Source organism: Lysobacter sp. DMC97, assembly GCF_056313745.1.
In genome coordinates, this window is the sequence record NZ_JBQUZR010000009.1 from 113,811 (window position 1) to 169,738 (window position 55,928).

The window sequence follows — 55,928 nt, forward strand, 5'->3', positions numbered from 1 at the left end:
CTACGTGCTGCCCGGCGGCGCGTTCTTCGAGCTGCGCGACGGCAAGATCGCGCGGGTGACGAACTACTACAACCTGCAGGACTGGATCGCGCAGGTCGGCGGCTGATCCACCGACCGCATCGGCTCAAAGGAAGGAAAGCGCCGCGCAGCGCACGCGCGGCGACGCGAACAGGCCGAGCCACAGCGCGAGCAGCGTCAGCGCGCCGACGATCACGCGCACGACGGTCGGCAGATCGTCGAACTGCAGCGCGATCATCACCGCGGCGGCGAGCAGCCACAGCAGCGTCGCAAGGGCCACGACCGCGGGTTTCGGGGTGTATCCGCTCATGCGCGCAGCACCTGCACCCACAGGCCGAGCACGCACACGAAGTTCAGCACGAAGACGAGCCCGCGCAGGCGAACGTTCGTCGTGAGGATCTGCACCGCGCTGTGCAGCAGGCGTCCGGCGATGAAGCCCCACGCCAGCGCGATCGACACGGCGTCGACCGGGCCGCGGAGCAGCAGCAGGCAGGCGACGTGGAAGAACAGCGGCCACTCGAACTGGTTGGAGAGATTCGCGCTGATCCGCGGCTCCCCGCGTGCCCACGGATTCGTGCCGTCGGCGCGTCGGCCGATGCCCCAGATCGCCGGTGCACGGGCGACGGTGAGCAGCGCGTAGAGGAACGCCGCCAACGCGACGTGCGCGGCCATCGGCAGGAGCAGGAGCTGCGGCATCCCGGGTTCCGCGAATCCGGAACGGCGTCAGCCCGGGCCCGGGCCCGGCGGCGCAGCCGGACCGTCTGTCTTGCCCTTGCCGCGACCCAGCAGTTCCAGCACGCCCTTGCCGATCCAGTACAGGCCGAGGCCGTCGAAGATCACGTTGAAGACGCTGAAATCGCCGAAGAAGGTCGACTGGTGGCGGAACAGGCCGATCGCGATGATCAGCGCACCCCAGAACAGATTGCCCATGCGGTTCTCCGAAGTCGGCGCCGGTGTCCGCCGACGGCGACAGCCTAGCGGAATCGGCGATGTCGCGTCGAAACCGCCTCAGCCGCCGCGCCGCCGCACCGGGATCGCGCCGGCCGGAAAGCGGGCGACGTCCTCGCCGCCTTCGCGGATGGGCACGCCGTGCTCGGGCGCCCAGGCCAGCGCGGTGATCACTTCCCACGTCGCGGGCAGGCGATCGTCGGCACGGAACACGTCGTAGGCCGCCGCCGCCGCCGCGAAGCGCGCCTTGCCGGTGAGGGTGTGGCGGCGGGCGTCGAGCGCGTTGGTGGCACCGATCGCGCGCAGTTCGCGCATCAGCGCGGGCAGGTCGTCGTAGGTGGTGACGAGTTCGTCGCGGTCGAGCACCGGATTGCGGAAGCCCGCGCCGATCAGCGCGTCGCCGAACTGCGCGATCGACGCGAACGGGCTGACGTGCGGCGCGGCGTCGGCACCGGCAAATGCGCTGCGCAGCTCGAACAGCGTGTCGGGGCCGAACGTCGACACCACCAGCATCCCGCCGGGCTTCAGCACGCGGCGGAAGCCGGCGAACACGGCGGGCAGATCCTCAACCCACTGCAGGCAGAGGTTCGAGAACAGCAGGTCGACCGAATGATCGGCCAGCGGCAGCGCGCGCGCGTCGGCGCAGAGGCGCGCGGGCACGGCCGCGGCGCCCGGCAGCAGGCGCGCGAGCGTGCGCGCGAGGCCGCCGCCGGTGTCGGCCTGCGATTGCAGCATCGACAGCGACAGGTCTAGCGCGAGTACGCGCGCCTTCGGCCAGCGCTGCTGCATCGCGCGTGCGCCGCTGCCCGGCCCGCAGCCGAGATCGACCACCACCGCCGGCACCTGCGCGTCGGCGGCACGGCCTTCGGTGTAGTAGTCCAGCGCTTCGAGCAGGCGCGCCTCGATCTCGTGCTGCAGCTTCGCGGCGTCGGTGTAACTCGACGAGGCGCGCGAGAACGCGCGACGGACCTGGCGGGTGTCGAACAGCGGGGACATCGTGCTCAGCCTTCCACGAAACGGAGCCGCGGCCTGCGCATGCGGCGCAGCACGGCATGCACCGCGGCACGTGCGGCATGATCCTCGATGCACAGGCGCACCGGCTCGCCGGAGAACGCTGCGCGCAGGCGCGCGAACAGCGAACGGCGGCGGCCGTGCAGTACGTACACCAGGAACGCCGACCAGAATTCGAGCGCCAGCTTCGGCTCGGTGCTCGCGATGCGCACGAGGTCGGTCACGATCGCGTCCGGCGGCAGCGGCGGCGCGCCGGCACGCTGCGTGTCGTCGCCGACGGCGAGCAGCAGGCGCTGCCCGGCGCGCGAACGCCAGGCGACCACGTTGGCGACCGGCGGTGCAGCGTCGCCGTCGCCGGCCTGCCACTGCGTGGTGCGGGCGTCGATGGTCAACATGCCGCCAGGCCCGTCGCGTCTGCATCGAGGAACGCGCGCAGCGCCGCATCGACCTCGTCGACATGGGTGAGGAACGGCGCATGCCCGGCGTGTTCGACCTGCACGAAACGCGCCGGCGCGTGGCCGGCGGCCTCGATCGCCGCGGCCGCGTCGCGCATCGCGCGCGGATCGACGAGGCGGTCGCGGCGGCCGGCGATCCACAGGCTCGGCACGCGCAGCGTGTCCAGCAGCGGGCGCTGGTCGACCGTTTCCAGCAGGTGCAGGCCATCGACCAGCACCCGCGCCGCGGGTTCGCCGCGGGCGAAGAGTTCGCTGCGCAGCGCGCGCAGTTCGTCCTTGGCGTGGTCGGAACCGAAGGCTTCCAGCGCGACGAAGCGATCCAGCGTGGCGCGGTAGTCCTCCGCCAGCCCGCGCGCGAAGTCGCGGAAGATCTCCGCCGACACGCCGAAGCGCCAGCCGTCGCCGCGCACGAAGCGCGGGCTGGCGCAGAGCATGACCAGCGCCGGCACGCGTGCGGGATCGCGCGCCGCGGCGTGCAGCGCGAACATGCCGCCCAGCGACCAGCCCAGCCACGGCGCGATCGGCAGGCGCGCGGACAGCGCGTCGAACACGGCGTCGAAGTCGAGCGGCGTGGCGTCGTCGCGGCTCAGGCCGTGGCCGGGCAGATCGACGAGGTGCAGCGTGTGGCGCGCGCGCAGGCGTTCGACCAGCGGCGCGAACACGCCGCCGTGCATCGCCCAGCCGTGGATCAGCACCAGCGGCGGACCTTCGCCGCTGGTCGCGATGTGCAGCGCGTCGTTCATGCCGGTGCGGCGCCCGAGCGCAAAGCGGCGACCTTCGCCGCGATCGCGGCCCACTGCACGTCGATGTCGCTGCGGAACCACTGCGCGAGGCCGCGGCGACGGCGGCCGCCGCGGGCGCGGATGCGCTCGACCAGCCAGGCTTCGTCGAACGCGTCCCACACGCCGGCCGGCGCCATGAGGTTGGTGAACAGCACCGGATGCACGTCGTGCATCAGCATCGCGTGCAGTTCGTCGAGATCGAACGGCGAGGCGGCGAGCGTGGCCGCGATCGCGTCGTGGAAAGGTTCGACCTCGGTGTCGAGATACAGCCCGGACAGCGCGATCCAGACCGGGATGCGCGCCACGTCGTCATCCGCCTTGTGCGCCACGACCACCGCCCCGCTCACGCCACCGCGGCCCCGGAGTGGCCGAAGCCCATCTCGACCGCGTCGCGCGCCCAGCACAGGGCCTCGATCAGCGCGTCGACCTCGGCCTGCGTGTGAAGCGACGACAGGGTGATGCGCAGCCGCGAGCGGCCGTCGGGCACGGTCGGCGGGCGGATCGACGGCACCCAGTAGCCCTGCGCTTCCAGCGCGGTCGACAGCGCCAGCGCGCGCTTCTCGTCGCCGCACATCACCGGCTGGATCGGAGTGTTCGAGGCCACCAGCGGCAGGTCGCGGAACAGCGCCTGCTGGCGGAAGTGCGCGACCAGGCTCTGCAGCTTCTCGCGGCGCCAGTGGTCGCGGCGGGCGAGCTTCACCGCGGCCAGCGACGAGGCGGCCTGCGCCGGCGGCAGTGCGGTGGTGTAGAGGTAGGGACGTGCGGTCTCGGCGAGGTGGCCGATGATGTCGTCGCTGCCCAGCACGACCGCGCCGTAGCCGCCCAGCGCCTTGCCGAGCGTGGCCAGCTGCAGGGTCGAGGCGATCTCCAGCCCGGCATCGGCGACGCAGCCGCGGCCTTCGGGGCCGACGACGCCCACGCCGTGCGCGTCGTCGACGTACAGCAGCGCGTGCTGCACCTTCGCCACCAGCGACAGCTCGCGCAGCGGCGCGACGTCGCCGTCCATGCTGAACACGCCGTCGGTGACCAGCATCGCCGCGCCCTCGGGCACGGTGCGCAGCTGGCGCAGCGCGCCCTCGGCGTCGGCGTGCGGAAAGCGGCGCAGCTTGCAGCCGGCGAGGCGCGCGCCGTCGATCAGGCTGGCGTGGTTGAGCCGGTCCTGGACGCAGACGTCTTCCTCGGTCAACAGTGCCTGCATCACGCCGAGGTTGGCGAGGTAGCCGCTGCCGAACAGCAGCGCGCGCGGCGCCCCCAGCCAGTCGGCCAGTTCCTTCTCCAGCGCGTCGTGGTGCGCGTGGTGGCCGCAGATCAGGTGCGAGGCGCCGGCGCCGACGCCGTCGCGCGCGGCGCTGGACTGCAGCGCGTCGACCACGCCGAACTGCTGGGCGAGGCCGAGGTAGTCGTTGCCGGCGAAGTTGACCAGCCAGCGGCCCTCGACTTCGCAGCGCACGCCGTCGCGGCGGGTGACCGTGCGCCGCTTGCGTTCGCGTCCCTGCATCGTGCGTTGCACGCGGGCGGCGAGGATGCGTTCGGTGAGGCGCGGGCGGGTCATGGCGGGACGCTCGGTCAGGCGGCGCGGATGCAGGGCGGATCGTCGGGCGGCGAGGCGCCGGCGTCGACGATGTCCGCATGGTACGTGTTCGGGGCTTCGACCAGCGGCATCGGCTTCAGGCCGAGGCGGGCGAACAGCGCGAGGTCACGCTCGGTGTCCGGGTTGCCGGTGGTCAGCAGCTTCTCGCCGTAGAAGATCGAGTTGGCGCCGGCGAGGAAGCACAGCGCCTGCAGCTCGTCGCTCATGGTCTCGCGGCCGGCGGACAGCCGCACCATCGACTTCGGCATCACCAGGCGGGCGACCGCGATCGTGCGGACGAACTCGAAGGCGTCCAGCTCGGCGGTGCCGTGCAGCGGGGTGCCGGCGACCTGCACCAGCCGGTTGATCGGCACCGAGTCCGGGTGCGCCGGCAGGTTGGCCAGCGTCTGCAGCAGGCCCGCCCTTTGGGAACGTGTTTCACCCATGCCGACGATGCCGCCGCAGCAGGTCTTCATGCCGACGTCACGGACGCGGGCCAGGGTGTCGAGGCGGTCCTGGTACTCGCGGGTGCGGATGACCTCGTCGTAGAACTCCGGCGCGGTGTCCAGGTTGTGGTTGTAGTAGTCGAGGCCGGCGTCCTTCAGCGCCGCGGCCTGGGTGTCGCTGAGCATGCCGAGGGTGGCGCAGGTCTCCAGCCCCAGCGCCTTCACCTCGCGGATCATCGCGGCGACCTTCGGGATGTCGCGGTCCTTCGGCGAGCGCCACGCGGCGCCCATGCAGAAGCGCGAGGCGCCGGCGGCACGCGCCTGGCGGGCCTTCTCAACCACCGCGTCGGTGTCCATCAGCTTCGTGGCGTCGACGCCGGTGTGGTAGCGCTGCGCCTGCGGGCAGTAGCCGCAGTCCTCGGGGCAACCGCCGGTCTTGACCGACAGCAGCGTGCTGACCTGCACCTCGCTGGGGTCGAAATGCTGGCGGTGGAGGTCACCGGCCTTCTGCAGCAGCACCGGGAACGGCAGGTCGAACAGCGCTTCCACCTCGACGCGGGTCCAGTCGTGGCGCGGAACGGCGGAAACACTGACAGCGGGCATCGGAAATCCCTGACGGATGCGGCGAAGGGGAACGGGCAGTCTGGAAAGCATGCCCAGCCCTGTCAACCGCCCCGTTTTCCGTCTCGTGCCCGTCGGCGCCCCGCGCCGGCTCGTCGGCGTGGCCGTCGCCCTCGCCCGCCGCGGGTGGCCGGCACACTGTCTGGTCTGCCGGGAGGCGGTCGAAACGGCCGGCATCGACCTCTGCGCCGCCTGCCGCCGGGCCCTGCCCTGGCAACGCCACGCCTGCCCGCGCTGCGCGCTGCCGCTGGGCGCCCCGGCGCCGGCCTGCGGGACCTGCCTGCGCCGGCCGCCACCGGTGACGGAAACCCGGGCCGTCTTCCGCTACGAGCCGCCGCTGGACCGGCTGCTGCCACGGCTGAAGTTCCACGACGATCTCGCCGCCGGCCGGCTCTGCGCCGCGCTGATGGCCGACGTTCTCGCGGCCGCCCCGCGCCCGGAGGCGCTGGTGCCGCTGCCGCTGCACCGGGCGCGACTGCGCAGCCGCGGCTTCGATCAGACCCTGGAACTGGCCCGGCCGCTGGCCCGGACCCTCGCCCTGCCCCTGCGCGACGACCTGCTGGTCCGCGCCCGCGCCACCGCCCCGCAGTCGCGGCTGGACGCCGCCGCCCGCCGCCGCAACCTCCGGGGGGCCTTTTCGGTCCGCACCGGGGACCCCCTGCCGGCGCACGTTGCGCTGGTCGACGACGTGATGACCACCGGCGCCACCCTGCACGCGGCCGCGGACGCGCTGCTGCGGGCCGGCGTCGCCCGAGTGGATGCGTGGGTGTGCGCGCGGGTGGCGTGAGCCGGGGGATCAGTGATCGACGCAGGGAGGCGAAGGGAGCGGGTCGCCGGACGTCCCGGAAGGCAAGTGCCGGCGATCCCCGCCGATCACGTCGGGCACCCGCTGATCGCCCCGGGAGTCGCAAGGCGGGAACCACCGCCCGGCAGGGTCGGTCGTCCGGATGGATCCGGCACGCCATCGCCGGCACCGGAGACGGCAACCGTCATGTCGCCGATGTCCGGCATCGCATGCACTGCCCGGGACAGGTCAGCGGCGGCATCGATTGCCACATCGACGACCGGGTCTCACCACTTGAACAGTTCGAAATACACCGTCGGCGCGTTGCGGTCGTGGTCGATGCGGCCATCGCCGTTGCGGTCGTACAGGAAGTAGGCCGGGCCGTGCTTGGGCTTCACCTGGACCATGCGCAGCTGGCCGGCGACGCGGTATTCGGTGATGGCGTCGCCGTTGTCCATGACGCGCTCGGAGGCGACGGCGTCGGGCGGGATGGCGGCATCGGCCTGCGACGCGGGCGTGGTGGCGCAGCCGCTCAGCGCGAGCAGCAGGACGAGGGGAAGGATGGCGCGCATGGCGGGCTCCGCATCGGGGGAACCTCGATCATACGCCCGCGCGGTGACGCACCGGCGCGACGGCACGCACGGAACCGCGGGGGGTAGAATCGCCCGATGACACGTCTCGTCCTCATCGATGGCTCTTCCTATCTTTTCCGCGCGTTCCACGCGCTGCCGCCGCTGACCAACGCGCAGGGCGAGCCCACCGGCGCACTGTTCGGCGTGGTCAACATGCTGCGCGGCCACCTGAAGGAAAAGCCCGAACACCTCGCCTTCGTCGTCGACGCTTCCGGCCCGACCTTCCGCGACGAGCTCGATCCGCAGTACAAGGCCAATCGCCCGCCGATGCCGGACGAACTGCGCGCGCAGATCGAGCCGATGCTGGAGATCGTGCAGGCGCTGGGCATCCCGATCCTGCGTGTGCCCGGCGTGGAGGCCGACGACGTGATCGGCACGCTGGCCGTGCAGGGCGCGACGCAGGGCCTCGCGGTCACCATCTCCACCGGCGACAAGGATTTCGCGCAGCTCGTGCGACAGCTGGACAACGGCGCGGGCATCGCGCTGGTGAACACGATGACCGGCAGCCGCATGGCCGACGACGCGGCGGTGATCGACAAGTTCGGCGTGCGCGCCGACCAGGTGATCGACCTGCTGTCGCTGATGGGCGACAGCGTCGACAACATCCCGGGCGTCGAGAAGTGCGGGCCGAAGACCGCGGCCAAGTGGCTGGGCGAGTACGGCACGCTGGAGAACGTCATCGCGAACGCCGACGCCATCAAGGGCAAGATCGGCGAGAACCTGCGCGCTGCGCTGCCGCGGCTACCGCTGAACCGGCAGCTGGCGACGATCAAGCTCGACGTCGCGCTCGACCAGGGCCCCGCGGACCTCGGCCTGCGCGAGCGCCATGTCGACGACCTGCGCCGGCTCTACGCGCGCTACGGCTTCAACCAGGCGCTGAAGGAGCTCGAAGGCGGCAACGGCGCACCCGCCGCCGTGGCCGACGATGCGCGCGGCGGCCTGCGCAGCACGCAGGCAGGCTACGCGCGCAGCGCATCGACCGAGGCGGAGGCGCCCGATCCGTCGCTGTCCGCGCCCGGCACGTACGAGACCGTATCCACGCCGGAACAGCTGGCGGCGTGGATCGAGCGCCTGACCAGTGCCTCCGAATTCGCCTTCGACACCGAGACCGACGACCTCGACGCGATGCGCGCGAACCTCGTCGGCCTGAGCTTCTCCACCGAACCCGGCAACGGCTGCTACGTGCCGGTCGGCCACACCTATCCCGGCGCGCCGGCGCAGCTCGACCTGCGCGGGACGCTCGACGCGCTGCGCCCGCTGCTGGAAAGCCCGACGCATCGCAAGCTCGGCCAGCACGGCAAGTACGACCTGCACGTGCTGCGTCGCCACGGCGTGGACGTGACCGGCTACCACGACGACACCATGCTGGAGAGCTTCGTCTGGAACGCCAGCGCCAGCCGCCACGACATGGACACGCTGGCGAAGCGCTACCTCGGCTACGACACCATCAAGTTCGAGGACGTGGCCGGCAAGGGCGCGAAGCAGATCCCGTTCTCCGACGTCGCCATCGACGACGCCACCCGCTACGCCGCCGAGGACGCCGACATCACCCTGCGCCTGCATCGCGTGCTGTCGGCGAAGCTGGCGGGCGAGCCGGCGCTGGAGACGGTTTACCGCGAGATCGAGATGCCGCTGGTGCCGGTGCTCACGCGCATGGAGGCCAACGGCGTGCTGATCGACGCCGACGAACTGCGCCGGCAGAGCGCAGACCTGTCGCGGCGCATGCTCGCCGCGCAGCAGAAGGCGACCGAACTGGCCGGCCGCACCTTCAATCTCGATTCGCCGAAACAATTGCAGGCGCTGCTGTTCGACGAACTGAAGCTGCCGGCGCTGGTGAAGACGCCGACCGGCCAGCCGTCGACGAACGAGGAAGCGCTGGAGGCGATCGCCGACCAGCACGAGCTGCCGCGCATCATCCTCGAATACCGCGGCCTGGCGAAGCTGCGCAGCACCTACACCGACAAGCTGCCGGAGATGATCAATCCCGACACCGGCCGCGTGCACACCAGCTACCACCAGGCCGGCGCCGCGACCGGGCGCCTGTCGTCGAACGATCCGAACCTGCAGAACATCCCGATCCGCACCGACGACGGTCGCCGCATCCGCAAGGCCTTCATCGCGCCCCCGGGCCGCCAGCTGGTGGCCTGCGATTACTCGCAGATCGAGCTGCGGATCATGGCGCACCTGTCCGAGGATGCCGGCCTGCTGCGCGCGTTCGCCGCCGGCGACGACATCCACCGCGCCACCGCGGCGGAAGTGTTCGGCAAGCCGCTGGCCGAAGTCAGCGGCAACGAGCGCCGCGCCGCCAAGGCGATCAACTTCGGCCTGATGTACGGCATGAGTGCGTTCGGCCTGGCGCGCCAGCTCGGCGTGTCGCGCGGCGAGGCGCAGGACTACATCGCGCTGTACTTCAGCCGCTATCCCGGCGTGCGCGACTTCATGGAGCGCACGCGCAAGGGGGCGCACGAGCGCGGCTACGTCGAAACCGTGTTCGGCCGCCGCCTGTACCTCGACAACATCAACGCCCGCAACCAGGGCCTGCGCGCTGGCGCCGAGCGCGCGGCGATCAACGCGCCGATGCAGGGCACCGCCGCCGACATCATCAAGCGCGCGATGATCGCCATCGACGCGTGGATCGTCCCGCACGACACGCAGGCGCGCATGCTGATGCAGGTGCACGACGAACTGGTGTTCGAGTGCGATGCGGATTTCGTCGACACGCTGATCCCGGAAGTCACCGCGCGCATGGCCGCGGCGGCCGAACTGCGGGTGCCGCTGGTGATCGACTCGGGCACCGGCGACAACTGGGACCAGGCGCACTGATGCAGCGACACGCCATGCGGTACCGCATGGCGATGTCCGTCACGGAACGCTGCGATGCACGGATGCGAACGTGCGCGGCATCACGGAGACGACGGGACACGACACCGCATCGACGCGTCGCATGCCATGCGCATCGGCATGCGTTCGCGCCTTGCGACATGCACGACATGCGGGATGCCGCGATGCAGGCGAAACACCATGACTTCCGGCATGTCGTCCTGTCTGTTCTGACAGGTTTTTCCGGGGTTTTCGGCGAAAACTGAACGCGCGATGCACCCGGCATGAATCCGTCCTGAATTCGCCCGGAGGCGTATCGGAAACTTTACGAACTCGGGCGCGCAGTCGTGGTCAACTATCTCGCGACGGATGCAACGTCCGTCGCCGCCACCCTCTCCCCTGGGGTGGCCCCCGGAACGTAAGACTCTCCCCAAGTCCCGTTCCCCAGCCCCGCCGGTTCCCCCGCCTGCGGGGCTTTTTATTTGTGCGGCCCGGCGCCAGACTGCGCGCGTCGTCGCCGGGGATCCACCGATGTCCGAACTGTTCGCGCTGTCCGCACCGTGGTGGGTGTTCGTGTTCCGCGCCGTCGCGATCTACCTGCTGGTGATGGTGCTGGTGCGGGCCTCCGGCAAGCGCGCGGTCGGCCAGTTCACGCCGTTCGACCTGGTGCTGCTCATCCTCATCGGCAACGCGGTGCAGAACGGCATGAACGGCGGCGACAACTCGCTGACCGGCGCGGCGGTGCTGGCGGTCACTCTGATCGCCCTGAACTACGCCACCGCCTTCCTGTCGGCGCGAGTGCCGCTGGCGCGGCGGTTGATCGAAGGCGAACCGGTCGTGCTGGCGCGCGACGGCCACGTCTTCCGCGACGTGCTCCGCCGCGAGCTGGTGAGCAAGGCCGACTTCAACGAAGCCATGCGCGAGGCCGGCTGCAGCGAACCCGAGCACATCCGGCTGGCGATCCTGGAGACCAACGGCCGCATCAGCATCGCGCTCAAGGACGGCGACTGATCCGCTCTACAACGCCGGGTCAGGCGAGCTCGGTCAGCCACTCGCGCGGACGCAGGTAGTCCAGCAGGCGCGCCTCGTCGCTGCCCGCTTCCGGCGTGTAGCCGTATTCCCAGCGCACCAGCGGCGGCAGGCTCATCAGGATCGACTCGGTGCGGCCGCCCGACTGCAGGCCGAACAGCGTACCGCGGTCGAACACGAGGTTGAACTCGACGTAGCGCCCGCGGCGGTAGAGCTGGAACTGGCGCTCGCGCTCGCCGTACGGTGTCTCGCGACGCTGCGCCACGATCGGCAGGTAGGCATCAAGGAATCCGTCGCCGACCGCGCGCTGGTAGGCGAAGTCGCGCTCGAAATCCTCGTGCAGGTCGTCGAAGAACAGCCCGCCGACGCCGCGGGTCTCGCCGCGGTGTTTCAGGAAGAAGTACTCGTCGCACCAGCGCTTGTGCGCGTCGTAGCGCGCCTGCCCACCGAAGGGTTCGCACAGCGCGCGCGCGGTGCGGTGCCAGTGCAGCACGTCCTCGTCGACCGGATAGAACGGCGTGAGGTCGAAGCCGCCGCCGAACCACCAGGCGACGGTCTCGCCGTCCTTGAACGCGCGGAAGTGGCGCACGTTGGCGTGCGTGGTCGGGATGTGCGGGTTGCGCGGATGGAACACCAGCGACACGCCGACCGCGCGCCACGAGGCGCCTGCGAGTTCGGGCCGCGCCGCGGTCGCCGACGGCGGCAGTTTCGTGCCGGAGACGTCGGAAAAGCCGATGCCGGCCTGCTCGAACACCGCGCCGTCGCGCAGCAACCGCGTGCGCCCGCCGCCGCCTTCTGCGCGCTGCCACGTGTCTTCCTTGAACGTCGCCGCACCGTCGGCGCCCTCGATCGCGGCGCAGATCGTGTCCTGCAAGCCGGTCAGGTAGTCGCGCACGCGGAGGAAATCGTCTTGCGGAGCAGCGGGGTCGGGGGTGTCGGTCATCGGTGATCACTCATGGCGAAGCGGTGTCGTAGGGCGGGCCCTGGCCCGCCATTGCGGCGTCACCGTCGCACCGCAATCCGGCGAAACGGTATCGTGCCGATCATTGTGCTGCACGCCGGAAGCGTTGCAATGGCGGGCCGGGGCCCGCCCTACGCCGGCTGCAGGTTCGCGTACGCGAGCACCAGCCACTTGCTGCCGGCATCGTCGAAGTTGACCTGCACGCGGGCGTGGGCGCCGCTGCCTTCGATGTCGGTGACGACGCCGGTGCCGAACTTCGCATGGCTCACGTTCTGGCCGAGGCGCAGGCCGGGCGTCTCCTGCAGTGAGGCGTGGCCCCAGTCACGGCGCGGCTGGGCCTGGTACATCGGCCGCGCGACCTGGATCTTCGGCCGCACTTCGTGGATCAGCGCGGACGGGATCTCGCGCAGGAAGCGCGACGGCAGCCCGTACATGTCCTGGCCGTGCAGGCGGCGCGCCTCGGCGTAGGTCAGCACCAGCTTCTGCCGCGCGCGGGTGATGCCGACGTAGGCGAGGCGGCGTTCTTCCTCCAGTCGGCCCGATTCCTCGATCGACTTGTTGTTGGGGAACAAGCCTTCCTCCACGCCGACGAGGAACACCAGCGGGAATTCCAGGCCCTTGGCGCTGTGCAGGGTCATCAGCTGCACGCCGTCATCGCCGGCCTCGGTCTGGCCCTCGCCGGCTTCCAGCGCGGCATAGGCGAGGAAGGCGACGAGCTCGGTCAGCGCGGCGGATTCCTCGTCGTCGCCGCGCACGAAGCGCGACGCGACCGACACCAGTTCGTCGAGGTTGTCGGTGCGCGAATCGAGCGAGCCCTTCGACTGCTGTTCGTAGTGCTCGCGCAGGCCGGAACGCGCCAGCGCGTGGTCGATCTTGTCCTTGAGCGGCAGGTCGACGGTTTCCTCGCCGATCGCGTGGATCAGCTGCTGGAAGCCCGCGAGCGCGTTGCGGGCGCGCGCGGGCAGGCCGTCGCCGGAGGCGATGCGCGCGGCCGACTGCCACAGCGACACGCGCTCGACGCGCGCGAGCCGGCGCACTTCGTCCAGCGTGCGCTCGCCGATGCCGCGCGTCGGCGTGTTCACGGCACGCTCGAACGCCGCGTCGTCGTCGCGGTTTGCGATCAACCGCAGGTAGGCCAGCGTGTCCTTGATCTCGGCGCGCTCGAAGAAGCGCATGCCGCCGTACACGCGGAACGGGATCTGCTCGCCCAGCAGCGTTTCCTCGAACGCCCGCGACTGCGCATTGCTGCGGTAGAGGATGGCGCATTCGCCGTGGCTGCCGCCGTCGCGCACCCACTGGCGGATGCGCTCGACGACGAAGCGCGCCTCGTCGATCTCGTTGAACGCGGCGTAGAGATCGATCGCCTCGCCTTCGCCGCTGTCGGTCCACAGCTGCTTGCCCAGGCGCGAGGGATTGTGCGCGATGACCGCGTTGGCGGCGCTGAGGATGTTGGCGCTGGACCGGTAGTTCTGTTCGAGGCGGATGGTCACCGCGCCCGGGTAGTCGCGCAGAAACTTCTGCACGTTCTCGACCTTCGCGCCGCGCCAGCCGTAGATGGCCTGGTCGTCGTCGCCGACCACGAACACCTGCCCGCTGTCGCCGGCGAGCAGGCGCACGAAGGCGTACTGCAGCGTGTTGGTGTCCTGGAACTCGTCGACCAGCAGCTGCTGGAAGCGGTGCCGGTAGTGCTGCAGCAGCGCCGGATGGTCGCGCAGCAGTTCGTGCGCGCGCAGCAGGATCTCGGCGAAGTCGACGAGGCCCGCCTGCTCGCAGCGCTCCTGGTACAGCGTGTAGGCGCGCAACATCACGCTCGCCCATTCGTCCCGTTCGGGCTGGATGTGCTGCGGCCGGCGGCCTTCGTCCTTCTGCGCGTTGATCCACCACGCGATCTGCCGCGGCGGGAAGCGCGCCTCGTCCAGCTCCAGCGCCTGCACCACGCGCTTGACCAGCCGCAGCTGGTCGTCGCTGTCGAGGATCTGGAAGCCTTCCGGCAGCTTCGCGTCCTGCCAGTGCAGGCGCAGCAGGCGATGCGCGAGGCCGTGGAAGGTGCCGATCCACATGCCGCGCGTGCCCTGCGGCAGCAGCGCATCGGCGCGATGGCGCATCTCGCCCGCGGCCTTGTTGGTGAAGGTCACCGCGAAGATGCCGTGCATCGGCACGCCGTGCACCTCGTGCAGCCAGGCGATGCGATGGGTGAGCACGCGGGTCTTGCCGGAACCGGCGCCGGCCAGCACGAGCTGGTGGCCGGGACCGGCGCTGACCGCCTCGCGCTGTGCGGCGTTCAGGCCGTCGAGCAGGTGGGAAACATCCATCGCCGCATTTTACGCGATGGCGGCGGCCTCCCGCGGCGGGAGCCGCCGGTAAAGCGCGGATCAGTGCGCGCCGTGCTTCTGCCCGGCGAGGGTCATCAGCCGGTCGGTGTACGCGATGCCGATCGCCGACAGGATGAACAGGCCGTGGATGATCGCCTGCCACATCACGCCAGTGGCGGTGACCTTGGCGCAGAGTGTCGCCGCCTGTTGCAGGGCGGGCGTGCACAGCGGCAGGCCCAGCTGCCCGGCCTCGATGAAGCTCTTGAGCAGGTGGATGGACGAGATGCCGATGATCGCCATCGCCAGCTTCACCTTCAGCACGCTGGCGTTGACGTGGCTCAGCCATTCCGGCTGGTCGGGATGGCCTTCGAGGTTCATGCGCGAGACGAAGGTCTCGTAGCCGCCCACGATCACCATCACCAGCAGGTTGGAGATCATCACCACGTCGATCAGGCCGAGCACGATCAGCATGATCCCCTGCTCGCTGAGCGTATTGGCGTCGTGGATGAGGTGCCACAGCTCCTTGAGGAACAGGAACACGTACACGCCCTGGGCGACGATGAGGCCGAGGTACAGCGGCAGCTGCAGCCAGCGCGAGCTGAAGATGAGCGCGGGCAGCGGGCCGAGGCGGACGTTCTGTGAGTCGGACATGGGAAGGCCGGAAGCGGGTGCGCCGATAGCCTACCGACCGCGACCGGTCGCGCCAACCCGTGCGGAATGCAGTGTCCCGGCATCGCCGCCGCCGGTGTCGCGGCGCGCGCCTAGACTGGCCGCCCGCCCCCGCCACGGACGCCGTCATGATCGATCTGCACTACTGGCCCACGCCCAACGGCCACAAGGTCACGCTGCTGCTGGAGGAACTGGCCGAGGCCGGTGCGCCTCTGGCGTACACGATCAAGCCGGTGAACATCGGCGCCGGCGAACAGTTCAAGCCCGATTTCCTGGCGATCGCGCCGAACAACCGCATGCCCGCCATCGTCGACCACACGCCCGCCGACGGCGGCGCGCCGGTGAGCGTGTTCGAGTCCGGCGCGATCCTGCTGTATCTGGCCGAGAAGACCGGCCGCTTCCTGCCCGCCGACCTGCGCGGCCGCACCGAGACGCTGGAATGGCTGTTCTGGCAGATGGCCGGGCTCGGGCCGATGACCGGCCAGTACGGGCATTTCAACGTCTACGCGCCGGAGAAGATCGCCTACGCGATCGACCGCTACACCCGCGAGGCGCAGCGCCTGCTGGGTGTGCTCGACAAGCGCCTCGCCGGCCGCGCGTTCCTGGTCGGCGACGCCTACACCATCGCCGACATGGCCTGCTATACGTGGATCAGCCCGTATCGCACGGCGCCGATCGACCTGGAACCGTATCCCGAGGTGCGGCGCTGGCAGGCGGCGATCGCCGCGCGCCCGGCGACCGCGCGCGCCTACGCGATCACGCAGCAGGTGAACCCCGACGCCGGCAAGCCGCTGACCGACGAGCAGCGCAAGGCCTTGTTCGGTCGCTGACGTCACGCCCTCGATCGTGCTTCGTGCCTTTGTGCCCTGGGTAGAGCGGCCTTCAGGCCGCTGCTTTGTCTCCGGAAAGCCGATCAACAAGCAAAGAGCAGCGGCCTGAAGGCCGCTCTACCGAGCAAGACTGGATCGACAGGCCACCGGGACAGGCAGCCGGAACGCGTTGCGGCTAAGCTGCGGGCCTGCCGCACTCCGGGTTCCGCCATGCGCCTGTCCGCCTGTCTGCTCGCCTTCATGCTCGCCACTACCCCTGCCCTCGCCGCGCCGTCCACACCCCCGCCGCCGCAGCGGCTCACACTCGAAGCGATCACCGGCGACGCGCCACTGTCCGGGCCGACGCTGCTGAAGCCGCAGATCGCGCCGGACGGCTCGCGCATCACCTTCCTGCGCGGCAAGGAAAGCGACCGCAACAAGCTGGACCTGTGGGCCTTCGACGTCGCCTCCGGCGAGGTCGCGCGGCTGGTGGACAGCAGCGACGTGCTGCCCGGCGAGGAAGTGCTGAGCGACGCCGAGAAGGCGCGCCGCGAGCGCCAGCGCACCTCGGCGCTGTCGGGCATCGTCGATTACCAGTGGTCGCCCGATGGAAAGACCCTGCTGTTCCCGCTCGGCGGCGAGCTGTACCTGTACGACCTGTCGAAGTCGGGCAAGGCCGCGGTGCGCAAGCTGACCACGGGCACCGGCTTCGCCACCGATCCGCGGGTGTCGCCGAAGGGCGGGTTCGTCAGCTTCATCCGCGATCGCGACCTGTGGACGATCGACCTCGCGACCGGCGCCGAGATCCGCCTGACCCGCGACGGCAGCGACACCGTCGGCAATGGCGTGGCCGAATTCGTCGCCGACGAGGAGATGGATCGCCACACCGGCTACTGGTGGGCGCCGGACGATTCGGCGATCGCGTTCACGCGCATCGACGAAACCAAGGTGCCGGTGCAGAAGCGCTACGAGGTCTACCCCGACCGCACCGAAGTGGTCGAGCAGCGCTATCCGGCCGCGGGCGACACCAACGTGGCCATCCGGCTGGCGACGATCGCGCCGAAGGACGGCGCGCAGCCGCAGTGGATCGACCTCGGTGCCGAGCAGGACATCTACCTCGCCCGCGTCGTCTGGCGCGACCCGCAGCACCTCACGTTCCAGCGCCAGTCGCGCGACCAGCGCAGGCTCGAACTGATCGAGGCCGACCTCGCCGGCGGCAGGCAGCGCACGCTGGTCACCGAAACCGCCAAGACCTGGGTGCCGCTGCACGACGGCCTGCGCTTCCTGAAGGACGGCCGCTTCCTGTGGATCAGCGAGCGCAGCGGCTTCGAGCACCTGTACCTCGCCGGCGCGGACGGCAAGTCGATGAAGCCGCTGACCCGCGGCGACTGGCCGGTGGACGCGCTGCTCGCGGTCGACGAGGCGAAGGGGCTGGTCTACTTCAGCGCCGGCCGCACCGCGGACGGCAAGGCCGACGCGCGCCAGTCGCAGCTGCATGTCGTGCCGCTGGCCGGCGGCGCGATCCGCACGCTGTCGACCGAGCCGGGCATGCACAGCGCCAGCTTCGCGAAGAACGCCAGCGTCTACGTCGACAGCTGGTCGAACGCGCACACGCCGCCGCAGATCGCGCTGCACCGCGCCGACGGCAGCTTCGTCGCGAACCTGATCGACAACGATCCGGCGAAGCCCGGGCATCCCTATGCGAAATACCTCGCGGCACAGCGGCCGGTCGAATTCGGCACGCTCGTCGCCGCCGACGGCAAGACGCCGCTGCATTACGGCCTGATCAAGCCGGCGGACTTCGATCCGGCGAAGCGCTATCCGGTCGTCGTCTACGTCTACGGCGGCCCCGCCGCGCAGACCGTCACCGACAGCTGGCCGGGTCGCGGCGACCATTTCTTCAACCAGTACCTCGCGCAACAGGGCTACGTGGTGTTCACCCTCGACAACCGCGGCACGCCGCGGCGCGGTTCGGCGTTCGGCGGCGCGCTGTACGGCAGGCAGGGCACGGTGGAAGTCGACGACCAGCACGCCGGCATCGCATGGCTGCGCGCGCAGCCGTGGGTGGACGCGGCGCGCATCGGCGTCTACGGCTGGTCCAACGGCGGCTACATGACGCTGATGCTGCTGGCGAAGCGGCCCGACGACTACGCCTGCGGCGTTGCCGGCGCGCCGGTCACCGACTGGGCGCTGTACGACACGCACTACACCGAGCGCTACATGGACCTGCCGAAGGACAACGCCGGCGGCTACCACGAGGCCAGCGTGTTCTCGCACGTCGCCGGCATTCGCCCGAACGCGCTGCTGCTGATCCACGGCATGGCCGACGACAACGTGCTGTTCCTCAACTCCACGAAGCTGATCAGCGCCCTGCAGAAGCAGGCCCTGCCGTTCCAGCTGATGACCTACCCCGGCGCCAAGCACGGCCTGCGTGGCAGCGACGCGCTGCATCGCTACCGCACGACGGAGGCGTTCCTGGATCGTTGCCTGAAGCCCTGAGTCGCCCGCCAACGGAAAGGAATCCCGCGATCATGCAACCGCCGCCGCTGCCGCCACCGCAGGTCCCGTCCGGACCACCGGTCTTGCATGCCACGCCGCGACAGCGTCCGATCTGGGTCGTGCCGGTCGCCGTGGTGGCTCTGAGCGCCGCCGCGATCGCCGCGTATCCGCTGCTGCGCGGTTTCGTGGGCCTCAACCGCATGATGAGGCAGGCCTCGTCTGACTCGGACACGGCGTACGCGCAGGCCACGGCCGCGCTCGACGCATCGCCCGTGGCGCGCGCGCAACTGGGAACCCCGGTGCGATTCGAGGAGCATGGCAGCATGTTCGAATCCCCCGGACCGGACGGCCGGTACACGCGCGGCACACTGGACTTCACGGCCGCGGGCCCCAAGGGCAACGGCGACGTGGAAGCCACCGTGGCTCGTCGCGACGGCCGCTGGCAGCTCGTGCATCTGACCCTGACGATGCCGGGCCACGCGCCGGTCGATCTGGTGGCGGGCGGGGAAGCGGTGCGCTGATCCCGAACGGCCGCGCACCGCACGGACCCCATCGCGCGTCCCCACGCGTTGGCGTGTGGCATGCCCCACGGGAGTCCCGCCATGCGCCGCCGCTCGTCGTTGTCCCTGGCGCTGCTCGGCGCCCTGCTGGCGGGCGCGCCCGCGCAGGCCGCCCCACCACCACCACCGCCGAGCGCCGAAGACGCGCGCGCTTTCCTGCAGAGTTTGCTGACCCCCTCGCCCTACCGGCTGCCGCCCGCGGCGCTGGCGGGCGAGATCCGCTACCGGCTGCGATTCGCGACCCGACCCGGCACGCAACTGCCCGTGACCGGCGAACAGCGGGCGCGGGTCGAGGACGACGCCATCGTGGTGTCGGTCTGCACCGACTGCGGCGACGAACCCGCGCCGTCGCCCGAGACGCTGCAGCGCTACCTGCGCCCGAACGCGTGGGTGCGCAGCGACGATCGCACCGTGCGCGCGTTCGCCCGCGCCAATGCGCGCGGGCTGTCGGTGCGCACGCGCATGCAGACGCTCACCGCCGCCGTGCGCGCGCACATGACCGGGCCGATCGATTTCCGCCACTACGACGATGCCGCGACCGCGCTGCGCAACCGTGGCGGCGACTGCACCGAATTCGCGGTGCTGCTGGCCGCCGGCGCCCGCGCGCTGGGCATCCCGACGCGCGTCGTGCACGGGATCAGCTATTCGGGCCGGATGAGCGGCGTGCCGCACGTGTTCGCGCCGCATGCGTGGGTGCAGGCCTGGGACGGCACGCGCTGGACCAGCTACGACGCCGCGCTGGGCCGCTTCGACGCCGGCCACATCGCGCTGATGATCGGCGACGGCGATCCCGGCCTCGCCGCCACGCTCAACGGCACGATCCGCGATCTGCGCGTGGTCGATGCCGTCGGTGTCCGCCACCGCGCTGCCGGCGACGATTGAAGGCCCCGCACGCGACGACGCCGGCCCGATGCGAGGCGGGCCGGCGTCGCGGCGCACACGACGGGATCAGCGATCGCCGCCGTCGGTGATCATCGGCAGTTCCGCGACGGTGTCGTCGGTGTCGATCCACGCCACCGCCGCGGGATCGGTCACGCCGCCGACGATCAGCACCTCGTCGTCGATCGCCGGCAGCTCGGGCACGCTCGTGTCTTCGGGCACGGCGGCATCCTGCGGATCGTTCACCGCACCGATCACCAGCACGCCGTCGAGATCACGCGGCGCTTCGTGACGAATGCGGCTGCCGGTCGACGGCTGCACCGGCAACTGGGGCACGCTCGTGTCCTCCGGTGCCGCGGCATCCTGCGGATCGTTCACCGCACCGATCACCAGCACGCCGTCGAGGTCGCGCGGCGCTTCGTGACGAATGCGGCTGCCGGTCGACGGCTGCACCGGCAACACGGGCACGGTGGTGTCCTCGGGCGCCGCGGCATCCTGCGGATCGTTCACCGCACCGATCACCAGCACGCCGTCGAGGTCGCGCGGCGCTTCGTGGCGGATGCGGCTGCCGGTGGACGGCGTCGCGGGCGTGGCCTCGGTGGTGGCGGCCGGCGCGGCGGCGGGCGATTCCGCGGCGAACACGCCGGCGCTCGCCGTCGCGACGACCAGGCTGACCGCGATCGTCGCGCCGAGGCCGGCGCGCCGCGGCGCGCGGTAGGACACGCACAGCGGGCCGTCGGCAGCCGCGAACAGCGCGCGCCGGGCGTCGGCGTCGAGCGCGTCGAGGCGGTGGACGTCGCGATCGCAGCGGCTGCAATGGCCGTCGATGGCGCGCTGCTCGGCAGCGCCGAGGGGACAGGGGGTGTCGATGCGGGGCACGATGGCCATGGGCGGCTCCTCTTTGCGTGGTCGGGAAGGACGGGCGATCGCGGCAAGGCGACCACCCGTCTACCGCCAACGCGCGGTTGCGCCGCACGGGGTTGCGCGGGTCTCAGGCCCTGCGCCGCCCTGCGGGCAGACTGGCGAGCCCTGATCCCGAATGCATGACCGCCGACGCACGCCCCTCGACGCATGACCTTCGACGGTGGGCGTACCCGCCGTCGGGGCGTAGCGTTCCCGCACCTCCGTGGAGATTCGCCCGATGAGACCGACCCTGCTCGCCGCCGCGCTCGCCGGCGCCCTCGCCGTCGCGCTGTCCGCCCAGGCGGCCACGCCCACCCCCGCCGCCGCGCGCCCCGTGCCGGCATGGGTGGACACCAGCAACGCCGACGCCCGCATCCTGCTGGATGCCCAGCTGCGCTTCCAGCCCGAATCCGCCACGTTCTTCGGCGTGCCCGGCTACGACGACAAGGTCGCCGACCTCGGCCCCGACGTCGGCGCGCGCTCACGCAAGGCGGTGGACGAGGCGCGTGCCGCGCTGCGCAAGAAACTGGAGACCGAGCGCGACCCGAACGTGCGCCAGGACCTGGAGATCATGATCGGCGCCGCGACCGACACGATCGAGGCCAGCGAAGTCAACGAACGCATGGTGCTGCCGTTCATCGACGCGCCGCAGCTGGTGTTCGGCGGCATGAGCGGCCTGCTCTCCGACCAGGTGCCGGCCGATCGCCGCGCGAGGGCGCTCGCCCGCCTCAAGGCCTACGTCGGCCAGGCGCCCGGCACCACGCCGATCATGGTCCTCGCGCGCCAGCGCTACGAGGAACGCGCCGGCAACAGCGCGCTGCTGCGGCCGTCGAAGCTGGAGGTCGAGCAGGCGCTGAACAACGCCCAGACCTACGCCGCCGGCATCCGCAAGCTGTTCGACAAGTACAGGATCAAGGGTGGCGACGCCGCGCTGAAGGCCCTCGACACGCAGACCGCCGAGTTCCTGGCGTGGGCGCGCGGCACCGTGCTGCCGCAGGCACGCAACGAGACCCAGTTGCCGCGCGAGCTCTACGCGCTGCAGCTCAAGCAGGTCGGCATCGACATCCCGCCGGAAACGCTGATCGCCCGCGCCCGCCTGGAGTTCATGGAAACCCGCGCGGCGATGCAGCAGATCGCGCCGATCGTGGCCAAGGCCAAGGGCATCGACGCCACCGACTACCGCGCCGTGATCCGCGCGCTGAAGAAGGACACGATCCCGAACGACAAGCTCGAGGCGCGCTACCGCGAGGTGATCGACGCGATCGACCCGATCATCCGCCGCGAGCGCATCGTCGACGTGCCGCAGCGGCCGATGATCATGCGCCTGGGCACCGAAGCCGAGAACGCGCAGCAGCCCGCGCCGCACTTCCTGCCGGCGCCGCTGATCGGCAACACCGGCCAGCAGGGCCAGTTCGTGCTGCCGCTGGCCAACCCGGCCGCCGGCGCCGCCGACCAGTACGACGACTTCAACTTCCCGTCGGTGGCGTGGACCCTGTCCGCGCACGAAGGCCGCCCGGGCCACGAGCTGCAGTTCACCGCGATGGTCGAGCGCGGCGTGTCGCTGGCGCGCACGCTGTTCGCGTTCAACTCGGTGAACGTCGAGGGCTGGGCGCTGTACGCCGAGGCCGAGATGGTGCCGTACGAACCGGTGGACGGACAGCTGATCGCGCTGCAGTTCCGGCTGATGCGCGCCGCCCGCGCGATGCTCGACCCGATGCTCAATCTCGGCATGATCGACCGCGCCCGCGCCGAGAAGGTGCTGATGGAAGACGTGGGCCTGTCGAAGGCGATGGCGCGGCAGGAACTCGACCGCTACACCTTCAACGCCCCGGGCCAGGCCGGCGCCTATTTCTACGGCTATTCGCGCCTGCTCGAACTGCGCGCCGAAGCCGAGATGGCGCTGGGCGACCAGTTCGACCGCCTCGCCTTCAACAACTTCGTCATCGACCAGGGCATGCTGCCGCCCGACCTGCTGGCGAAGGCCGTGCGCGAGCAGTTCATCCCGGCGCAGAAGGCCAAGCGCTGAGCGATACGCGCCTCATCCGCCGCCGGACGCAGGCAGCGCCGGCGGCGGATGTTTCGGTTGCGAACCGCGCAGCGGGATCGGCGCGAAGATCGACGGATCGAGCAGCCGCAGCGCATCGCGGCAATCGAGGAACGGGTACTGGCGATTGACCGCCGGATCGGCGATGCGCTGCGTCGACAGCGTCATCGCGTCCATGCGCTGGGCGACCGTGGACGCCGGCACCGCCTGCTTCAGCGCCACCGCGCACGCCGCGACCATCGGCGCCGCCTGCGAGGTGCCACCGAAACTCGATGTGCCGCCATTGAAGCCCGGCGCCCGCACGAACGCACCGGCCGCGAACAGATCGGTCATCGCGCTGCGGTTCGAGAAGCAGGCGAGCTGTTTCGGCGCGGTCGAGGTCTCGGTGCAACCGAGGAAGGTGATCGCGCCGCCGCTGAAATCCCAGGTCGCGCCGGTCGACAGCACCGCGTGCAGGCAGGCGGGCGCACTCATCGCGTTCGCGTTGCCCTGGTTGCCGGCGGACGACGTCACCACCGCACCCAGCGCGTTGAGGTTGGCGACCGCGACCGCCAGCGCCTGCGTCCACGCTGCACTGCTGTCGCAGTCGCCCGCGAACAGCGCATCGGTGCCGATGCTGAGGTTCACCGCATCGACGTCCGGATGCTGCGCCGCGATCCAGTCCAGCGCCGACAGCGCGTCGGCGGTCGTGGAGAACCGGCCGTTGCGATCAAGCATCTTCACCGCCACCAGCGACACCGCCGGCAACGCGCCGCGCGGGGCGACCGTGCCGTCGCCACCGATGATGCCGGCGACGTTGGTGCCGTGGCCCTGGTCGTCCTCGGCCGCGCCCGCGCCGGACTGCGTCGCGGTGCCGTTCGGGCAGCAGTTGGCCGCGCAGTAGCACTGCTGGCCGACGATGCGGTTGCGGAAATCGGTGTGGTCGGTGTCGATGCCCGAGTCGATGACCGCGACCTTCATGCCGCTGCCCGCGAAACCGAGTTCCGGCAGCTGGTGCATCTGGTTGAGCACGGTGGACTCGTCGGGCGCCGACGCCATGCCGCCGGCCGCATCGACATCCACCCGTAGCACGCGCGGATCGCGCGCCAGCGCCGACAGCGTGCCCGCGTCGACCTCCATCACGATCGCCGGGATGCGCTCGAACCGGCGCAGCACGCGCGCCTGCGACCGCCGCGGCAACGCCGACAGCACGCGATCGACCTGCGCCCGCACCTTCGGATGCAGCATCGGCCGCGGTTCGGCTTCGGCAGTGCGCTTCAGCGCCGCATCGGGCGACAGCGCCGGCACCGCCACCTGCGGGCGCAGCATGACCAGCACGCGCACGCGACCTTCGGCGGCGGCCCGGCGCACGGCGGCGTCGGCGACTTTCGTGCCCGCGGCGCATGCGGGCGACGCCGCGAACAGGCACAGCATCGCGGAGAAGAAGACGATCGGAAGGCATCGGCGCATGGGCGTTCTCCGTTCGAGGCGCGACCAGGGACGCAGCATGCCATGCACGGTGCCGCCCTGCCCGTGCCATCGGCATATTGACCCGTCGCGGCACCGACGCCAGAGTGCCCGCTCCACTCACAAGGAGGTGTGTCATGGGCGTCCTCGTCCCGCTGCAGGTCGATCCGAACAACGCGGATCGTTTCCTCAATATCCAGGCCTTCGTCGACAGTCTCTTCGACGCCGACGTGCGCACGCTCGCACCGGCGCAGGCCGCGGTCGACGCCGGCGACGCCAACTTCCTGTACTGCGACGACAACAGCGCGTCGCTGATCCTGCAGAGCTGGCTGGCCGCGTGGCAGCAGTCGGTGAACGATCCCTACGATGCGCATGCATACAACCGGTGCCCGTCGAGCGACCGCACGGCCATCGCGTTCCTGGCCAGCTACATCCAGTCGCACAGCCTGAGCATGGCGGTACCGGACCTCGACGCCACCAGCAATTACTACACCATCGACGGCCACTCGCTGCGCCAGTTCAGGAACAACGGCTACAGTTGGCGGCCATTCCTCAACAGCAACGGCCACTGGAACTACGGCGAGATCTACAGCAGTGATCCGCTGCGGCTGAGCAACGGCAGCTATTCGGACGACACGGTCCTGTCGTTCCTCTACCACTTCCTGCGCGGCGCGCATTTCGTGGTGCCCTCCACCGACGGCGACCAGTCCAACGGCGACGGCTTCGGCACCTTCCTCGATGCGTTCGTGGACGCCTGCGCCTGCCAATCCACGGTCTCCAGCCACTACGCCGACCACTTCAACCTGACCTGCCAGACCTACCCGGCGATCAGCGGCGAGAGCGAACCCAGCACCAAGCCGCTGGTGATCGCCTGCATGTCCGGCGACACCACCATCAACTACACCGACAACCACCAGAACAGCTTCTTCCAGCACGAAGGCTGGCCCGCGCAGGGCCTCACCGGCGGCGATCGCCACATGGACGACTACGACAACCACAAGGCGACGCTGTGGAACTTCTCGACCTACGGCGGCTGCGCCTACAGCGAGAAACGCTGCGCCCCGCTGTTCCTCGGCCGCAGCACCTTCAGCCTGACCCTGCACAGCGACACGAAGATGCCGCACTACGACGGTGCCCGCACCAAGCAGGGCTGGATGCAGACGGACCTGATGACCTACTGATGTGGTGCGAAGGCACGACGGACACCGGCACGTTCATGGCCCGGTGTCCGCCCGCGCGGGCGCGATGGCGATGCGTTCGGACGCGGTGCGCGCACGCGTGGCCTCGCCGTACATCAGCTCGGCGGTGGCCGGCGGCGCGAGGTAGTCGCCGGCGTTGCCGACGCGGGCGAAGTAGTGCACCTCGTGTCGGCCCGGCGGCAGGAATTCCGCGTAGAACTTCGGTGCGCGCGGATCCAGCCGGCGTGTGGCGAACCAGCGGTCGCCGGGATCGGAGACCTGCTCGACGTCGACACCGGCCACGCCGGACAGCGACAGGTCCGTCGGACGCAAGCCACCCGGCACGGCATCGGTGATCGCGACGAAATACCGCGTCGCGGCGTTGTCCAGCACCAGCGTCACCCGCACCCAGTCGCCATCGCGCAGGCCGGCACCCGGCAGCGGCACCCAGCGGCCGTCGCGCAGCGTTTCATAGCGCCGCTGCAGTGCGAAGCCAATCGCGCTGGATGCGGCACGGCGCGCATCCTCGCGCCAGGCGTAGTCGACCATGAAGCTCGCCGGCGCGTCGCCTTCGATCGAGGGCGTCATCACCAGCGGCTTGCGGAAATCGCGCGCATCGATCGGCAGGTCGCTCGACGGCGCACGGGCCTCCAGCGACAGCTGCAGCCGGGCCCGATGCTCGCCCTGCGCGATGTCCAGCGTCGCGCTCGATGCACGGGCATCGAGGCCGCGCAGGGCGATCAGGCACGTGGCCGCCGCCTGCGTGTCGACGTCGGGCGCCCCGCCGGCCTGCAGATCGTTCAGGCCGGCCATCAGCCTTCGACGGGTGTTGCCATCGGCGAACGCCGGATATTCGCGCAGCAGGGCAAGCAGTTCGCATTGCTCGCGCAGGTCGGAACTCATCCAGCGATCGGCCCGGTCGGCGGCATGCAGCGACAGCGCGTCGTCGCGCCGCCGCGCCCGCGCCAGCAACACATCCACCGCCGCCTGCGCGGCCGGATGCCCGCTGGCCGCCATCGCGCGCGCGGTGGCGACCTGCGCCGTCAACGGCAAGCTCGGGAAGTGCGGCCAGAGGCGATCGACAACGTCGCGTGCCGGGGTTGACCGACTCACCGTCGCGAGGGCGAGGCGGACGCGGTCATCGGCCAAGGCATCGCCTGCCTTATCCGCGTCCCCCGTGTACCGCGCGAGGAAAGCGTCGGCGGCCGTCAGCGGCGCGTCGGGCACCGCATGGCCGAGCGTTTGCAGCAAGCGCAGCGCGCGCACGCTCCAGGCGGTCAGTGCGACGTGGGCGCCGCGCCCCTCGTCATCGAAGGCATCGGCGAAGTAGCGGAAGCTGCCATCGGGGTTCTGGAACACCGGCGCATTGCGCAAGGCGTCGTCGATGGTTGCCTGTGCGTCGGGGAAGCGGTCGCCTTCGCCGCGCTCCAGCGCGATCGCGGCCCCGACCGCCCGGCTCAGCATCTGCTCCCAGCAACGATGCGAATAGCGGTGCAATGCCCCGATCCAGCCCTGCGCCAGCGCGTCGCCGCCGGGCAGCAGGGTGATGCGTAATGTCGGGGCGGAAGCGCCACCAGGCCATGCCGGCGGGGCTAGGCGCAGCGGCGTCGCGCCCAGCCAACCGGTCTGCACGCGATGCGTCTCGATCGTCGGCGACGCCAGTTCGATCGCCTGCGCGGTGGCGTCGGCATGGTCGCCCATGCGGGCCGCCGCCACCGCCTGCAGCGTGCGCGGTGCACCGTCGGCATCGGCAGGCGCGATGGCCAGCGCGATCGCGTCCTGCCCCGCTTTCGCGAGCGACAGCGGCGCGTCGTGCGCCGCACCCAGCGCTTCCACCTGCAGCGAGGCCTCGACCGTGGCCGCGTCGCCTTCCTGGCGCACGTTGGCGACCAGCACGGCGCGATCGTCGGGGTACACGCGCGCCGGCGCCTGCAGGCGCACTTCCAGCGGCTGGCCCACCTCGAACGTCGCCTCGACCCGCTCGAAGCCCTCGCCAGCGTCGGCGGTCCACGCCACCGTGCGCCAGCGCGTGAGGTTGTCCGGCGCGACGAGCGTGATCTCGCGGCTTTCGCCCGGGGCGAGCACCAGCGTCGGCTGCCACAGCGCGGTCTCGGCGAAGGCGTCGCGCAGGCGCGCGCCGTACAGCGCACGCGCATCGGCCGAGGGCGCGAACGCGGCGACGGGCGCACGTGACAGCGACAGCACCGGATCAGGGCGTGCCCCGGCCGTCGCGAGCGCGGCCTCTCGTATACGCCCACCACCGGTGACCACGATGCTGTCCAGCTCCTGGCCGCCGGAATAGCCGAACGTGTCCGGTGGCGCCGCTGCGGTGCGCAGCGCACCGCCATCCGCTGCCGTCATGTCGAACAGCACGTCGCCGACCGACGTGAGGCCCATGGCCTCGATCCCCGCACGATCGATCGACAGCAACGGCGATGCATCCTCCGTCCGGGTGTCCTGCATGAGCACACCGTCCTCCCACGGCAGGACGATCCGGAAGCCGCAGCGGCACCAGTCGTCGAAGCCCAGCGTCGTGACGCGCCGGCGCCAGTCGATGCCGCGCGCGCCCAGCCACGCATCGCCCTGCGGATCGAAGGCGTTCCAGCGATCGCCGGCGAGCGCACGCAGGGCATCGTCGAACACGGCCAGCGCCACCGTGCGCGGCGCGGTGCCCGCATTGCGCAACCGCAGGCGGACCTGCGCTCCCGGCGCCGTGCGCGTCGTCGGCGCCTCCAGCACCAGCGTCGGGGCCGCGTCGGCACGCGGCACGTCGATCACGGCGGTCCGTGTCAGCGTGCGGGGCGCTTCGCGCAGGCCGCGCCGGTCGATGCCCGCGGGACGGCGTTCGCGGATGCGCACCGTCGCTTCGACGACACGGCGGCCGTCGGCATGCGTCGACAGCGTGAACGTGATGTCGGGGCCGTCGAGCGGGAGGATGCGACTGTCGAGCACCTCGCCGCCCGACGCCAGCACCACCCACGCGTCGGCCTGCGCGTATGGCTGCTGCAGGCGCAGGCGCACCGGCGCATCGGCGCGCGCCGGTGCCTCGACGACCGTCAGTGCCGTGGGCAGGGACGCCGGCATGCGCGCATCGTCGGCGTTCCAGACGTAGCGTTCGATCGTCGCCGGCACGGCATCGCCGCTGCGCGCGGTGAAGCGGTACACGCCGCTGCGCTTTCGCGGCACCTCGCAGGCAGCCGGCTCGCCGGCGACCAGCGTGCAGCGCGCAACCAGCTGCGGAGGCGTGGCATCGTCCTGCCCGAGCCGCTCGACGACCACCTCGACCGGCGCATCGGGCTGCGCGTGGCCCGCGGCGTCGATCACCACGGCATCGAGACGCAAGGGCGTGGTCGCGTCGAACCAAGCGGGTTCGATCTTCAGGCCGACGTAGCGATCGAACGCCGCATACCAGGCGGACGCCGGCTTGCCCGGCACCGGCTCGCGGCCGGCCAGCGTCACCTGCACGCTGGCCTCGATCCGCGCGAACGACGGCGGCGGGCGCTTGGCGTCGAACACGAACGCCACCGGCGCATCCACCTGCGCCTTGCCTTCGACATCCAGTGCCTTCCGCGCCCGCGCCGCATCGTCCGCCGCGCGCACCTCGGGCCAGGCCTCGTCACGGACGAACGTGTAGGCGGCGAAGGCCGGGTAGGCCTCCGCCGGCGAAGCCGGCATCGCGCGCAGCCGTACGTCGGACACCGGCACGCCCGCGGCCGGCCCACCCGACCAGTAGCCGGCGGCGACCCGCAGTCGCAGCGGGTCGCCGGCGCGCAGCAGCGGCGTTTCGCTGGCGGTGTCGATCCACAGGTCCTGCGAGCGGAAGGTGCCGACGAAGACGCAGGCCTGCCGGTCAGCCAGCCGCGCGTCCGCCTGCAGCAGGCAATACTCGCCGTCGATGGTCTGCGACGGCAGCACGAATTCCCCGGTGAACGCGGCTTCGGCGTCCGGCGTCACGGTCACGCGTGCGATCGGTCGAACGTCACCGGACGGCACCAATCCCAGTTCGAACGCCTTCGGCACGGCCGGCGCGAGCAGGCGTCCGCCACGCGGTTCCCGCAGCCAACCGCGGAAGCGCACGCGGTCGCCGGCCCGGTACAGCGGACGATCGGTGACCGCGAACACGCGGTCTTCCAGGGTCCGCTGCCCGAGCCCGATCACCGAAACGCCGACATCGCCCAGCGGCAGCACCGCTCGACGCGCACCGGCGGTGGCGCGCAGCACCCACGTGGGCGGGGTGGCACCGGGCTTGCGTTCGGGCAGCACGAACGTCGCCGGCAACCGCAGCGCCGCGAGGCCGTCCGCACCGATGCGGCCGCGGGCGACGACCTGCGTCGCGCCGTCCTCCGACATCTGCAGCAATTCCACCTGCGCACCGGCCATCGGACGGCTCGTGCGCCAATCCACCGCCCACGCCAGCACGACGTCGGGCGACACCTGCGCGTTCAGGTCGAACGCTGGCGCGGCGAAGTCCACCGTCGTGTCCCGACCCGTCTGCGGCCGCCAGCGCACCCAGCCGTCCTTCGCCAACGAGGCGCGGGCGGTGGTGCTGCTGTAGACGGCTTTCCGATCGCGGGTGGCGGGAAGGCCGAAACGGTTGTGCGCGGCGCGGTCGTCCAGCCGGGTTTCGACGATGTCGAGCGCCGGTGCGTTCACGAGTGCGACGATCGCGTTCCCGGGCCGGGCCAGCAGCATGCGCGAGCCGTCGGCCACGAGCGCCGGCAGCGGATCGCCGTTGCGGATCGACACCGTCACCGGTCGCGCGAACGCGGCGCCGTCGCGCGCAAGCAGCGCTTCGCCGATGACGAAAGCGATGTCCGTGTCCGGCGCATCGGCCCGAAGGATCACGGCGCTGCCCGGCTTCGCCTGCGGCTCCTTCGGTCCGACGCTGTCGTATTCCAGATCCTGCCAGCCGACCACGCGCACCGCCTTCGGCAGCATCGCGGCAAAGGCGCGTTTGCCGGCGTCGTCAAGTTGCGCGGAGAACGACAGCCGCACGTCCTCGCCCGCCAAGCACGCGAGGGCGATGCCGTCGCGGGGGTCGCGATCCTCGCCAGCATCGCGTACCCGCGAGGGGCAGGTCGCACGGCGCATCGCGAAGGCTTCGGCATGACGGAACGCCAGCAGGGCGCGTTCCTCCGTCGACGGCAACGGTCCCGCCGTCGAGACCAGCCCGGCGCGGGCATGCAGCGTGACCACGGCATCGGCCGGGAGGTCGGTCGGCAGCGAGAGGACGAACGCGGCAGGCGTGCCGTCGTCCTCGATCGACGCGGCGGTGACGGCGAGATCACGCCAGACGCGGCCGTCGGCGCGCAATTCGAGCACGCGACGCACGGCGTCGATGGTCGTCGGCGCGTTCGATCGGATCCGGATCGCGGGCACGCCGTTGGTCCACCCCGTGATCCACGCCGACAGCGCCGGCCGCGGCGTCTCCACCGTCCAGCGCAGGGCGCCGAGCGGCGTACCGTCGGCATGCCGCAGGCCACGCGCGATGCGGATCTCGATCCGCGAGGCGGGCGGCAGTGTGCGGTCGCCGTCGAGCATGCACCCGAGCGCGTGGTCGTCGGTCCAGGTGCAGGTCATCGGCAGCGCGGGCGACAGCGTGACCTCGCGCACCGGCGCGTTGTCGAGCACCGCCATGGCCCGCTCGAACTGCAGTTCGAAGCCGTCGTCCTCCAGTTCGACCTCGATGCCCGGCGGTGCCGCCATGGCCGCGCCCGCCCACGCCAGCGCCACGCAGGCGACCCATCGCATCCACATCGTCATCGTCGTTCCCCTGCGCATCGCGCCATGCTGCCCCGGCCCGGACTCCGGGACAACGCACGAGACGTCGGCGCGGGGTTGCCTCACCGCATCCGCTCGACCATCCGCCGGTGGCGGATCAGGCGGGCGTAGCGGCTGCCGAGGTCGATCCAGCAGACGTAGGCGGCTTCGCCGGCGAGGCGCCAGAGCATGGTCGGGGTGAGGCGCAGGACGGGTTCGGCGGCGCACAGTTCCCAGTCGAAGCCGAGCTGGCGGGCGAACAGGGCGCAGCGGGCGAGGTGGTAGCGGCTGCTGAGCAGGGTGACGCGGCCGCGGTGCGCGTCGGCGGCGAGCAGGCTGCGGGCGTTGCGCAGGTTCTGCAGGGTGTCGCGCGAGGTCTTCTCCAGCCGCAGCGGCGCGTCGGCGGCCACGCCTTCGGCCAGCAGTGCCTCGCGGGCGACGTCGGCCTCGGCCGGATGCCCGGGCGCGCTGCCGCCGAGCAGCACGATCGTGCGCGGCGGCTGCGTGCGCCACACGTCCGCCGCGCGGGCCACGCGCGCGGCGAAATCGGCGTCGAGGCGGCCGCCGGGCGCGTGCTTGCCGAACAGCAGCAGGGTGTCGCCATGCTCGGGCCGGATCGGCGCACGCCGTGCGATCCGCACGACATGGGCGAAATACCCGACGTACACCAGTCCCGCGCTGAGCACGCACAGCGCACCGGCGACGACGCCGGCATGCAGCACGTCGCGATCGAGCAGCAGGCGGCGGCGGTGATCCAGACGGGTCATGGACGTCGCGGCATCGGCATGGGTTTGGCAGGGAATCGGCGTGGCAGGGCCCCGGGCCACGGCGGTCAGGCGGCCAGAATAGCGCGATGCCGCGGCCGCCATGACCCGGCCACCATGACCCGACCGCTATAATCCGGGTCTTCTCCGAACACGGGCGACGCGGTGTCCCTTTCCGCAGCCACGGCTCCTGCCGCGATCCTCCCCTCCCCGATGACGCCCCTCGCGATCCGCGCCTACACCGCCACCACCGCGCTCGGCCACGGCCGCGACGCGCAGGCGGGCGCGCTGCGCCACCGCCGCAGCGGCCTGCGCCGCAACGACTTCGGCAGCGGCGCCACTGCCGAGGCGCGGCTCGACACGTGGATCGGTCGCGTCGACGGCATCGAGGACGTGCGCCTGCCGGCGGACCTCTCCGCGCTCGACTGCCGCAACAACCGGCTCGCCTGGCTCGCGTTCCACCAGGACGGGCTGCCCGAGGCCGTCGCCGCGTTGCGTGCGCGCCACGGCGCCGAACGCGTCGCGGTGGTGATCGGCACCTCGACCGCCAGCATCGGCGCCAGCGAAGAGGCCTACACGCGCCTCGACGGCGACGCCTTCCCGGCCGACCTGCGCGCGCCGTTGCTGCACACGCCGCATTCGCTGGGCCACTTCGTGCAGCGCGTCACCGGCCTGCGCGGGCCGTGCGTGACCGTCGCGACCGCGTGCTCGTCCAGCGCGAAGGTGTTCGCGCAGGCGGCGCGATTGATCCACGCCGGGCTCGTCGACGCCGCGCTGGTCGGCGGCATCGACACGCTGTGCGGCAGCGTGCTGTTCGGCTTCAATGCGCTGGGCCTCGTGTCGACGCGGCGCTGCCTGCCGTTCGACGCGCGCCGCGACGGCCTCAACCTCGGCGAAGCCGGCGGCTACGCGATCCTCGAACGCATTGCCGACGGCGAGAGCGCATCGCTGCGGCTCTGCGGCTACGGCGAGAGCAGCGACGCGCACCACATGTCGACGCCGCATCCCGAAGGCCTCGGCGCACGGCTGGCGATGGCGGATGCGCTCGCGCGCGCCGGCATCGCGGGCGACGCGGTCGGCTACCTCAACCTGCACGGCACCGCGACGCCCGCGAACGACAGCGTCGAAGCGGCCGCGGTCGCGGCGCTGTTCCCGGCGACGCTGCACGCGAGTTCGACCAAGGGCTGGACCGGCCACACGCTGGGCGCGGCGGGCATCGTCGAATCGGTGTTCGCGCTGCTGACGCTCGAACGCGGCCTGCTGCCCGGCATGCTCGGCGACGATGCCGGCGGCGACGCGCAGCCCGATCCCGCCTGCGGCCCGCAGATCCGCTTCGACAACGCCGAGCGCCGCATCGATTACGCGATGAACAACTCCTTCGGCTTCGGCGGCAACAATTGCTCGCTGGTGTTCGGGGGTGCGGCATGAGCACGCTCGCCGCCCGTATCGAGGCCGTGGCGTTCTGGGCGAACGGCCTGCCGTCGTGGGACGCCGCGCGTGCGTTCGTCGCCGACGGCACGCTACCCGACACCGCACCGGCGAAGCCGTCGCCGCAGTTGCTGCCGCCGAACGAGCGCCGCCGCGCGCCGGAGTCGGTGGCGGTAGCGCTGGAGGTCGCGCTCGCCGCGTGCCACGCCGCCGGCCGCGATCCGGCGTCGCTGCCGTCGGTATTCGCCTCGACCCACGGCGATCTGCCGATCACCGATTACATGTGCGCCACGCTGGCGACCGACCCGCGCGCGATCTCGCCGACGAAATTCCACAACTCGGTGCACAACGCCGCGGCCGGCTACTGGACCATCGGCGCCGGCTGCACCCGCGCCGCGACCGCGATCAGCGCTTACGACGCCAGCTTCGCCGAAGGCCTCATCGAAGCGCTGGCGCAGCTGGCCGAAGGCGCCGACGCCGTGCTGCTGGTCGGCTACGACACCGGCGCGGTCGGGCCGCTGCGGTCGATCCATCCGGTCGACGGGCTGCTCGGCGGCGCACTGGTGCTCGCGCGCGACGACGGCGCAGCGGGTCCGCGCCTGCGCGCGACGCTGATCGACGCGGAGGCCGATGTGCCGGGCGCGCTCGGTGCACGCTGCGCAACGAATCCGATGGCGCCGATGCTGCCGCTGTTCGATGCGCTCGCCGCCGGTGCCGCAAGCACGACACTGCATGCTGGCCCGGGCCGCGCGCTGCGACTGGAGCTCACGCATGGCTGAGCCCCTCGCCTTCGACCGCGGCAACGTCGTCGTCGTGATCCCGGCGCTGAACGAGGCGCTGCGCATCCGCGACGTGGTCGAGGGCGCGCTCGCCGAATGCGATCGCGTGATCGTGATCGACGACGGTTCCGACGACGGCACCGCGGAGAAGATCGCCGATCTGCCGGTGACGTTGCTGCGCCACGACAAGCGCATGGGCAAGGGCGCGAGCCTGCGCGACGGTTTCAGAGAAGCGCTGCGCCTGGGCGCGGCCGCGGCGCTGACGATGGACGGCGACGGCCAGCACCTGGCCGCCGACATCCCGCGCCTGATCGCCGCCGCCAACCGGCATCCGAATTGCATCGTCGTCGGCGCGCGCCTGCGCAAGCGCGCGCAGCAGCCGACCTACCGCCGCCTCGCCAACGAATTCGGCGACTGGGGCATCGCCTGGGGCTGCGGCTACCGCATCGCCGACACGCAGAGCGGCCAGCGCCTGTACCCCGCCGCGGTCGCCGCGCTCGACGACGTGCCCGGCGAGGACTTCGTGTTCGAGGCGCAGATCCTGATCAGCGCCGCGCGCCGCCTCGGCATGGGCGTGGTGTCGGTGCCGATCGAATCGCGCTACGCCGGCGCCGGCGCGGTCGAGAAATTCCGCAAGAGCCACTTCCGCCCGCTGCACGACCTGTGGCGCATCACCTCGCACGTGGTCGTGCAGGTGTGGCGCTACGGCCACGTGATCCGTGAATACCGCTGCACCCGCGCCACGCGGCCGGTGATCGAGGATCCCAGCGGCGAGTTTCGCTGAGATGAGTCAGATGGATATATCGCTGATACACGTAGTCGAATGGATCGAATTGCATCCAAAAACGGTCGACATATTTCAGTGGGTTGTACTAGCTTTCGTCGCGTGGGTCATTGGCGCGTGGCGATATCTAAGAACAAAATTTCGAAGCCCATCCATCGAGATTGAGAGCTTTACAAGTCGATGCGGACTGCAAGAGCTAGGCGAAATCGATGGCATCAACGGACACACGAAGGCACTATTCTTGCTCGAGGTTGGAATAAACAATCCAACACCAGAATCAATACATGTAAGAGAATTCAATTTATCAATAAAAACAAGAAAGAAATGGCAAGGATGGATCAAAGAACTTAATCCAGCAACGTTGCCGCGCAGGGTACGTAAGAGCATTGGCGAAACATCAAAGCTGTTAAGAAACTGGTTCTCTCATTTTGAGGAAGGAAACGAAAGCCTAACGATTAGAGGAGAAGTTGGCAGTAGAGAATACTGCTCTGGCTTCTTGCTCTTTGTCTCAGTCACATGGGGCACCATGAGACCTCTTGTTGTAGATGGCGCAATACCAGTGAAAATCAAAGCAAAGCTCACGACAGGTGAAGTGCTATCTGTCAAGTCGAGAATAACAGTTGTTGAAGATCTTGAAATTATTGAAGAAATGGTTCCCGGCGTTTTTGAATACAGTCAACATAGGTCCACTTGGAACATTGTGCGAAGAAAATAGTATTAAAAATTTCTCGCGAGATCGCCCGCTCATGAAACAACATTTTGACGTCATCGTCCTCGGCGGCGGCCTCGCGGGGCTCACGCTCGCGTTGCAGCTGAAGCAGCAGGATCCGGCGATCGATGTCCTCGTGCTCGAACGCCGCGCGCATCCGGTGCCGGAAGCCGCGCACAAGGTCGGCGAGTCGACCGTGGAGATCGGCGCGCACTACTTCGCGAACATGCTCGGCCTGCGCGAGCACCTGGAACGCGAGCACATCCGCAAGTTCGGCTTCCGCTTCTTCTTCAGCGAAGGCCGCCGCGACGTCGACCGCTGCACCGAACTGGGCGTGAGCCGGATCCTGCCGACGCCGTCGTGGCAGATCGATCGCGGCCGCTTCGAGAACTTCCTCGGCGAGGAAGCGCGCCGCCGCGGCGTTCGCTTCGTCGATGGCGCCGTGGTGCGCGGCATTGACCTGCGCGATGGCGACGCCGCGCACACGATCACCTGGGAACACGATGGCGCGACGCACGTCGCCGACGCGCGCTGGGTGATCGATGCCAGCGGCCGCGCGGGACTGGTCAAGCGCAAGCTCGATCTCGCCGTGCACGAAGTCCACGACGTCAACGCGGTGTGGTGGCGCGTCGACGGCGTCGTCGATCCGATGGACTGGTCGGACGATGCCGCATGGCGCGCGCGCTGCACGCCGCCGGACCGCTGGCGCTCGACCAACCACCTGTGCGGTCCTGGCTACTGGTTCTGGATGATCCCGCTGTCCTCCGGCGCGCATTCGCTGGGCATCGTCTGCGACGCGGACACGCATCCGCTGGAGACGATGAACACCCACGAGAAGGCGATGGCCTGGCTGCGCACGCACCAGCCGCGCGTCGCCGACGCGCTCGATCGCCCGGAACACACGCTGCAGGACTTCCTGTTCCTGCGCCACTTCTCCTACGGCTGCAAGCGCGTGTTCAGCGGCGATCGCTGGGCGCTGACCGGCGAGGCCGGCGTGTTCCTCGATCCGTTCTACTCGCCGGGCAGCGACTACATCGGCATTTCCAACACGCTGGTCTGCGACCTGATCCGCCGCGAACGCGCGGGCGAACCGTTCGCGCCGTACGCGGAGATCTACCAGCAGCTCTACTTCGGGTTCTTCGAGAACACGATGACGCTGTACCGCGGCCAGTACGCGCTGTTCGGCGACGCGCAGGTGATGCCGGTCAAGGTGATCTGGGACTACACCTACTACTGGGCGCTGCTGGCGCCCCTGGTGTGCGGCGACAAGCTCACCGAGGTCTCGCTGCTGGGTCGCCTGCGCCCGCAGTTCGAGCGCGGCCGCGCGCTCAACCTCGCGGTGCAGGCGCTGCTGCGCGCCTGGGGCGAAGCGAACACCGCCGCCGGCACGCCGGATGCGGCGACGCTCGACGGCCGCCTGCTCGACCAGTACGACATCGACTGGTTCCACGAAATGAACCGCGCGCTGCACGACACGCTCGACAACGCCGCCTTCCAGCAGCGCATCCGCGACAACGTCGCGCGCATGGACGCGCTGGCCGCGGAACTCCTGCAGCGGGCACGCGCGGCGCATCCGCAGCTCGACGACGGCGGGCTGGCGGCGCTGCTCGAAGCCGCACCCGATGCGCCGTCGCTGGCGCCGGCGTGGTACGCAGCGGCGTGATCCACATCGCTTCACCGGAGCCTTCGCCATGACCGACGCCATCGATCCGCGCGCCATCGCCGCCGGCCTCGCCGAACTGTGGTCGCCGCGCGTGGTCGCCGAAGTCGACGACCACTACGTCAAGGTCGCGAAGGTGCACGGCGTGCTCGACTGGCACCGCCACGCCGACGAGGACGAGCTCTTCCTCGTGCTGCAGGGCCGCCTGCGACTCGATTTCGAGGACGGCGACGCGGTCGTGCTGGAACCGGGCACCTTCCACGTCGTGCCGAAGGGCGTGCTGCACCAGCCGGTGGCCGAGGACGAATGCCTGCTCATGCTGTTCGAGCGCAAGGCCACGCGCCACACCGGCGACACCGTGAGCGCCTACACGCGCTCGATCGAGGACCAGCTGCGTCCGATCGATTGATCGGGACCGGACCGCGGGCCGGTCAGGTCATCCCGCCGTCGACACCGATCACCTGGCCGTTGACGTAACTCGCGCCGTCGCTGCACAGGAACGCGATCACCGCGGCGACTTCCTCCGGCTTGCCGGGACGCCCGGCGGGCACCATCTGCTTGATGTGCTCGGGCGAGAACGCTTCGTCGGTCATGCGGCCGGCGATCGCGCCGGGCGCGACCACATTCGCGGTGATGCCGCGGCTGCCCATCTCGCGCGCCAGAGATTTCGTCGCGCCGTGCAGCGCGGCCTTGGCCGCGGCGTAGTTGGCCTGCCCGCGGTTGCCGAGCACCGCCGCCACCGACGACACGCTGACGATGCGGCCCCAGCGCGTGCGCGCCATCGGCAGCAGCAGCGGCTGGGTGACGTGGAAGAAGCCATGCAGCGAGACGTCGACCACCCGCTTCCACTGTTCCTCGCGCAGGCCGGCCATCGGGCCGTCGTCGTGGATGCCGGCGTTGTTGACGACGATCTGGATCGTGCCCGCTTCGAGGAGCGTCGTGATCGCCGCGCGTGTCGCGTCGGCGTCGGCGACGTCGAAGGCAACGGCCTCGGCGCTGCCGCCGTCGGCGACGATCGCGTCGCGCACCGCTTCGGCACGCGCGAGGTTGGCGTTGGCGTGGACGATGACGTGCGCGCCCTGCGCCGCGAGCGCACGGCAGATCGCACCGCCGAGATCGCCGCTGCCGCCGGTGACGAGGGCGCGACGCTGGACCGGGTTGGACATCGGATCATTCTCCATCAACGTCAGGGGTTGTCATCCCGAATCCCCGGCTTGATCGGGGTGAGGGATCTGCTTGTGTGGCGTCGCCTCGAACAGCAGATCCCTCCTCGCGCTGCGCGCTCGTTCGGGATGACATCGGATTGTGCGCCATGCTCACCCCTGCAGCATCACCGCCGCGCGTCCTTCGGCGAGCAGCGTGCCGGCGTGGAACAGACGGAAGGCGTACTGCTGGCTCGTCGCGCTGTCGGCGAGCAGTTCGGCTTCGCCTTCGAGGTCGCCCGGCAGGTCGTCGATGCGGGCCACGTGCAGGCGCACGTCGCGCAGCGCGACGAGGAAGCCGACTTTCGGCGCACCGCCGGCCGCGGCGCCGCGCAGGCCGCCGTGCACGGCCATCGCCTGCGCACCGTACTCGCACAGGTGCACCGCGCGCAGCCGGCCATCGCTGCGGAGCGGATGCGCGGGATCGCGGTGGCCGGCGCTGCGCAGGCGAATGCGCATATCGTCCCAGTCGGTCACCGCGTCCCACAGGCACATCGCGCCCTGGTGCGGGATCATCGCGAGGATCGCGTCGCGGTCGATCACGACGTCACCCCTGTAGGAGCGCCGGAAGGCGCGACCGATCGTTGCCGGACATGGATCATGCCGATGCGCCCGCGGATTCTGCCGTCGGATGCCGTGCGATCAACAGCGCCAGCAGGAAGTTGAAGCCGACGCCCAGCGTGACGGTCACACCGATCGCGCGCAGCACCGGGATGGTCGACAGCGCGAGCAGGAAGAACACGAGGAACGTCATCAGACTGCACACGATCAGCGCGTGGAAGGTGCGCAGCTGGTCTTCGAGGCCGTCGCCGGCGTGCTCGAAGAACAAGGCGTAGTCGAGGCCGAGGCCGGCGGCGAGGATCAGCGCGACCAGGTGGAACAGCGTCAGCTCGACGCCGCAGGCGCGCAGCGCGGCGAGGATGATCAGCGTGGTGAGCGCCATCGGCAGCAGCACGCGGGCGACGCGGCGCGGCGTGCGCAGCGCGGCCCACACGGTCGCCGCCAGCAGCAGCGCGGCGAGGCCGAGCGCGAACAGCACGCGCTCGCGGTAGGCGACGACCAGCGATTCCGATGCGGTCTTCAGGTCGAGCAGTTCGACGCCGTCGCGCCCGGCGACCGCGGCGGCAACGCGCGCGGGGTCGTCGAGGCCGGTCATCGACACCAGCGCCACCGCGCCGTGGCTCTTGTCGATCAGCAGTCCGTCGACGCGCGTGGCGAGCGGCGTGCCGGCGAGGTCGCGCGCGGTGAGCGGCGCCGCGGTGCGCGCGGTCTCGGCATCGCGGAGGAAGTCCTCGAACGCGTCGCTGCGGAACGGCGTCGCCGCGACCGCTTCATCGAGTGTGGCGCGCAGCACATCGGGCGCGGGCAGTTTCGCCTGGCGCGCGCGCTGCGTGGCGGCGCTGGGCAGCACCTTCGCGGCGCTGTCGTAGCCGGCGATCGTGTGCTGCGCGACCAGCGTATCGAGCGTGGCGTGCAGCGCTTCGGTGCGGCGCAGCGCGGTCTCGGCGTCGGGCGCGCGCACGGCGAGCAGCCAGCGCACGTCGGGCGCGCCGAGCGCACTGCGCAGGTGCGCGTCCTGCGCCAGCGCTTCGGGGCGCACGGGCGTGAGCTTCGACAGGTCGTTCTGCCAGAACGGTCCCGGCGCGAACGCGAGCGTGGCGAACCCGATGACCGCGAGCATCGCCAGCGCCCAGCGCGGCGGCCGCGGCAGGCGTTCGACCGCGGACCACAGCCGGCGCAGGCGCGCGGAATCGGCGGGATCGCGCGGCGCGGGATCGATCAGCGCCGGCAGCAGCAGGCGCGTGGTCGCGGCGGCGACGAGCAGCCCGGCGATGGTGAACACCGCGAGCTGGCGCAGGCCTTCGACGCCGGAGAACAGGAAGGTGACGTAGGCGATGCAGGTGGACGCGACGCCGGTGGCGAGCGTCGGCCAGATCGCGCGCGCGTTGGTCCACGGCGACACGCCGGCACGCTGGTGGCTGAAGAGATGGATCGGATAGTCCTGCACCACGCCGATCAGCGTGAAGCCGAACGCGACGGTGATGCCATGCACGCCGGGGAACAGCAGCGCGACCGCGCCGAGGCCGGCGAGGCCGGCGCTGGCCAGCGGCAGCACGCCGAACAGCGGCGTGCGCCAGCTGCGGTAGGCGAACAGCAGCAGGAGGATCAGCCCGAGCGTGTCGACGCTGCCGATCCAGTTCGCCTCGCGCTGCGTGCGTCCGCCGATCTCCACCGAGAACGCGCCGGGGCCGGTGAGCACGAGTCGCGACGCGCTGCCGCCGCGCGCCTTGGCGAACGCGGCCTGCACCGCGTCGACCGCGGCCTGCTGGCCGCTGGGATCGAAGCCCGCGGCGCGGGTTTCCACCGCCAGCAGCGCTTCGCGGCCGCCGGCATCGAACCACACGCCGTGCAGCCGCTGCGGCGACGCCGCGCCCTGCAATGCCTCGGCGACGCGCAGCGTCTCCAGCGTCGGATCGGACGGCAGCAGCGGTTCGATCAGCCCCGCTGCGGGCGAGCCGAGGTCCTGCACGCGCGCGTCGAGTTCGTCGCGCAGGAACGCGGCGTCGAAACGCTGCGCGTCCAGCGTCGGCGACAGCAGGTAGCGGTACGGCTTCAGGCGCTCGGGGATCGCCGCCAGCGGATCGCCGCCGCCGTTGGCGACGAAGGTGAAGCGGTCGTCGGCGGAGAGCGTCGCGGCGACGGCCTGCGACTGCGCGGCCAGCGTCTCGGCATCGGCGCCGGACAGCGACAGCAGCAGCAGGCGCGAACCCGGGCCTTCGCCGAGTTCGTCGAGCAGCAGCGCCTGCGCGGGGGTTTCGGCCGACGGCATGAACTTGCGCAGGTCGCCGCTGACGTGCAGGCGCTGCGAGATCGCGTAGCCGACGACGGCGAGCACCGCCAGCCAGACCAGCGCGAGGACGGTGCGGCGGGTGGCGGTCATGCCGCGTGCCCCGCGTCCGCTTCAATTGTCATCCCGAGCCGAAGGCGAGGGACCTGCTCTTCCATGGCCGCGTCGTGAACGCAACAGCAGGTCCCTCGCTGCGCTCGGGATGACAGCGGAAAGTGCGGCATGGCGGCACCGCGATCCCGCCTCATCGCGCCCCCGTCCGACACAGCGTCTCCAGCGCCTTCGCGTCGCTGTCGGGCTTCGCGGCCTGCGCGGCGCTGGCGAGCAGCGTGCGCTGGAGGTCGCCCTTCGCGGGGCGGGTCTCGATGCAGCGCAGTTCGGCGCCCTGCCCGTACAGCACGATGTCGCGGACGCGGGCGGCCAGCGCCTTGTCCTTCGGCGCGAGCGTCAGCGTCCAGCGTTCGCGGGTGCCGTCGGCGCGCAGGGTGTAGGTGCGCTCGATGCCCGCGCGGTCGCCGGCGAGCAGCGCGCCGAAGCTCGATTGCAGGCCGGCCAGCTCCGGCACGCGCGCCAGCGAGAACGTGCGCGGCGGCTTGCCGTCGCGAGCGATGGTGGCCTCGCCGGCACGCAGGGTGGTGGTTTCGCGGTACGGGCTGCGCACCTCGCGCACCAGCGTGTCGGCGTCGGGACGGCGGTATTCGCCGCTCAGCCGCAGCGGCGCCTTCAGCAGCGGCGAGCCGCGCAGTTCGACGAACGCGGTGCGCACCGGTGCCGGGCGCGCCAGCGCGGCGAGGATCCAGCCGCTGTCGACGCCCTGCGCGGCGACGACGGGACCGGCAATGCCGGCGACGCAAACCAGCAGGGCGCCGGCGAGGCGCGATCGGGCGGCAGGCATCAGTCGCGGCTCCAGAAGTCGTAGAAATTGAACCAGTTGTACGGGGCGCTGCGGGCGACGGCTTCCAGCCGCGCGGCGTAGCGCCGGATCAGCTGCGCCAGCGCCTCGGCGCGTTGCGGCCGCGGGATGACGACCGCGTCGCTGAAGTTCTCGAACAGCAGCTCGTAGCGGTTGCCGCCGCGGTACAGGCCGAAGGCCAGCGTCACCGGCGCCTTCAGCGCGGCGGCGATCAGCCATGGCGCCACCGGGAAGCGTGCGTCCTCGCCGAAGAACGGCGCCGCAACGGTCTGTCCACCGGGATGCGCGCGGTCGATCAGCAGCGCCACCAGCGCACCTTCCTGCACCGCCTGCTGGATCGCCAGCATCAGCGCGGGCCCGTCCTGCGCGGCGTCGATGATCGTCGCCGCCATGCCCGGGTTGAGGTTGTCGAGCAGCTGCGTCAAGGCGGGGTTGTGGCCTTTGTCGAGCACCACGCGGATGGTGTATTCGGGACGCCGCTGCGACAGCACGCGCAGCACCTCGAAGCTGCCCAGGTGCGAGCCGAACAGCAGCATGCCGCGGCCGAGGTCGAGGTGCGCGTGCAGCTCGTCGAGGCCGCGCACGGTCACGTCGAAGCGGCGCTCCAGGCTGGCGGCGCCGTCGCCGAGCAGGAACACGCGGTCGAGGATGGTCGCGGCGAAGGTGTGGATGTGGCGGCCCACCTGCCACAGCGACGCCGGCCGGCCCTGCACGCGGCTCAGCCAGGCGCGCGAGGCGATGCGTTCGGGCGCGCGCCGCAGCACGAAGTAGAGGGTGATCGGATACAGCAGCAGGCGGGCGACGGCGCGGCCGCCGTAGCGGCCGATGCTGCGGATCAGCCACAGCGCGAAGCGGCCGCCGCCTTCGGGGCGGGCCTTCCAGTCGGTGCTCACGCCTGCACCTCGCCGGTCGCGACCGGCGCATCGCCGCACAGCACCCGGAAGCGCCAGCGCGGCGCGCCGTCGGCGGCCGGCGCCAGCGCGTCCAGTTCGATCCGCGCGGTCTCGCCGGGCAGCAGCGGGCGCACGAACTTCACCTGCGGCAGCCGCAGCGGGCCGAGTGGCGCGTGGTCGGGGCCGTGCACGCGTTCGATCGCCGCCAGCACATGGTCGAGCACGACCACGCCGGGCACGACCGGACGCCCGGGGAAATGCCCGGGCAGCGCGGGATGATCGGCCGGCACCGTGAAGGTCACGGTGCGCGTCCGTGCAGGGCGATGACGGCGTCGCGCGCGTCGCGCGCCAGCGACGCGCGATCGCGGCCGGCGGCAGGCAGCGGCATGCCGAAACGCACCACGATCCGGCCCGGACGCACCCGGAAGAATCCCTGCGCCGGCAGCACGTCGCCGGCACCGACGATCGCCACCGGCAGCACCTCCACGCCGGCCTCGATCGCGGTCTGGAACGCGCCGCCCTTGAACGCCGCGATGCGGCCGTCGCGGCTGCGGGTGCCTTCGGGGAAGACGCACAGCGTGGCGCCCCGGCGCAGCAGCGCCGCCCCGCCGTCGACCAGGTGCGCGCCGGCGCCGCGACCGCGGCGCTCGACGAACAGCATGCCCATCGCGCGGGCGTAGCGGCCGAGGAACGGCACCCGCGCCATCTCCGCCTTCAGCACGAAGCGCAGCGGCACCGGCACCGCGCGGAACAGCGCGCAGACGTCGATCACCGACGCGTGGTTGGCGACGAGGACGTAGGGCTTCGACCAGTCGATCGCATCCGCACCGTCCACCGAAAGCCGCGCGCCGGCGCCGCCGAGCAGGCCCGGCGCCCAGATCCGCGCCGCCATCCGCAGCGGCAGCCGCGGGCCGCCGGACACCACGCGCACGACCAGCGCGATCGCGATCCAGAACGCGGTGTGGCCGAGGGTGAAGGCGAACTGCAGCGCATTGCAGATCGCCCACGGCACCGCCGTCAGCGGCGAGGCGCTGCGGCGTTCGCGAAAATCGTGGCGGGCGTCGACCGTGGACATGCGGGGCGGATTCTCCGGGGAATGCGTGGACGATGGCGGGGACGCCGGGGCGTCAATGCACCGCCCCGACGTCGTCGGAACGGAAGAAGTCGCGCCAGAAGGCCGGCCCCAGCGCCGCCAGCCGGCGCACGAACTCGGCGAACGTCTTGTACGGCCGCACCGGGAACCGGCGCCGGCGGATCTGGTATTCGACCAGCGCGAACCCGCCGAGCAGGCCGTAGTTGGCGACGTTGGCGATGAACGACCACTGGCCCTCGGTCACCGTGAACGGCGCGGCGATCCCGGCGTGGGCGAGCAGGCCGTTGGGCACCGCCACCAGCGCCAGCACCAGGTTGATCGCGGTCAGCAGCCACAGCATCAGCCCCCAGCCGAGGGTGACACGGCGGGTGTAGCGCAGGTAGTCCGGCGCCAGCGCGTCCGGCGTGGTGGCGTAGATCGCGGCCACCACCTTGCGGATCAGCGGCACGCGCCCGGGCCGCAGGCTGCGCAGGAACCACGTGCCGATCAGCGCCGTGAACGCCGGCGGCACCAGCAGCAGCGCGGTCAGCGCGAACCCGCCACGGGCCAGCCCGGCCAGCGCCAGCGCCGCGCCTGCCGCGCCCAGCCAGGCGGCCGCGCGCCGCGCGACCAGGCCTTCGATGAGCACCAGCAGCGCCAGGTCGACCAGCGCGATCAGGGCGAGCGTCGGCGACTCCCGCGCTTCGGCCAGGTGCGCCAGCACGACGTAGGCCGGCAGCAACAGCAGCCTGAAGGCGGCGGTCACACGGTCCGATGTTCTTGGATGTGGGCCGACAGGGCGCGCAGCGACCCGAAGATCCGGCGGTTGTCGTCGTTGTCCGAGCGCAGCTGGAAGCCGTACTTCTTGCTGATCGCCAGCGACAGTTCGAGCGCGTCGATCGAATCCAGGCCGAGCCCGGCGCCGAACAGCGGCGCCTCGGGATCGATGCCCGCGGCCTCGACGCCGTCGAGGTTCAGGCTCTCGACCAGCAGATCCGCCAGTTCGCGTTCGGCGGCAGTCAGTTCAGACATGGGCAACACATCCACAATTCACGGCCAGAGACAGCCTCGCGCGGGTCTGCGCGAAACGATTCGGTGCACTCGCTCCGGAGCGCGCGGGGCATCCGTGGGGGGCGGCGCGCCGGAGCCTGTGCGCCGTCCGGGTCCGGACGGCAGCGGCGTGCCAAGCGTTATCATGCCAGCCTTGGACCCCGACCAGAAGAACATGACCGTCCCATCCGGAAAGGTCGCCGACAGTATGGCGGCCTCCCCTGCGCCCGCGGCGTCCCCGGATTCGACCGCCCCGGTTTCGACCGTCCTGGAGTGCGACGTCCTGATCATCGGCGGCGGCCCCGCCGGCAGCACCGCCGCGATCGCCCTGGCCCGGGCCGGGCGCCGGGTGCTGCTGCTGGAGAAGGACCGCCACCCGCGCTTCCACATCGGCGAATCGCTGCTGCCGATGAACCTGCCGATCCTCGACCGCCTGGGCGTGCTCGACCGGGTGGCCGCCATCGGCGTGCGCAAGGTCGGCGCGGACTTCCCGCTGCCGTCGGATGGCGACGCCGGCACCCACGTGTTCCGCTTCGACCATTCGCTGACCCCCGGCTGCACCCACGCTTTCCAGGTGCGCCGCGACCGGTTCGACACCGTGCTGTTCGAGGCCGCCCGCGAGGCCGGCGCCGACGCCCGCGACGGCGTGGCGGTGACCGCGGTCGACTTCGATCCCGACGGCCGCCCGCGCCGGGCCCGCGCCCGCGCCGCCGACGGCAGCGAACTCGCGATCTCGATGGCGTACCTGATCGACGCCAGCGGCCGCGACACGTTCCTGGGCAATCGGCTGAAGACCAAGCGACGCAATCCGAAGCACCAGTCGGCGGCACTGTTCAGCCATTTCCGCGGCGTCGCGCGGCGCGACGGCGAGCATGCCGGCAACATCACCATCGAACGCTTCGCGCACGGCTGGGTGTGGCTGATCCCGCTGCCCGACGACGTGATGAGCATCGGCGCGGTGTGTTCGCCCGACTACCTGAAGCAGCGTCGCGGCGACGGCGAGGCGTTCCTGCTCGACACCCTGCGCGGCATGCCGACGGTGTGGGCGCGCATGGCCGGCGCCGAGCGCGTCGCACCGGTCCACGCCACCGGCAACTATTCGTACGTCTCCACCCGGATGTGCGGCCCCGGCTGGACCACGGTGGGCGACGCCTACGCCTTCATCGACCCGATCTTCTCCTCCGGCGTGTACCTGGCGATGCACAGCGCCGAGCGCGCCGCCGCGATGGTCGACGCCGCGCTGCGCACGCCCGCGCGCGAGGCCGCGCTGCAGCAGGCGATGGCGCGCGGCTTCGACCGCGGCCTGAAGGAATTCTCCTGGTTCATCTACCGCTTCACCACGCCGGTGATGCGCCACCTGTTCGCCAACCCGCGCAACACGTGGCAGATCGAGCAGGCGGTGATCTCGATGCTGGCCGGCGACGTGTTCGACAACCCCGCCGTCGTGCGCAGGCTGCGCGCGTTCCGGCTGATCTACCTGATCACCGCCGCCGGCATGGCGCCGACGACCCTGCGCGCCTGGTGGCAGCGCCGGCGCCGGCGTCGCGCGGGCTTCAGCGGCGAAACGCTGCAGCCGGACCCCGGCCTCGCCATGACGGCGGCCGATGCTTCTTCCCCGACGACGGCCGCCGGGACGGCGCCGCTGGCGGACCCTGCCCGGAATCCTGCATGAGCCGCCCCTTGCAACACCCGCCCGTCGCGCTGTCGGTGGACTACCTCCAGGCGGCCTCGCCGGAGGCGCTGCTGGGCGCGGACACGCTGGCCGTGTTCGGGTTCGGCGACCATGCGCCCGACTGCGACGACCCGCGCTACCTGCGGGTGCCGCTGCAACCGTGGGGCGTGGCGCCGTTCGAGCACTGGCGCAGCGCCGGCCCGGTCGACTGCGGCCGCGATGGCGACGCCGAACGCGGCATCGTGCGCTGGGCCAGCGACGGCCACCTGACCTTCGGCGCGATCGAGATCGACGAAGCCCCGGGCGACCACCCCGACCACAGCGACATCAGCGACGCCGCCGAGCGCGCCTACCGCCGCATGGTCGAGTTCGTCTCCGGCAGCCGCACCCCGTACCTGCTGCGGATGTGGAACTACCTCGACGCCATCACCCTCGGCGACGGCGACGCCGAACGCTACCGCCGCTTCTGCGTCGGCCGCGCCCGCGGCCTGGGCACGTTCGACACCACCGCGCTGCCCGCCGCCACCGCGATCGGCCGCTGCGACGGCCGGCGCACGCTGCAGGTCTACTGGCTGTCGGCCGACCACCGCGGCACGCCGGTGGAAAACCCGCGCCAGGTCAGCGCCTACAAGTACCCGCGCCAGTACGGCCCGCAGTCGCCCAGCTTCGCCCGCGCCATGCTGCCGCCGCCGGGCAGCAGCATGCCGCTACTGCTGTCGGGCACCGCCAGCGTGGTCGGTCACGCCTCGCAGCACACCGGCGAACTGCTGAAGCAGATCACCGAGACCTTCGCCAACTTCGACGCCCTGCTCGGCGAGGCCCGCCGGCATGCCCCGGGGCTGCCGGCCGGCTTCGGCAGCGGCACGCGGCTGAAGGTCTACGTCCGCGACGCCGCCGACCTGCCGACCGTCGCGCAGGCGCTGGACGACCGCTTCGGCACCAGCGTCCCGCGCGTGGTGCTGCACGCCGCGATCTGCCGCCGCGAGCTGGCGGTGGAGATCGACGGCGTGCATGTCTGAACCGGACACCTGCGTTCCGTAGGGCGGGCCCTGGCCCGCCGTCATGGCGACCGACTGACGGCCGTGGCGATGGGAAAGCTTCGATCATTCGGCGGTGCAAACCGAAACGTCGCAATGGCGGGCCAGGGGCCCGCCCTACGACACTTGAATCCGGGGGGCGGCGCAGTCATGTTGCGGTCGCCGGCCGCGCTTCCGCGGCCCTTCCCGAGGGGAACCGCGCCATGGGTCTGATCAGCCTGCTCTGGGGCATCGTCGCGATGCTGCTGATGTTCATCGGCCTGATTCCGCTGCTGGGCTGGCTCAACTGGCTGTGGATCCCCTTCGCCGGCGTCGGCGCGATCATCGCCGCGCTCGGCGTGCTGTTCGGCAAGAGCGGCAAGAACGGCCGCGCCAAGGCCGGCCTCGTGCTCAACGGCATCGTCATCGCCGTCGCACTGGTGCGCCTGAGTTTGGGTGGCGGGATCGTCTGACCTGCGGCACGGGGTTTCGCTTTTCGCAGGAGCGACGTGAGTCGCGACCCGATCACGTTTCCGACTTCGACGGGTCGCGCCTTCCGGCGCTCCTACAAAGCGCCTTCGCGCGGCATCTGCCGCGCCGCCACCAGCGCCTGCGTGTGCGCATGCTTCGGATGCGCCAGCACCTCCGCCGCGTCACCGAGTTCGACGATGCGGCCCGCTTCCAGCACCGCGATGCGTTCGGCGACTGCCGCCGCCGCGGCGAGGTCGTGGGTGACGAACAGCAGCGCGAGGCCGCGTTCGCGCTTCAGTCGCGCCAGCAGGTCGAGCACGCCGCGGCGGTGGTGCGCGTCGAGCGCCGACACCGCTTCGTCGCAGACCAGCAGGCCGGGATCGCAGGCCAGTGCGCGCGCGATCGCGACGCGCTGGCGCTGGCCGCCGGAGAGCTGGTGCGGCCAGCGCGTCGCCAGTGCCGGATCGAGCCCGACGGCGGCGAGCAATTCACGCGCCTTCGCCGCACGCGACGCGGCATCGCCGATCGCGTGGATGCGCAGCGGCTCGGCGGCGAGGTCGGCGACGCGCATGCGCGGATCGAGCGAGGCGTAGGGATCCTGGAACACCACACCGATGCGCCGGCGGCGGTCGCGCAGCGCGCGGCCGGACAGCGCGGTGAAGTCCTCGCCATCCAGCCACACGCGGCCCTGCGCGCCGCGCAGCAGGCGCAGCAGCGCGCGGCCGAGCGTGCTCTTGCCGCTGCCGCTTTCGCCCAGCAGCGCCAGGCCTTCGCCACGATGCAGCGTGAGCGCGACGTCATCGAGCGCCGGCCGCGGCGCGCGCGGGTACTGCATGGTCATGCCTTCGGCGCGGAGCAGCGGGGCGGTGTCGTCTTCGATGCGCGGCAGGTCGGACGCGTCGATGCTCGTGGGCACCCGATCCGCTTCCAGCAGCTCCCGCGTGTACGCCTGCGCCGGCGCATCGAACACGCTGCGCGTCGGCCCGCGTTCGACCACCGCGCCGCGGCGCAGCACCAGCACGTCGTCGGCGTAGGCGCCGACCAGCGGCAGGTCGTGGCTGATCAGCATCAGGCCGAGGCCGTCCTCGCGGCGCAGCGCGTCGAGCAGGTCGAGCACGTCGCGGGCGATGCGCGCGTCGAGCGCGGACGTCGGTTCGTCGGCGATCAGCAGCTTCGGCGCGCTGCACAGCGCCAGCGCGATCGCGATGCGCTGGCGCTGGCCGCCGGAGAACTGGTGCGGGAAACGCGTCAGCGCGGCGTCGGGATCGGGCAGCTGCACGCGGGCGAGCAGCGCGCGCGCCTCCGCGTCCGGGCGACCGTGCGCGCACAGGGTCTCGCGCAGCTGCGCGCCGACGCTGCGCAGCGGGTGCAGCGACGCCAGCGGGTCCTGCGGCACCCAGCCCAGCACGCGGCCGCGCAACGCGGCGTGTGCACGGCTGCCGAGCGCGCAATCGACGCCGTCATGCGCCAGCGTGCCGGTCGCGCGCAGGCCCGCGGGCAGCAGGCCGAGCAGCGACAGCGCGGTGAGGCTCTTGCCGCTGCCGCTCTCGCCGACCACGCCGAGGCAGCGGCCCGGCGCCAGATCGAGGTCGAGCGGACCGAGCAGGCGGCGTTCGCCGGCGAAGACTTCGAGCGCGCGCAGCGACAGCGTCATGCGGCCGCCGACTCCGGTTCGGCGTCGGTGCGCGCATCGCCGCGCACGTCGAGCCAGTCGCGCAGCGCATCGCCGAGGAACTGGAACGCGGCCAGCGTCGCGACCAGGAAGCCGGCCGGGAACAGCAGCGTCCACGGCGCGCTGTCGAGTTCCTGCACGCCCTCGGACAGCAGCGTGCCCCAGCTGGCGGACGGCTCGTCCACGCTCAGGCCGAGGAAGCCGAGGAAGCTCTCGACGAGGATCGCCTGCGGCAGGATCAGGCCCAGCGACACGAACGCCAGCGGCAGCAGATTGGGCAGCGCGTGCCAGCGCAAGCGCTGGCCGAAGCTCGCGCCCATCGCGGTCGCGGCCAGCAGGAACGGCTGCTCGCGCAGGCGCGCGGCCTCGGCGCGCATGATCCGCGCGAGGTCGATCCACACGTAGCCGCCGATCGCCGCCAGCAGCAGCGGCAGCGAGCGGTCGAACAGCGTGAGCAGCAGGATCACGATCAGCAGGAACGGCAAGGCGCTGAACACGTCGAGCACGCGCAGCATCGCGCGCTCCACCGCGCCACCGGCGAGGCCCGCGCTGGCGCCGAAGCCCAACCCGAGCGCAAGCGCGACCAGGCTGGCGAGCAACCCGACCGTCAGCGACAGCCGCCCGCCGGCCAGCGTGCGCGCCAGCACGTCGCGGCCGATGGCGTCGGTGCCGAACCAGTGCCCGGCCACGCCCGGCGCCACCGACAGCGCGTCCCAGTCCGGGCGGTGCGGATCGAAGGCGAGGAACAGCGGCCCCAGCCAGCACAGCAGCGCCAGCACGGCGAGGAAGCCCAGACAGGCACGGGCGAGCGGCGGCAGCGGGCGCGAAGGTCGCATCGGGGCATTGTAGGGATTCGCTCCCGGGCAGGTTCAGGCAGGCCGCCGTGCCCCCTCCCTTTCGAGAACCCGGGATGGGGATGGGGCGAACGCCATCCGTGAATCGTGGCCGCATGCTTCCCCCGGAACCCATCCCCACCCAGACCCGCCCCTTGAAGGGGAGGGCTTTCATCGCTGCATCACGCGCGAAACGTCCATCGAGGCTGCGCAGGCATTCGATCGCGAACAAGTACGGACAGGCCGCTCTGCTCCCTCCCCTTCAAGGGGAGGGCCGGGGTGGGGATGGGGTGAACGCCATGCGCGCATCGTGGCCGCTCTGCTCCCTCCCCTTGAAGGGGAGGGCTTTTCCTGCAGCGCGACGCAGCGTCACGCCGGCGCATTGCGCGCGGTCAAACCGGCCCTGTACACCGGGCGTATCATGCGCGGCATGACCTATCCCATCACCCGCCTCCGCCGCATGCGCCGCAGCGAGTTCTCGCGCCGGCTCATGCGCGAACACGTGCTGACCGCGAACGATCTCATCTACCCGGTCTTCGTCCATGAACTGCCCGGCCGCGCGCCGGTGGGCTCGATGCCCGGCATCGAGCGCCTGTCGATCGACGAGCTGCTGAAGGTCGGCGAACAGGCCGCCGAGCTGCAGGTACCGGCGCTCGCGCTGTTCGCGGTGACCGCGCCGGAGGCCAAGTCGCTCGACGGCGTCGCCGCGTGGGACGACGAGGGCCTGATGCAGCGCGCGGTGCGCGCGCTGAAGGCGCGGTTCCCGGAGCTGGGCGTGATCACCGACGTCGCGCTGGACCCGTACACCAGCCACGGCCAGGACGGGCTGCTCGACGACACCGGCTACGTGGTCAACGACGAGACCGTCGAAGCGCTGGTGCAGCAGGCGCTGTCGCACGCCCGCGCCGGCGCCGACGTCGTCGCCCCCAGCGACATGATGGACGGCCGCATCGGTGCGATCCGCGAGGCGCTGGAAGCCGCAGGCCACATCCACACCCGCATCCTCAGCTACGCCGCGAAGTACGCGAGCAGCTACTACGGCCCGTTCCGCGACGCGGTGGGTTCGGCCGGCGCGTTGGGCAAGGGCAACAAGTATTCGTACCAGATGGACCCGGCCAATTCCGACGAGGCCCTGCGCGAAGTCGCGCTGGACCTCGACGAAGGCGCGGACATGATCATGGTGAAGCCGGGCCTGCCGTACCTGGACATCGTGCGCCGGGTGAAGGACCGCTTCGGCGTGCCGACCTTCGCCTACCAGGTCAGCGGCGAGTACGCGATGCTGAAGGCCGCCGCGCAGAACGGCTGGCTCGACGAGCGGGCCTGTGCGCTGGAAGCGCTGGTCGCGTTCAAGCGCGCCGGCTGCGACGGCATCCTCACCTACTTCGCGCTGGACGCCGCGCGCTGGCTGCGCGAGGCGCATTGAGCGCAGCCGCGCCCGGCCTCGATCCGCGGCCCGGCGACGCCGGGCGTGGATCGCGCACGGCGCCCGTGCATTCCGACACGGCGCCCGCCGTGTTCCGACGCGCTTCCCGCATGCTCGGCTACAGTCGGGCCTTCTCCCCGCTCGCTTCCACACGGACGCTGCCGCCATGAAACGCTACGCCGTCTTCGGACAACCCGTCCTCCATTCGCTGTCACCGCGCATCCACCAGGCGTTCGCGAAACAGGCCGGCATCGAACTGGAATACACCGCGATCGAGATCGCGCCCGGCGATTTCGCGGCGGCGCTGTCGTCGTTCGCGAAGAGCGGCGGCCAGGGCGCCAACGTCACCCTGCCGCACAAGCAGCGCGCGGCCGAACTGTGCAACCTGCTGAGCAAGCGCGCGCAGCGCGCCGGCGCGGTGAACACGCTGATCCGCCATGACACCGGCTGGCTCGGCGACAACACCGACGGCGCCGGCCTGGTCCGCGACCTCACCGAACGCCATGGCCTGGACCTGCGCGGCCGGCGCACGCTGCTGCTGGGCGCCGGCGGCGCCGCGCGCGGCGTCGCGCCGTCGCTGATGGACGCCGGCATCGGCGAGCTGTACGTCGTCAACCGCGACAGCGCCAAGGCCGACGCGCTGGTCGACCAGATCGGCGAGCCCGCGCGCGTGCATTCGCGCTATCTCGACGACCTCGGCACGCTGGGCGAGTTCGACCTGATCCTCAACGCCACCTCCGCCGCGCGCCACGGCGCGCTGCCATCGCTGCCGATGTCGCTGGCAGCCTCGCGCACCGCCGCGGTCGACCTCAGCTACGGCGAGGCGGCGATCCCGTTCCTCGCCTGGGCCCGCGCCGCCGGTGCACGCGACGCCGTGGACGGCCTCGGCATGCTGGTCGAGCAGGCCGCGGAAAGCTTTTTCCTGTGGCACGGCGTGCGCCCGGACACCGCGCCGGTGTACGCCGAGCTGGCGGCGCACCACGCCGCGCTGATCACCGCGGACTGACACCATGGGCAACGCCGGCGTCTGGCTCAACCTCCTCGGCTACGCTCTGCCCGGCCTGATCGGGCTGGGCATCGCGCTCGCGCTGCTGCTGACCAGCGCCCGCCCCGGTCCCGGCCGGCGCCTCGGCCTGATCGGCGTCGGCCTGATGCTGACCGCCGCCGTCTTGTCGATGGGCCTCGCGATCGCGCAGAACCTCATCGTGCTGGGCAACACCGACGGCGCGATGGCCATGTCGCGCAGCTTCGCCCTGATCGGCATCGCCCACGTGCTGCTCAACGTGCTGTCGATGGCCGGCGTGGTCACGCTGGTATGGGGACTGTGCCGGCAGAGCCACGCCACGCCGCAGGCGCGCTGAGGCGACGATGGCGCGGGACCTCCACGCCATCGCGGATCGCCACGTCCGCCGTCGGCTGGAAGCCGCGCTGGTCCTGCTGGATCTTCCGCAGGGCGAGCGCTGACTGCTTTTCTTCATTGCCAGGAACCGACGATGCGTCTTGCTGCTGCCTGCCTGCTTTTCCTGCTGCCCGCGTTCGCGCAGGCCGCCGCACCCGTGTCGTTGAAGAACGGTATGAACCGTGTCGACTTCACCGGCGACGGGCGTGCCGACCTCGTCGTGGTCGCGCATCGCGAGAACTTCAACGCCCACGGCTTCGAGGTCGTGACCTTCCACGTCGAGGACGGCGACACGCTGCTGCAGGTGCCGCTGTTCGACGGCGACGACGAACGCCAGTTCGCGACGATCAGCGGCGGCGCGGACTGCACGCTGCACGACCTGCGCCTGCTGCCCGGCAAAGCGGGCGAGCCGATGACGCTGATCGTCGCCGACCGCGCGCTCGGCGACAGCTACGCCGACCCGAACACCGTGACCTTCACCTGGTACGCGCTGCGCACGAATGCCGAGGGCGACGTCGGCCATCCGCAATTCCGTTTCGAACGGACGCGCAGCACGCAGGCAAAGCAGCCGTTCTGCGATGTCGGCGACGCCTTCGACGCGACGTTCGGGAAGCGCTGACGTTCACGGCCGGCGCCGCCCGCGCTCAACCGTCCTCGAGGATCACCTCGCCCTTCACCAGCCACGACGCGCCGAACGCGAGGACGGCGATCGACTCCAGCCAGAACACGGGGTCGAAGCGCGCCAGCGCGGCCATCGGGCCGACGACCTTCACCGCGGCGATCCCGGCGATGCACGCCAGGATCAGCACGCCGCAGACGGCATAGATGCGGTTGCGGGCACGCTTCTCCGGCGTCATCGGCCTGGTCGGGTCGGTGCTGCGGAACAGCACCAGGCAGAAGTAGGCCAGGATCAGGAACATCAGCGCGGCGCTGACGTAGTGCGCGGTGCCGATCAGGCGCGCCGTGCCGACCGCGCCGTCACGGGCGGTGGGAAACAGCGCCACGCCGAGCGCGAACACGCAGGCGAAGGTGCCGGCGAGATCGTCGCGGCGGTCGTAGCCGCGATAGGTCAGCAGGAACACGCCGATGGCGCAGAGGCAGCCGACGAACACGTCGCCCATCTTCGTGTAGTAGTAGTCGCTGATCGACGGCTCGATGCCGGCGCCCTGCAACAGCCATTTCCCGGCGAGCAACGCGAAGGGCATGGCGAAGCCGATGGTGCCGATGGCCCTGCGCAGGCCGAGGTACGACCAGACCAACGCATCGTTGGAACGGGGCGGTGTGGATGTCATGGACGCTCTCCCTGTCGCGCCCGATGACGCGTCTGTCCATGGAACGCCAACCACGCCTGCGGGCGGGCACGCCGAACCGGATCGATCCCGATGCGATCCCCGTCGTGGATCAGCGCCGCAGCAGCGCCGCCACCGTCGGATCGAGCCGCGCCAGGAACGCCTCGACGTCGTCGGTGTAGTCGCCCGGTTCGCCCAGTTCCTTGTTGATCGCGCCGTGGTTCTTCGGCTGCGGCAGCATGTCCGCCATCACGCCGAGGCCGCGGCTCTTCTCGACATAGGCGCGGGCCTGGCCGCAGGGATCGTCCTTGCGGGTGGTCGAGCACACGCCCAGCCATGGTCCCGCGCTGCGGTCGAGGCGGTGGTACGGCGAGGCGACCACCCACTGCGCCTCGGTCTCGCCGAACGCTTCGCGGTAGCGCGTCTTGAGGAACGGATACACGTTCGGCATCTGCTTCACCACGTCGATCGCGCCGGCATCCAGCGACACCGTGCCCAGCAGCGGCGTCACGCCGTAGGTGCGACGCAGCGACGCGTCGGCGTTCACCAGCGACACCAGGTGCGCGCCGGCGGAATGGCCCATCAGGATGACCTTGGCCGGGTCCGCGCCCCACTCGGCCGCATGCGCCTGCACGAACGCGGTGGCGCGCGCGATCTCGCCGCCCTGCGCGTACGCGTCGGCGCCGTCGTCGACCATCGGGTAGTTCACCGACACGAACACGAACCCCTTCGGCACCCAGCGCGCGATCTTGTTCGCGGTGACGCCGGACATCGCCTTGTCGCCGACGCACCAGCCGCCGCCATGCACCATCACGATCACCGGCGCGCCGCCGCGCACGGCGGTCTTCGGCAGGAACACGTCCAGCTTCTCGCGCGCGGCCGGACCGTAGGCGATGTCGGCGCGATCGGGCGCCG

The 55,928-nt window shown here is 71.2% G+C and carries 52 protein-coding genes and 1 pseudogene (2 of these 53 cut by a window edge); 23 read left to right on the forward strand and 30 right to left on the reverse strand.

Annotated elements, in window-relative coordinates:
• Positions 1–106, forward strand: the 3' portion of a protein-coding gene (locus ACT53Q_RS18555; protein WP_476188147.1) for a nuclear transport factor 2 family protein. It extends 323 nt beyond the left edge of the window; 106 of the gene's 429 nt are visible here — the last part of the coding sequence; the start codon falls outside the window, past its left edge; it ends in the stop codon at positions 104–106.
• Positions 107–124: 18 nt separating this feature from the next.
• Here ACT53Q_RS18555 and ACT53Q_RS18560 read toward each other — a convergent pair whose 3' ends face one another.
• The 9 genes from ACT53Q_RS18560 to bioB form a co-directional block, all read right to left on the reverse strand.
• On the reverse strand, positions 125–328 hold the full coding sequence (locus tag ACT53Q_RS18560; RefSeq protein ID WP_476188148.1) for a hypothetical protein: 204 nt from the start codon (positions 326–328) through the stop codon (positions 125–127).
• A complete protein-coding gene (locus ACT53Q_RS18565; RefSeq protein ID WP_476188149.1) occupies positions 325–714 on the reverse strand; it encodes an MAPEG family protein in 390 nt (129 codons plus the stop codon). The genes ACT53Q_RS18560 and ACT53Q_RS18565 overlap by 4 nt, the downstream gene beginning before the upstream one ends.
• A gap of 27 nt (positions 715–741) precedes the next feature.
• A complete protein-coding gene (locus tag ACT53Q_RS18570; protein ID WP_476188150.1) occupies positions 742–948 on the reverse strand; it encodes a hypothetical protein in 207 nt (68 codons plus the stop codon).
• Positions 949–1,026: 78 nt separating this feature from the next.
• Positions 1,027–1,962 carry a malonyl-ACP O-methyltransferase BioC gene (gene bioC, locus ACT53Q_RS18575; protein WP_476188151.1) on the reverse strand — a complete coding sequence of 312 codons (936 nt, stop codon included), beginning with the start codon at positions 1,960–1,962 and terminating at the stop codon, positions 1,027–1,029.
• A 5-nt stretch (positions 1,963–1,967) separates the two neighbouring features.
• The gene (locus tag ACT53Q_RS18580; protein WP_476188152.1) at positions 1,968–2,372 is read right to left on the reverse strand and encodes a hypothetical protein; all 405 of its coding nucleotides are present in this window, start codon (positions 2,370–2,372) and stop codon (positions 1,968–1,970) included.
• Positions 2,366–3,163, reverse strand: a complete 798-nt coding sequence (bioH, locus tag ACT53Q_RS18585) for a pimeloyl-ACP methyl ester esterase BioH (RefSeq protein ID WP_476188231.1) — start codon at positions 3,161–3,163, stop codon at positions 2,366–2,368. Before bioH ends, ACT53Q_RS18580 begins: the two co-directional genes overlap by 7 nt.
• Positions 3,164–3,171: 8 nt before the next feature.
• Positions 3,172–3,519 carry a DUF7079 family protein gene (locus ACT53Q_RS18590; RefSeq protein ID WP_476188153.1) on the reverse strand — a complete coding sequence of 116 codons (348 nt, stop codon included), beginning with the start codon at positions 3,517–3,519 and terminating at the stop codon, positions 3,172–3,174.
• A 38-nt stretch (positions 3,520–3,557) separates the two neighbouring features.
• Positions 3,558–4,766: an 8-amino-7-oxononanoate synthase gene (bioF, locus tag ACT53Q_RS18595; RefSeq protein WP_476188154.1), complete on the reverse strand. Its 1,209-nt coding sequence runs from the start codon at positions 4,764–4,766 to the stop codon at positions 3,558–3,560.
• A gap of 14 nt (positions 4,767–4,780) precedes the next feature.
• Positions 4,781–5,833 (reverse strand): biotin synthase BioB, encoded by a 1,053-nt coding sequence (bioB, locus tag ACT53Q_RS18600; RefSeq protein WP_476188155.1) that lies wholly within the window; start codon positions 5,831–5,833, stop codon positions 4,781–4,783.
• 118 nt (positions 5,834–5,951) lie between these two features.
• On the opposite strand from bioB, the gene ACT53Q_RS18605 reads away from it, so the two are divergent.
• Positions 5,952–6,638, forward strand: coding sequence for a double zinc ribbon domain-containing protein (locus ACT53Q_RS18605; protein WP_476188156.1), 687 nt, complete (start codon positions 5,952–5,954; stop codon positions 6,636–6,638).
• Positions 6,639–6,922: 284 nt separating this feature from the next.
• On the opposite strand, the gene ACT53Q_RS18610 is transcribed toward ACT53Q_RS18605, so the two are convergent.
• Complete coding sequence (locus ACT53Q_RS18610; RefSeq protein WP_476188157.1) at positions 6,923–7,207, reverse strand: DUF2782 domain-containing protein; 285 nt, start codon at positions 7,205–7,207, stop codon at positions 6,923–6,925.
• A 96-nt stretch (positions 7,208–7,303) separates the two neighbouring features.
• Here ACT53Q_RS18610 and polA point away from each other — a divergent pair, with 96 nt between their 5' ends.
• Together polA and ACT53Q_RS18620 are read left to right on the forward strand one after the other, a co-directional pair.
• Positions 7,304–10,090 carry a DNA polymerase I gene (polA, locus tag ACT53Q_RS18615; protein ID WP_476188158.1) on the forward strand — a complete coding sequence of 929 codons (2,787 nt, stop codon included), beginning with the start codon at positions 7,304–7,306 and terminating at the stop codon, positions 10,088–10,090.
• 528 nt (positions 10,091–10,618) lie between these two features.
• Positions 10,619–11,098, forward strand: coding sequence for a DUF421 domain-containing protein (locus ACT53Q_RS18620; RefSeq protein WP_476188159.1), 480 nt, complete (start codon positions 10,619–10,621; stop codon positions 11,096–11,098).
• A 19-nt stretch (positions 11,099–11,117) separates the two neighbouring features.
• Here ACT53Q_RS18620 and hemF read toward each other — a convergent pair whose 3' ends face one another.
• The 3 genes from hemF to ACT53Q_RS18635 form a co-directional block, all read right to left on the reverse strand.
• On the reverse strand, positions 11,118–12,059 hold the full coding sequence (gene hemF / locus ACT53Q_RS18625; protein WP_476188160.1) for an oxygen-dependent coproporphyrinogen oxidase: 942 nt from the start codon (positions 12,057–12,059) through the stop codon (positions 11,118–11,120).
• A gap of 149 nt (positions 12,060–12,208) precedes the next feature.
• Entirely contained in the window at positions 12,209–14,389 is a 2,181-nt protein-coding gene (gene uvrD, locus ACT53Q_RS18630; RefSeq protein ID WP_476188161.1) for a DNA helicase II, read from the reverse strand.
• Positions 14,390–14,449: 60 nt separating this feature from the next.
• Positions 14,450–15,040 carry a TIGR00645 family protein gene (locus ACT53Q_RS18635; RefSeq protein ID WP_476188162.1) on the reverse strand — a complete coding sequence of 197 codons (591 nt, stop codon included), beginning with the start codon at positions 15,038–15,040 and terminating at the stop codon, positions 14,450–14,452.
• 146 nt (positions 15,041–15,186) lie between these two features.
• Here ACT53Q_RS18635 and ACT53Q_RS18640 point away from each other — a divergent pair, with 146 nt between their 5' ends.
• The 4 genes from ACT53Q_RS18640 (at position 15,187) to ACT53Q_RS18655 (ending at position 19,808) form a co-directional block, all read left to right on the forward strand.
• A complete protein-coding gene (locus tag ACT53Q_RS18640) occupies positions 15,187–15,888 on the forward strand; it encodes a glutathione binding-like protein (RefSeq protein ID WP_476188163.1) in 702 nt (233 codons plus the stop codon).
• 210 nt (positions 15,889–16,098) lie between these two features.
• Positions 16,099–18,366, forward strand: coding sequence for a S9 family peptidase (locus ACT53Q_RS18645; RefSeq protein ID WP_476188164.1), 2,268 nt, complete (start codon positions 16,099–16,101; stop codon positions 18,364–18,366).
• 32 nt (positions 18,367–18,398) lie between these two features.
• Positions 18,399–18,887, forward strand: coding sequence for a cytochrome c oxidase assembly factor Coa1 family protein (locus ACT53Q_RS18650; protein ID WP_476188165.1), 489 nt, complete (start codon positions 18,399–18,401; stop codon positions 18,885–18,887).
• Positions 18,888–18,968: 81 nt separating this feature from the next.
• Positions 18,969–19,808 (forward strand): transglutaminase-like domain-containing protein, encoded by an 840-nt coding sequence (locus ACT53Q_RS18655; RefSeq protein WP_476188166.1) that lies wholly within the window; start codon positions 18,969–18,971, stop codon positions 19,806–19,808.
• A 66-nt stretch (positions 19,809–19,874) separates the two neighbouring features.
• Here the strand turns inward: ACT53Q_RS18655 and ACT53Q_RS18660 are convergent, their stop codons facing one another.
• Positions 19,875–20,693, reverse strand: a complete 819-nt coding sequence (locus ACT53Q_RS18660) for a hypothetical protein (protein ID WP_476188167.1) — start codon at positions 20,691–20,693, stop codon at positions 19,875–19,877.
• A gap of 253 nt (positions 20,694–20,946) precedes the next feature.
• On the opposite strand from ACT53Q_RS18660, the gene ACT53Q_RS18665 reads away from it, so the two are divergent.
• Positions 20,947–22,734 (forward strand): DUF885 domain-containing protein, encoded by a 1,788-nt coding sequence (locus ACT53Q_RS18665; RefSeq protein ID WP_476188168.1) that lies wholly within the window; start codon positions 20,947–20,949, stop codon positions 22,732–22,734.
• A 12-nt stretch (positions 22,735–22,746) separates the two neighbouring features.
• Here ACT53Q_RS18665 and ACT53Q_RS18670 read toward each other — a convergent pair whose 3' ends face one another.
• Entirely contained in the window at positions 22,747–24,201 is a 1,455-nt protein-coding gene (locus ACT53Q_RS18670; RefSeq protein ID WP_476188169.1) for a S8 family peptidase, read from the reverse strand.
• Positions 24,202–24,335: 134 nt separating this feature from the next.
• Between ACT53Q_RS18670 and ACT53Q_RS18675 the strand changes: the two genes are divergently transcribed.
• Positions 24,336–25,379 (forward strand): hypothetical protein, encoded by a 1,044-nt coding sequence (locus tag ACT53Q_RS18675; protein ID WP_476188170.1) that lies wholly within the window; start codon positions 24,336–24,338, stop codon positions 25,377–25,379.
• 33 nt (positions 25,380–25,412) lie between these two features.
• Here ACT53Q_RS18675 and ACT53Q_RS18680 read toward each other — a convergent pair whose 3' ends face one another.
• Both ACT53Q_RS18680 and ACT53Q_RS18685 read right to left on the reverse strand, forming a co-directional pair.
• The gene (locus ACT53Q_RS18680) at positions 25,413–31,139 is read right to left on the reverse strand and encodes an alpha-2-macroglobulin family protein (protein ID WP_476188171.1); all 5,727 of its coding nucleotides are present in this window, start codon (positions 31,137–31,139) and stop codon (positions 25,413–25,415) included.
• Between the two features lie 80 nt (positions 31,140–31,219).
• Entirely contained in the window at positions 31,220–31,903 is a 684-nt protein-coding gene (locus tag ACT53Q_RS18685; protein ID WP_476188172.1) for a YdcF family protein, read from the reverse strand.
• Between the two features lie 210 nt (positions 31,904–32,113).
• Between ACT53Q_RS18685 and ACT53Q_RS18690 the strand changes: the two genes are divergently transcribed.
• From ACT53Q_RS18690 to ACT53Q_RS18715, 6 genes are read left to right on the forward strand one after another with little or no spacing between them, the layout of a single operon-like run.
• On the forward strand, positions 32,114–33,328 hold the full coding sequence (locus tag ACT53Q_RS18690) for a beta-ketoacyl-[acyl-carrier-protein] synthase family protein (RefSeq protein WP_476188173.1): 1,215 nt from the start codon (positions 32,114–32,116) through the stop codon (positions 33,326–33,328).
• Positions 33,325–34,107, forward strand: a complete 783-nt coding sequence (locus ACT53Q_RS18695; RefSeq protein WP_476188174.1) for a beta-ketoacyl synthase chain length factor — start codon at positions 33,325–33,327, stop codon at positions 34,105–34,107. Before ACT53Q_RS18690 ends, ACT53Q_RS18695 begins: the two co-directional genes overlap by 4 nt.
• Positions 34,100–34,891: a glycosyltransferase family 2 protein gene (locus tag ACT53Q_RS18700; protein ID WP_476188175.1), complete on the forward strand. Its 792-nt coding sequence runs from the start codon at positions 34,100–34,102 to the stop codon at positions 34,889–34,891. The genes ACT53Q_RS18695 and ACT53Q_RS18700 overlap by 8 nt, the downstream gene beginning before the upstream one ends.
• A 1-nt stretch (position 34,892) precedes the next feature.
• On the forward strand, positions 34,893–35,606 hold the full coding sequence (locus tag ACT53Q_RS18705) for a hypothetical protein (protein ID WP_476188176.1): 714 nt from the start codon (positions 34,893–34,895) through the stop codon (positions 35,604–35,606).
• A 31-nt stretch (positions 35,607–35,637) separates the two neighbouring features.
• Complete coding sequence (locus ACT53Q_RS18710; protein WP_476188177.1) at positions 35,638–37,263, forward strand: NAD(P)/FAD-dependent oxidoreductase; 1,626 nt, start codon at positions 35,638–35,640, stop codon at positions 37,261–37,263.
• Positions 37,264–37,291: 28 nt separating this feature from the next.
• Positions 37,292–37,669: a cupin domain-containing protein gene (locus tag ACT53Q_RS18715; protein WP_476188178.1), complete on the forward strand. Its 378-nt coding sequence runs from the start codon at positions 37,292–37,294 to the stop codon at positions 37,667–37,669.
• A gap of 22 nt (positions 37,670–37,691) precedes the next feature.
• Here ACT53Q_RS18715 and fabG read toward each other — a convergent pair whose 3' ends face one another.
• The 9 genes from fabG to ACT53Q_RS18760 all read right to left on the reverse strand — a co-directional run bounded on the left by fabG (position 37,692) and on the right by ACT53Q_RS18760 (position 45,220).
• Positions 37,692–38,426 carry a 3-oxoacyl-ACP reductase FabG gene (fabG, locus tag ACT53Q_RS18720; RefSeq protein WP_476188179.1) on the reverse strand — a complete coding sequence of 245 codons (735 nt, stop codon included), beginning with the start codon at positions 38,424–38,426 and terminating at the stop codon, positions 37,692–37,694.
• A 150-nt stretch (positions 38,427–38,576) separates the two neighbouring features.
• Entirely contained in the window at positions 38,577–39,005 is a 429-nt protein-coding gene (locus ACT53Q_RS18725; RefSeq protein WP_476188180.1) for a hotdog family protein, read from the reverse strand.
• A 55-nt stretch (positions 39,006–39,060) separates the two neighbouring features.
• Positions 39,061–41,403 carry an MMPL family transporter gene (locus tag ACT53Q_RS18730; protein ID WP_476188181.1) on the reverse strand — a complete coding sequence of 781 codons (2,343 nt, stop codon included), beginning with the start codon at positions 41,401–41,403 and terminating at the stop codon, positions 39,061–39,063.
• A 151-nt stretch (positions 41,404–41,554) separates the two neighbouring features.
• Complete coding sequence (locus ACT53Q_RS18735; RefSeq protein WP_476188182.1) at positions 41,555–42,205, reverse strand: LolA-related protein; 651 nt, start codon at positions 42,203–42,205, stop codon at positions 41,555–41,557.
• Positions 42,205–43,116 (reverse strand): LpxL/LpxP family acyltransferase, encoded by a 912-nt coding sequence (locus ACT53Q_RS18740; RefSeq protein WP_476188183.1) that lies wholly within the window; start codon positions 43,114–43,116, stop codon positions 42,205–42,207. Before ACT53Q_RS18740 ends, ACT53Q_RS18735 begins: the two co-directional genes overlap by 1 nt.
• Positions 43,113–43,418, reverse strand: a complete 306-nt coding sequence (locus ACT53Q_RS18745; RefSeq protein ID WP_476188184.1) for an ApeI family dehydratase — start codon at positions 43,416–43,418, stop codon at positions 43,113–43,115. Before ACT53Q_RS18745 ends, ACT53Q_RS18740 begins: the two co-directional genes overlap by 4 nt.
• Positions 43,415–44,191: a lysophospholipid acyltransferase family protein gene (locus ACT53Q_RS18750; protein ID WP_476188185.1), complete on the reverse strand. Its 777-nt coding sequence runs from the start codon at positions 44,189–44,191 to the stop codon at positions 43,415–43,417. The genes ACT53Q_RS18745 and ACT53Q_RS18750 overlap by 4 nt, the downstream gene beginning before the upstream one ends.
• A 52-nt stretch (positions 44,192–44,243) precedes the next feature.
• The gene (locus ACT53Q_RS18755; protein WP_476188186.1) at positions 44,244–44,954 is read right to left on the reverse strand and encodes a COG4648 family protein; all 711 of its coding nucleotides are present in this window, start codon (positions 44,952–44,954) and stop codon (positions 44,244–44,246) included.
• On the reverse strand, positions 44,951–45,220 hold the full coding sequence (locus ACT53Q_RS18760) for a phosphopantetheine-binding protein (protein ID WP_476188187.1): 270 nt from the start codon (positions 45,218–45,220) through the stop codon (positions 44,951–44,953). The genes ACT53Q_RS18755 and ACT53Q_RS18760 overlap by 4 nt, the downstream gene beginning before the upstream one ends.
• 193 nt (positions 45,221–45,413) lie before the next feature.
• On the opposite strand from ACT53Q_RS18760, the pseudogene ACT53Q_RS18765 reads away from it, so the two are divergent.
• From ACT53Q_RS18765 to ACT53Q_RS18775, 3 genes and pseudogenes are all read left to right on the forward strand, one after another.
• Positions 45,414–46,817, forward strand: a pseudogene (locus ACT53Q_RS18765) (NAD(P)/FAD-dependent oxidoreductase); the annotation flags it as partial.
• Positions 46,818–46,906: 89 nt separating this feature from the next.
• Positions 46,907–47,929, forward strand: a complete 1,023-nt coding sequence (locus ACT53Q_RS18770; protein ID WP_476188188.1) for a chorismate transformation FkbO/Hyg5 family protein — start codon at positions 46,907–46,909, stop codon at positions 47,927–47,929.
• A gap of 221 nt (positions 47,930–48,150) precedes the next feature.
• A complete protein-coding gene (locus ACT53Q_RS18775) occupies positions 48,151–48,399 on the forward strand; it encodes a hypothetical protein (RefSeq protein WP_476188189.1) in 249 nt (82 codons plus the stop codon).
• Positions 48,400–48,491: 92 nt separating this feature from the next.
• Here ACT53Q_RS18775 and ACT53Q_RS18780 read toward each other — a convergent pair whose 3' ends face one another.
• Both ACT53Q_RS18780 and ACT53Q_RS18785 read right to left on the reverse strand, forming a co-directional pair.
• Complete coding sequence (locus ACT53Q_RS18780) at positions 48,492–50,051, reverse strand: ATP-binding cassette domain-containing protein (RefSeq protein WP_476188190.1); 1,560 nt, start codon at positions 50,049–50,051, stop codon at positions 48,492–48,494.
• Positions 50,048–50,905, reverse strand: a complete 858-nt coding sequence (locus ACT53Q_RS18785) for an ABC transporter permease (protein ID WP_476188191.1) — start codon at positions 50,903–50,905, stop codon at positions 50,048–50,050. The genes ACT53Q_RS18780 and ACT53Q_RS18785 overlap by 4 nt, the downstream gene beginning before the upstream one ends.
• Positions 50,906–51,332: 427 nt before the next feature.
• Between ACT53Q_RS18785 and hemB the strand changes: the two genes are divergently transcribed.
• The 4 genes from hemB to ACT53Q_RS18805 all read left to right on the forward strand — a co-directional run bounded on the left by hemB (position 51,333) and on the right by ACT53Q_RS18805 (position 54,343).
• Positions 51,333–52,325, forward strand: coding sequence for a porphobilinogen synthase (gene hemB / locus ACT53Q_RS18790; protein ID WP_476188192.1), 993 nt, complete (start codon positions 51,333–51,335; stop codon positions 52,323–52,325).
• 166 nt (positions 52,326–52,491) lie between these two features.
• The gene (gene aroE, locus ACT53Q_RS18795; RefSeq protein WP_476188193.1) at positions 52,492–53,331 is read left to right on the forward strand and encodes a shikimate dehydrogenase; all 840 of its coding nucleotides are present in this window, start codon (positions 52,492–52,494) and stop codon (positions 53,329–53,331) included.
• Positions 53,332–53,335: 4 nt separating this feature from the next.
• Positions 53,336–53,686 carry a hypothetical protein gene (locus ACT53Q_RS18800; RefSeq protein ID WP_476188194.1) on the forward strand — a complete coding sequence of 117 codons (351 nt, stop codon included), beginning with the start codon at positions 53,336–53,338 and terminating at the stop codon, positions 53,684–53,686.
• 132 nt (positions 53,687–53,818) lie between these two features.
• Positions 53,819–54,343: a carbapenem self-resistance protein CarG family protein gene (locus ACT53Q_RS18805; RefSeq protein WP_476188195.1), complete on the forward strand. Its 525-nt coding sequence runs from the start codon at positions 53,819–53,821 to the stop codon at positions 54,341–54,343.
• A 25-nt stretch (positions 54,344–54,368) separates the two neighbouring features.
• Here the strand turns inward: ACT53Q_RS18805 and ACT53Q_RS18810 are convergent, their stop codons facing one another.
• Together ACT53Q_RS18810 and ACT53Q_RS18815 are read right to left on the reverse strand one after the other, a co-directional pair.
• A complete protein-coding gene (locus ACT53Q_RS18810; protein ID WP_476188196.1) occupies positions 54,369–55,016 on the reverse strand; it encodes a hypothetical protein in 648 nt (215 codons plus the stop codon).
• Between the two features lie 109 nt (positions 55,017–55,125).
• On the reverse strand, positions 55,126–55,928 hold the 3' portion of the coding sequence (locus ACT53Q_RS18815; RefSeq protein ID WP_476188197.1) for an alpha/beta hydrolase. It continues 229 nt past the right edge of the window; 803 of the gene's 1,032 nt are visible here — the last part of the coding sequence; the start codon falls outside the window, past its right edge; the stop codon is at positions 55,126–55,128.

Excerpts from the sequence above, each read along its gene's own strand:
- ACT53Q_RS18560 (WP_476188148.1), bottom strand. The coding sequence starts at position 328 with ATGAGCGGATACACCCCGAAACCCGCGGTCGTGGCCCTTGCGACGCTG.
- ACT53Q_RS18565 (WP_476188149.1), bottom strand. The coding sequence starts at position 714 with ATGCCGCAGCTCCTGCTCCTGCCGATGGCCGCGCACGTCGCGTTGGCG.
- ACT53Q_RS18570 (WP_476188150.1), bottom strand. The coding sequence starts at position 948 with ATGGGCAATCTGTTCTGGGGTGCGCTGATCATCGCGATCGGCCTGTTC.
- bioC (WP_476188151.1), bottom strand. The coding sequence starts at position 1,962 with ATGTCCCCGCTGTTCGACACCCGCCAGGTCCGTCGCGCGTTCTCGCGC.
- ACT53Q_RS18580 (WP_476188152.1), bottom strand. The coding sequence starts at position 2,372 with ATGTTGACCATCGACGCCCGCACCACGCAGTGGCAGGCCGGCGACGGC.
- bioF (WP_476188154.1), bottom strand. The coding sequence starts at position 4,766 with ATGACCCGCCCGCGCCTCACCGAACGCATCCTCGCCGCCCGCGTGCAA.
- bioB (WP_476188155.1), bottom strand. The coding sequence starts at position 5,833 with ATGCCCGCTGTCAGTGTTTCCGCCGTTCCGCGCCACGACTGGACCCGC.
- ACT53Q_RS18610 (WP_476188157.1), bottom strand. The coding sequence starts at position 7,207 with ATGCGCGCCATCCTTCCCCTCGTCCTGCTGCTCGCGCTGAGCGGCTGC.
- polA (WP_476188158.1), top strand. The coding sequence starts at position 7,304 with ATGACACGTCTCGTCCTCATCGATGGCTCTTCCTATCTTTTCCGCGCG.
- ACT53Q_RS18620 (WP_476188159.1), top strand. The coding sequence starts at position 10,619 with ATGTCCGAACTGTTCGCGCTGTCCGCACCGTGGTGGGTGTTCGTGTTC.
- hemF (WP_476188160.1), bottom strand. The coding sequence starts at position 12,059 with ATGACCGACACCCCCGACCCCGCTGCTCCGCAAGACGATTTCCTCCGC.
- uvrD (WP_476188161.1), bottom strand. The coding sequence starts at position 14,389 with ATGGATGTTTCCCACCTGCTCGACGGCCTGAACGCCGCACAGCGCGAG.
- ACT53Q_RS18635 (WP_476188162.1), bottom strand. The coding sequence starts at position 15,040 with ATGTCCGACTCACAGAACGTCCGCCTCGGCCCGCTGCCCGCGCTCATC.
- ACT53Q_RS18640 (WP_476188163.1), top strand. The coding sequence starts at position 15,187 with ATGATCGATCTGCACTACTGGCCCACGCCCAACGGCCACAAGGTCACG.
- ACT53Q_RS18645 (WP_476188164.1), top strand. The coding sequence starts at position 16,099 with ATGCGCCTGTCCGCCTGTCTGCTCGCCTTCATGCTCGCCACTACCCCT.
- ACT53Q_RS18650 (WP_476188165.1), top strand. The coding sequence starts at position 18,399 with ATGCAACCGCCGCCGCTGCCGCCACCGCAGGTCCCGTCCGGACCACCG.
- ACT53Q_RS18655 (WP_476188166.1), top strand. The coding sequence starts at position 18,969 with ATGCGCCGCCGCTCGTCGTTGTCCCTGGCGCTGCTCGGCGCCCTGCTG.
- ACT53Q_RS18660 (WP_476188167.1), bottom strand. The coding sequence starts at position 20,693 with ATGGCCATCGTGCCCCGCATCGACACCCCCTGTCCCCTCGGCGCTGCC.
- ACT53Q_RS18665 (WP_476188168.1), top strand. The coding sequence starts at position 20,947 with ATGAGACCGACCCTGCTCGCCGCCGCGCTCGCCGGCGCCCTCGCCGTC.
- ACT53Q_RS18670 (WP_476188169.1), bottom strand. The coding sequence starts at position 24,201 with ATGCGCCGATGCCTTCCGATCGTCTTCTTCTCCGCGATGCTGTGCCTG.
- ACT53Q_RS18675 (WP_476188170.1), top strand. The coding sequence starts at position 24,336 with ATGGGCGTCCTCGTCCCGCTGCAGGTCGATCCGAACAACGCGGATCGT.
- ACT53Q_RS18680 (WP_476188171.1), bottom strand. The coding sequence starts at position 31,139 with ATGACGATGTGGATGCGATGGGTCGCCTGCGTGGCGCTGGCGTGGGCG.
- ACT53Q_RS18685 (WP_476188172.1), bottom strand. The coding sequence starts at position 31,903 with ATGACCCGTCTGGATCACCGCCGCCGCCTGCTGCTCGATCGCGACGTG.
- ACT53Q_RS18690 (WP_476188173.1), top strand. The coding sequence starts at position 32,114 with ATGACGCCCCTCGCGATCCGCGCCTACACCGCCACCACCGCGCTCGGC.
- ACT53Q_RS18695 (WP_476188174.1), top strand. The coding sequence starts at position 33,325 with ATGAGCACGCTCGCCGCCCGTATCGAGGCCGTGGCGTTCTGGGCGAAC.
- ACT53Q_RS18700 (WP_476188175.1), top strand. The coding sequence starts at position 34,100 with ATGGCTGAGCCCCTCGCCTTCGACCGCGGCAACGTCGTCGTCGTGATC.
- ACT53Q_RS18705 (WP_476188176.1), top strand. The coding sequence starts at position 34,893 with ATGAGTCAGATGGATATATCGCTGATACACGTAGTCGAATGGATCGAA.
- ACT53Q_RS18710 (WP_476188177.1), top strand. The coding sequence starts at position 35,638 with ATGAAACAACATTTTGACGTCATCGTCCTCGGCGGCGGCCTCGCGGGG.
- ACT53Q_RS18715 (WP_476188178.1), top strand. The coding sequence starts at position 37,292 with ATGACCGACGCCATCGATCCGCGCGCCATCGCCGCCGGCCTCGCCGAA.
- fabG (WP_476188179.1), bottom strand. The coding sequence starts at position 38,426 with ATGTCCAACCCGGTCCAGCGTCGCGCCCTCGTCACCGGCGGCAGCGGC.
- ACT53Q_RS18730 (WP_476188181.1), bottom strand. The coding sequence starts at position 41,403 with ATGACCGCCACCCGCCGCACCGTCCTCGCGCTGGTCTGGCTGGCGGTG.
- ACT53Q_RS18735 (WP_476188182.1), bottom strand. The coding sequence starts at position 42,205 with ATGCCTGCCGCCCGATCGCGCCTCGCCGGCGCCCTGCTGGTTTGCGTC.
- ACT53Q_RS18750 (WP_476188185.1), bottom strand. The coding sequence starts at position 44,191 with ATGTCCACGGTCGACGCCCGCCACGATTTTCGCGAACGCCGCAGCGCC.
- ACT53Q_RS18760 (WP_476188187.1), bottom strand. The coding sequence starts at position 45,220 with ATGTCTGAACTGACTGCCGCCGAACGCGAACTGGCGGATCTGCTGGTC.
- ACT53Q_RS18770 (WP_476188188.1), top strand. The coding sequence starts at position 46,907 with ATGAGCCGCCCCTTGCAACACCCGCCCGTCGCGCTGTCGGTGGACTAC.
- ACT53Q_RS18775 (WP_476188189.1), top strand. The coding sequence starts at position 48,151 with ATGGGTCTGATCAGCCTGCTCTGGGGCATCGTCGCGATGCTGCTGATG.
- ACT53Q_RS18780 (WP_476188190.1), bottom strand. The coding sequence starts at position 50,051 with ATGACGCTGTCGCTGCGCGCGCTCGAAGTCTTCGCCGGCGAACGCCGC.
- ACT53Q_RS18785 (WP_476188191.1), bottom strand. The coding sequence starts at position 50,905 with ATGCGACCTTCGCGCCCGCTGCCGCCGCTCGCCCGTGCCTGTCTGGGC.
- hemB (WP_476188192.1), top strand. The coding sequence starts at position 51,333 with ATGACCTATCCCATCACCCGCCTCCGCCGCATGCGCCGCAGCGAGTTC.
- aroE (WP_476188193.1), top strand. The coding sequence starts at position 52,492 with ATGAAACGCTACGCCGTCTTCGGACAACCCGTCCTCCATTCGCTGTCA.
- ACT53Q_RS18800 (WP_476188194.1), top strand. The coding sequence starts at position 53,336 with ATGGGCAACGCCGGCGTCTGGCTCAACCTCCTCGGCTACGCTCTGCCC.
- ACT53Q_RS18805 (WP_476188195.1), top strand. The coding sequence starts at position 53,819 with ATGCGTCTTGCTGCTGCCTGCCTGCTTTTCCTGCTGCCCGCGTTCGCG.
- ACT53Q_RS18810 (WP_476188196.1), bottom strand. The coding sequence starts at position 55,016 with ATGACATCCACACCGCCCCGTTCCAACGATGCGTTGGTCTGGTCGTAC.